The following is a 57,671-nucleotide window of genomic DNA, read 5'->3' as shown; positions in this document are numbered from 1 at the left end:
GTGGACCACCACCAAGTAATAAGCTTTTCTTTCTGGCACTTACTCATGATCCAGAGCGCTCACGCCGCTATGAACTGATCGGCAGGTTTATCGACGACCGCGACGGCCTCAATCCGAAGGTGCCGGACATCGACCAGATCGTACCGCTGCCTCCCGCGCAGCTACCGGAGTGGGATGGCACGTTCCAGTGGCAGAAGGAGCAGGACGCCGCGAACCCACCGCAGAGACCCGAGGAGAAGCTTGTTGAGCGTCTTGCGCGTGAGAAGAACCTTGACCCCGCAACAGGGCTTCCTCTAGCTCCCGCCAAAAGCGCGAAGGATGAGCGCGCGCCTTTGGGTACTGTCGCGCGTACGGGTGAAGTCTGCCCACGGGGTGGTGTGTGGTGCGGCAAGCATTGGGCTTCGGTCCGCTACGACGCGACGCAAGGCGTTGTGCCACCTGAGAGAAATCGTGAGAACCGGGGCGACAGCCCTGTTTTTCCTTTCTCCCGTACTACCGGGGGCAACGGTGTTGCTCAAGGAGGAATTGTTTGATGAGCAAGCATACCGACCAGGTGAAAGAAGTCACGCACTCTCCGTTAACTGTAGCTGGCGCAACGTGTCCGGCCGGCACCCCCGCTTGGAATGAGCAGACGGGTAGCATGTTCGACCGACATCTGTTATCCGGCCGGCACATGCGACGTCCGTCACGGGAAATCCATATCCCCCCGTCACCCCTCGCCACTTCATCTGCTAGTTAGACAACGAAACATAAGGCGAAGTCAAAGGCGTCGGCGGGAACGGTTGCAGCCCCATCTGCTTGGTAAAGCTATAACGCACGTAGACCGCCCCCAGCCATTCACGATACTGATACGCATTGCCAAGCGACGCCGTAGCACCCACCGCGAGTTGCGGTGCGAGTTGATATTCGCCCACCGCGCTAAATGAATAGGCAACGCCCGTCTTGCTCTGGGCCGGATAGATGGCCCCCGAATCCGGTGCAGTGCCTGCCGTAATCAGTGCGCTTCTCAACGCGGCGGAAGTATTGTCGCCAAGAGGGAAGTAGTCCGATGCATCCTGGCGGTAGTGCTGAACACCAATCGACCCCTTCACGTCATAAGTAAAGGGACCGTTGCGCCCAGTCCATTCCACAGGCAGATTCAAAATCACATATTGCTGCGGACTGAAGTAACCGCCCTGACCGTACGTAAAGTAGGAGAGGTTCCGGTTATAGCCCATTAGCGTTGTATTAAGGCCGATCGTGAGCGTCTGGTCCGCGTCTTTCAGCAAACGCGTGTAAACGCCCCCGCCACCTTTGATGGCGCTATTGGCCGCGACGTTGTAGCCGTCTAGAAACTGATACTCCGCGTTTGCATATAGACCGCTCGTGCCGTCGTCCCAGGCAAGCGTCGCGAGCGCTCCACTGGAAGTCACGCCCCCCCATTCCAGGTTTCCAAGCTGATCGCGTGTGCCGGCGTACGACAGCAGGCTGTCGGTGACGGCACGCCGGGCGACAGCGAGCGAATACGATACCTTGTCGGTTACGGTGCCGTTGTATTGCAGGCCACCAACGATATTGGTCTCGCGAAAGCCAAGAGGGGTTACGCCAACGTCACCGTTCAGGCTGCTGCTCTCATAGCCCACAGACAGGCCTACGCCGTTTGCAGTCTGCGAACCGTATTCGCTGGAATTGCTAGCGATACCCGAACCGAAGCGTGAGAGCGTCGTTGCCGCGTTGTCCGCCGTCCCAGCATCCAGAGTCACCGGCGTCGCGGTAACGACGATATGACCGTTGCCTGCCTGAATGCGCCCCTGGACCGGCGCTTCGATATCGGTCACGTCCGACAGACCATTTTCGCCTGCACGATTGCGGAACACAATTCCGCCGGAAACCGTACTAGTCTGCTCTCGATTGACCTGCGCCAGTTCCTCGGCAACACCAAGTGTCTGCGAATTAGCAGCATTGACCGGCGACGGCGCATAGCTGCCGCCGCTAGCCGGCGCAGCTTGCGCAGCGGGAGCCTGCGGATAATACGGCTGCGCATAACCCGCCGGCGGCTGCGGAATATACGGCTGCTGCTGCGCGTAGGCTCCCTGATTCGCATAGGGCTGCTGAGGATACGCCGGTTGCCCATGCCCCTGTTGCGGATACGGCTGCGGCGCGTACCCTTGTTGTTGCGGGTAAGGCTGCGCATATCCCTGCTGCTGCGGATACGGTTGCTGACCGTAATACGGCTGCTGCCCATAACCCTGTTGCTGGCCATACGGCGCTTGCGCATACGCCTGTCCCGCGCCGCTCGCCTTGCGCGTGGTGGCCTGATTGCGGGCCGTCTTCTGCTTCTTGCTAGACTTGCTCTGATTCGCAGGCAGCGGCGCATAGCCGCCCTGAGTCTGCTGTGCCGTTGCATTGGCCTGCGCCTCGCGTGCCGCAGGCGACATCGGCCACGGCGTCGACACGTAGGGCGCAGGCGCCCCATACGGCGTCGCCGCTTGCGCAGGATAAGGCGCGTTATACGGCAGCGGCGCCTGTTGCATCGGCGCCTGTCCCTGGCCCGGATACGGTTGCAAGGGCACGGCGCCCGGTGCGCCCGCCTGGGACGAACCGGAGTCATCGGGACCGTAGCCGCCCGCTGCATTACTCGAACTCGGCGCACTGGACGGCGCGCCATAAGGCGTCGTGTACGGGGCCACAGGCGCGACAGGCGCCGTGGGCGCCACATAGGGCGCTACGTACGGCGCGGGCTGTGAAGGCGGCGGATAGGTCGGCACGGTCTGCGTCTGATAGGAAGACTGCGAATACGGGGACGCGCTGGGCGCGGCATACGCCGGTGCCCGTGCGCCGACGTTGAAGCCAGCGCCCGCGCTGGATGTACCACTCGAGCCGGCGGCATCGGCCGGCACATCGACGGCGGTTTTTCCTTCGAACGGATTGGTGCCGGGCAGCGGCGTCGCGCCGATCCGGCGCATGGCCACTTCCCAGCCGCGCGGCACATTGCTCGCCGAGCCGGCGCGCGGCGCGGCCAAACCCACCGGGGTGTTGGCCGCGACCAGCGAGCGTTGCAGATACGTGGCCGCAAGCGTCAGCTTGCCCTCGGCGCGATACATGCGGCCAACGGCTGCCAGCACGCCGGGGTCGTCCGGCGCAGCATTCAGTGCCTGGGTGGCAAGCGCCTCTGCATAACGGAAATCCTTCGCGCCTGTAGCGGCAGGGATGGCCGCCAGCATCAGGCTCAGATCATCGGGGCGGCGCGTGAGTGCCACACGGTAACTGGCGAGCGCATTTCGGTCATCGCCTGCCGACCCATAAAGGCGTCCAAGCGCAGCCTGCAGATCCGGATTGTCAGGCATCGCCGCGAGCCACGGCGCGATCACGTCGTAAGCGCTTGCGAGGTCGCCACGCTGCCGCACGGCATCGCATTGCCGTACGACGATCGTCAGATTCAGGTTGCCGAAATCGGTGCGTTGCTGCGGCGTCAACTGCATCCCGGCGAGCTGGCGCATCACCGTGCCCAGTTCGGCATCCTGATGAGTCGCGAGCAGGATGCCGGCGTATTGCAACAGCAGATCCGTATTGCCGGGCGCGGCGCTCATGGCGCTGCGCACGAGCCACAGCGCGCGGTTCGAATCGCCTGCCTGCTGATAGGCCGACGCCACCACGCCGATCAGTTCCGGATTGCCGGCTGCCACGGGTTCCGCGGCGGCGAGTGTCGCGAAGGCCTGCTGGGTCTGGCCGTGCTTCGCCATCTGGATCGCGAGGCTCGCCTGTTGATGTACCCACAGGCGGTGCTGCAACGTCGTCATGGCGTCGGTGCGCTGGGCCGGCGGAATCCGGTCCAGTTGCGAGAGGCCGGTGGACCAGTCCTCGGTTTCCGCCGACAGCAACGCACTCGCATAGAGCGCATCGGTCATGTCGGGATGGGCCGCCAGAAGTCCGTCCATCATGCTGCGCGCGTTGCCGATCGCACCCTGGCGCACGTAAATGCGCGCGAGGTCGAGGCGCATCCACGGATCGTCAGGATTGCTGAGCAGCGCGTCTTCGAACAGGCTGCGTGCCGCGCCCAGATCGCCGCGCGCTTCAGCGGCGCGCGCCTGGGCGGCCTGCGCTTCGCCGCGCAGCCGATCGATACCGCCTGCCTTCGATTGCTGTTCGGCGTTGAGCTGATTGGCAAACTGCAGCGCTTCGTCGCCGCGTCCCTGCGCAGCAAGTGCGCCGACGAGGCCGCGAATCGCGTCAGGGTTGTCCGCCTGGCGACGCAGCGCCATCCGGTATGCCTGTTCCGCACCGGCCGGATCGCTGTTGTTCAGCAGCATTTCGCCGAGCAGCACCTGCGCGGTGACATCGGACGGGTTGATCGCAATGGCGCGCTCGAATAGCGACTTGGCCTTGGCGAATTCCCCGTTGCTGCGGGCGCCGATCGCGTCGCTGGTATAGGTCCAGTAGGTCGCGCTCAGCAACGCGTCTTTCCAGCGTGCCGGGTTGCCGCTGCGCGAGGCCCGCTCCAGGTCGTCGCGCGCCTCGGAGAAGTGTTCCTGCTTGAGTGCGGCGATACCCATGCCGCCGAGCGCGTCGCTATCGTTCGGACTACTCGCCAGCACTGAAGAGAATTTGGCGCGCGCCGTGGCAAGGTCGCTGCGGTCGAGCGCAGCGAAGCCTTCGGCGATCGTGCGGCCGCGTGCATCGACGGCAGCGTTCTGCTGGGCGCGTTCGCGCGCAGCGCTGTCCTGTTGCACCATCGAATCGAAGCGCGCCTTGACCGCGGCATCATCGGGTGTAAGTTGCAGGTAGCTCTGATAGAGCGGGGCGTCGGGGGCGCGTGCATCGAGCCATAGCAACGCTTGTCGCCAGCTCTTGCGTGCGGCTGGGCCCACCGTGTTGTCACCGGAGAGCTTTTCGAGCTGGCCGATACCTTCCCGACGCGTGACGTCGCGATACGTCAGATGCTGGGCGTATGCGAGCGCGTAGCGCGGATCGTCCGGATTCTGTTGTGCGAGCTGCTGCAGTCCGCGGCGTGCCTGGTCCCAGCCCTGCGGCGTGGCCGCGAGTGCCTGGTAGTACTCGAGCTGCAGCTCGGGCGTAGCGGGTTTGCCTTGCAGCGCGCGCTGATATTCCTGCACGGCGCTCGCCGCCTGGCCGCTTTGCTGCAGGCGCCGTGCGTCGTTGACGGTCTGGTCGCGCACGCTGCTTTCGCCAAGGCGCCGGCCGAGATCGTCGATGGTCGGATAGTTCGGCGCGACTGCCCGCAGGCGCGCCAGATATTGCTGCGCGCCGCTGCCGTCCTTGCGGTCGGCGAGCACCATGCCCATGCCGAACAGGGCGTCGGGCTGCTTGGGATCGATGCGCAGCACTTTCTGCCACGCCTGCTCGGCGAGGTCGCCGCGGTGGTGCGCTTGCCAGTACTTGCCCTGATCGATCAGCACGTTGAGCGGATCAGACGAAGCCTGGGCAAAAGCGGTGGTGGGCAGCGTCGCCGCAGCGACGCTAGCGAGGCTCAGCGCCAGCGCGAGGGCGCTCAATCGCATGCGTTTCTCCAACTCGGCACGAGGCGGCCGGCATCGTCGAAGCGATAGCGGCCGTCGATGAATCCGGTGCCGAACAAGCCCAGCACACGATCGTAATAGACTGGTTCGTGACCTGCGACGGGGTTGTCGAGCGCAGCCAGGTGGGTGCGCGCGAGTCCGAGGCCGCGCTCGTCGCCGAGCGCCTTGAAGTAAGGCGCAAGTGCGCCCCAATAGCTGAGCGGTCCTTCGCCGCTGACGCTGCCGGTGGTCGCCGCGACCTTCTCGGGCGGGAAGCCCGCCTGGGCGACCTGATTGCGCATGCCGCCGAGGGCGGCGAGCCAGGGCTTGGCGAGCGGATCGGCAGAAGCCGTCATGCCGGCCCAGAGATACACGCGGATCGCGTCGTAGCTGCCGGTGTCGCCGTTCTTCGGATCGACCACGAACTGGCCGGCGCGCCATGCAGCCCAGTCGGGCACGAAACCTTGCGGCGACGTTGTTTTGACGAGCTGGTACGCGTTGTCGGCGAGTTTGTTCCACGGGCCGCCCGGCTGCGCCTTGGCGAGCGCACGCAGTACCGGCAACGGCAGGTAGCTGGGATTCAGGCGTGTCACGCCGCCGGCCTGGAAGCCCTGCGGGCCGGGCAGTAACATGGGGCCGAGGCCGGGCAGGCTGGTTACTTCCTTGCTCACGATCTGCGCGGCGAGTGCTTCACCGAGTTTCGTATAGTCCGTGTCGCGCCACAAACGGCCCGCTTGCAGCAGATCGTAGGCGATCCACAGATCGGAGTCCGAAGCAGAATTCGGATCGAGCACGCCGAACGAGCCATCCGGCTTCCTGCCCCATTGCCATGCAGGCAGACGCAGGTTTTGCGCGTCGAACTGGTTGCCGGCGAGGTTGGTGCGAGTCCAGTCGAGCAGCCGGTCGAAGGTGGCGCGATCGTTCGCGACCAGCGCGAAGAACATGCCGTACGACTGGCCTTCGGAGGTGGTTTGCTGGGTCGGCGTCGAATAGTCGATCACGCGCCCGTCGGCCTGCACGAAGTGTTCGACGAAGGTGCGATACGCTGGCCAGTCGCACTGCGCGGAAGTCGAAGCCGGGGCCGTAGCCGCGGCGGCCGCAGCCGGGACGGCCGCTGACGTCATGGACGCAACGAGACCGAATGCAAGTGCCACGGGCGCCGTGTTGAGTTTGACCGCCATATCAATCCTTCAGGCGGCGCGCGGCGATCGAGCGCAACGCACGGTAGAACAGCGCGGCGATGATCAGCGCGGCGAGGACGCCGCCGAGCAGCAGCAGCAGCGGGTGCGACGACAGCGCCCAGCGCATGTATTCCTGCGGCGACAGATGGCCGATGTAGTAAGCCACGCCGTTCGAGGTGATCGTGACGCTGCGGCCATGGATCACGGCCATCGCGCCCTGGATCTGCGGCAACACGTCGGCGTCGAGCAGGGCCGAGCTCAGGTCCGCATCCGACTGGCCCGCGGCGCTAACAAACGCGACGGCGCTACGGTCCTTCTGCAACGGCGATTCGAAGCCGGTCAGCAGGGCCGCGCCGTTCGAGCTGACGAGCGACAGGTCCGCACGCGCCGGCGCGCGTTCCACGCCGCGTTCGCCATGCCACCAGTCTTCCAGCTTGAAGACGATGTCGGAGAGCTCGAACGTGCGCGAGTCGCCATCGCTCGAGAACGGCATCGATTTGGCCCAGCGCTGCAATAGCGGCTGACGGTCGGGAGAGCCGAAAATCAGCAGGTCCTTGTTGGCGTTCTGGTCGACCTGGTCGGCGCTCGTGACGGTCACGCCCGTAGAGGGGTAGCCGGTCGAGGCGCCCATGCGGCCCATCTCGAGCAGGTACAGGCTGTAGTCGCTCGAGTCGGCATCGTTTGGCAGGACCACGGCGGTTTCAGAGAGGTCGGCCATCCGTGTGAACGGGAAGCCGCTATTGGCGAACGCCGCCAGATCGGGCAACGCCATGTAATGCGGGAACGACGACAGGTCGATGCTCGAGTTCGGATCGATCGAGCCCACCACGTTGTCGAGCAAGCGGCCGTGACATTCGCCGGTGTTCGGAATGTCGTAGTAGAAATGCAGCCGCAACTGTGCCCGCGGCGTCAGCAGCAGCGGCGGAATATAGACAGTGCGCCGCGCGTCAGCGGTGTTATCCGGCAGGATGTTGTTGAAATAGTGGCCGAGCTCGAACACCGAGGCGGGCCGCGCCGGAATCGGCAGCGCCTGGACGAAGCCGTCGTTGATGCTGATGTTCAGCGACGAGCGGTCCGGCGTCGGCCGCACGGTATAGCGGTAGCGCAAGTCGATCGGCGCGCCCTTGGTGTGCCACATGAACAGATCGGGCGGCACGCGCAGGTTGACGCGCACGGCGTCGGCATCGTAGCCGGAGACGGTCAGATCGCGGGCATCGGCCAGTTCGCCAAAACGCACCGGCCGGTTGGTGGGCAGCCAGTTCGGCGCGTCGTACGGAGCGCGTGGGGCGAGTTCGTTCAGTTGTGTGATCGTCGCGCTTTCTCCCGAGAGCACGCTCTGGCCGACACCGAGTGCTTTCGCGGCGGTTTTCAGTTCGGCTTCGTTACGCCCGAGCACCAGCAGCAGTTTGCCGCGCGCTGGAGCTTCGCGGTCCACCACCGCAATGGTCGGTCCGGAGATCGCGGGAATCGTCACGCCGGCGGGCCGTTGGTCGGCAGTGGCGAATATCACGGCATTGCCCGACAGCGGCACTTCGTCGACCTGGGCAGGGAACAGCGCGCCGCGATAGCCAGCCAGCGCACCGAACCACGACGCCACGATACCCGCCGCTTCCAGCGTTTCGTCGCCAGGCTTGGCCGGGAACACGAACGGCAGCTCGAGGCGCCGCACATCGCGGCGATCGAAGAACGGCTGCGGCAGCGCTGCGAGATCGGGCTTGCTGGTGAGCGACGCGTAGGTCAGATCGAGCGAGCTCGCATTGCTGACGGTGGCCCACAGCGACGAGTTCGCCGGGTCCTCGCACCGTTCGGTGTAGTGGCCGATCAACTGCACGTTGAGGTGGTTGAACTCGGTGATGAAGCGCGGATCGATCGACACGTCGCGCGCCACCAGCAGGCCGGCCTGCTCGTGCGGCACCGGCAGCGTTGCCGCGACTTCGCCGTTGATCAGCACCTTCAGTTGCGAGATGCTCGGCAGCAGAGCCGGCGAGTAGCTGTAGATCAGATGCAGGATCGCGCCGGTCACCACTTCGTCGTTACGCACCGAGAAGGCGATACCGTTCTGGCCTTCGGTGCCGCGCAACTGTAGGGGATCGAGCGCGCCGAAGTCGGCAAAGGTGAGCGTCTGGCGACGTCCGCCCGATACCAGCGTGCCGGGTTCCGCGGTGGTCGGCGTCTTGATGCCGAGCGCTTTCACCGAGGACGCCGCGAGCGCCGGAGTCGGCGTTGCCAGCGCGGGCTGGGTGATCGCATTCGGATCGAGCGGTACTGCGGCGCTTGGCGCGGGCACGTTTCCCACGCCAGTGGCGTCGGGCGTGCCGGGCGGCGCGGTGGCGCCATGCGGCGCACCGGCGACGAGCTCCGCAGCCGACGCCAGCGGCACCGCGAACGCGGTCTGAAAAGCCAGCCATAAGGCAAGTCCGCGAACGAGGCGGCTAGAGCGCAAGCGCAATGCCCATCCTGTCATGCCGTGCTCGCCTTGCAAGTGTTGTTGGTCTGTCCGCGCAATCCCATGGCCCATAAGTCAGTCTTTTTTCGTTTCCAGCTTTTTGACATCGATAGGGCGGCTTCGCATCGAGCCGCGCAGATCTTCATAGAGGTGTTCGAACAGGCCGGCGATGCCGCGTACGCCGACCAGCAGGACGTGTGAGAGTCCACGCAACGGGGTGTCCGTTGGACGGCCTTCGGCCCAGCCCATCCAGGCATCGGCGCGCGCGAACGTCGACTTCACGAACTCGTATTCCTGCTCGCGCGACATGGCATCGAAGCGCAAGCCGACCCGGCCGGGTGCCGTGAAGCCGACCGTGGCCGGGAACGCGTATTCCTCATCGCCGCGGAACAGCGACACGGTGACGCGTTCGTGCATCGGCACCTGGATGCCGTTCGGCAACTCGACGCCGACGCCGCCTTCGGAGTAGTCGATAGTCTGGCAAGCCAGCGTGCGGCCGGTCGAAAACTTCAGCATCACCGGCATCTTCATGGCGACGCGGTGCACGGCGCGAATCTGCCGGCGCTCGCTTGCCGCGGCCACGCTCGCGCCGAGGATCAGCATGTTATAGCCGGTCCACCCCAGATTGAGCACGGTGGTTTTGACTTCGCTGGACACGTCCCACCGCAGGTAGATATGCACGAGTCCGACGATAAAGCCGAGCAGGTTCAGCAGCAGCAGGAACAGGTAGGGACGCGAGATCGCCCAGTCGAAATAGTTCTTTTCGATCTGGCCGCCCTTGGCCGTCACGTTGAATTTGCCGAGCTTCGGGTTGATCAGCGCGAGCAGCGTCGGCGCGGTGATGTACGAGGCCAGCACCGATTCATAGACTTCCGCCCAGAACGAATGGCGGAACAGACGCTGCATGCGCGAGTTGGTGATGCTCGCATGCATCATGTGCGGCAGCGCGTAGATCGCGATCGTGCCGGCCGCGGCTTCGATCACGTGGGCGCCGAAGAACAGGAACGACAGCGGTGCAGTCAGGAACACGAGGCGCGGCACACCGTAGAAGAAGTGCATCATCGCGTTCAGGTAGCACAGCCGCTGGCCGATTTTCAGGCCTTTGCCGGTCAACGGATTGTCGATCCGGAAGATCTGCGTCATGCCGCGCGCCCAGCGGATCCGCTGGCCGATGTGGCCCGAGAGACTTTCTGTAGCGAGCCCCGCCGCCTGGGCAATCGCCAGATACGCGGTGGTGTAGCCGAGGCGGTGCAGCTTCAACGCAGTGTGCGCATCTTCGGTAACGGTCTCGACCGCGATGCCGCCGATCTCTTCCACCATCGAGCGGCGCAGCAACGCACACGAACCGCAGAAGAAGGTCGCATTCCACAGGTCGTTGCCGTCCTGCACGAGGCCGTAGAACAGTTCGCCTTCGTTCGGCACCTTGCGGAAGGTGCCGAGGTTGCGCTCGAACGGGTCGGCCGAGAAGAAATGGTGCGGCGTCTGCAGCATCGACAGCAGCTTGTCGCGCAGGAACCAGCCGAGGCCGATCTGCAGGAACGAGCGGGTGGGGATGTGATCGCAGTCGAAGATCGCGAGGTACTCGCCGCTGGTGATCTTCAGTGCTTCGTTGATGTTGCCGGCCTTCGCGTGGCGGTTGTGCGTGCGGATCGTCCAGTGCACGCCGACTTCCTCGCAGAACGCCTTGAACTCGGGACGGCGGCCGTCGTCAAGTACGTGGATGGACAGCTTGTCGGCCGGGTAGTCGAGTGCGAGCGCTGCGTAGATGGTCGGTTTGACGACCGAGAGCGGCTCGTTGTACGTGGGGATGAACACGTCGACGGTCGGCCATGCGTTGCGGTCGGCCGGCAAGGGCATCGGCTCGCGCTTGAGCGGCCAGGCGGTCTGGAAGTAGCCGAGCATCATCACGATGGTCGAATAGACCTCGGCCGATACCAGCAGCAGACCCCAGACGGCGTCGAGCGGATGCTCCCAGTAGGTGGTGGCCGTCAGCCGCCAGAACATGTAACGGCCCGACGCGACCACCGACAGCATGATCATGACGAGCGTCGCATAGCGTCCCTGCAGGCGGCGAAACAGCAGCGCGCAGATAAAGCAGCAGGTCGCGAAGGTCAGTTGCTCGTAGAACGCCAGCGGCACGGTGAACACGAAGTACAGGATCACCAGCGCAAACAGCGTCAGGCAAACGGAGACGACCGTGCTGCCCCACAGGCGCGCGTCGACGATGCGCTCGAGCCGCGAAGGTGGCGCGGCGGTATCGATGCCCTCTGATTGCGGTGTGCTCATGCAACACTCCTCGGCGAAACAGCGATCGCGTCGATTCGCGACATCAGCCACTGGCCGCAGGAGCGAAAATCGACGGCTGCCTGGCTAAGCGGATCGTAGTGAATCAGCGTGGTGTCGCAGGCAAGCGACTCGCTGACGCCTTCGTCCTGATGGATGACTCCAGGGAAGAGCTTGTCGCCGAGCAGATGGCGCAGCACCTTGAGGACGTCTTTGGTCAACTGGCGCGACTGGTCGACCTGATTGATCACGTAGCCGACTCCGCCGAACTCCGGACGCGGCGAGGCATAGGTTTCGATCATCCGCTCCATCTGCGGAATCGCCGCGTAGGAGGCGGCGTCCGCCAGCACCACGTTCAGCGCGAAGGTCGCCGCGCACAGGGCTGTGCGCGTATACACCGACGAGCCTGGCGGTGTGTCGATGACCACGATGTCGGAGGCTTCGAGCCGTAGCGTGGCGAGCGCATGCGCGAGCCACAGCGGATCGTGATCGATGTGCGCTTCGAAGCGGCGGCGGTCGTCTTCGAGAACGGCGCCGTAGGGCAGCACCGTGACGCCATCGACGCCGTCGAACATGATGCTCTGCCACGCGTCGCCGCTCAGGGTGGCGCGCGAGAGGCCGTCGATGCTGTCGAGCGGCACACCGAAATGCAGGCGCAGCGCGTTTTGCGGGTCGAGGTCGAGCGCGATCACACGCCGGCCACTGGTGGCGAGAACGGAAGCCAGGTTGGCAGCAAGGGTGGTCTTGCCGACCCCACCCTTCGCCGATACGACCGCAATGACTTTCATGAGCGACGTGGGCCGTTGGTCAGCCACGAGTGAGGAGCAGGCGTTGCCGCGGCGGGTGCCTCACCGCGCAAACGATCGAATACTGAAGCGAGCGGTGCCGCTGTGTTTTGAGGCGCGGGTGTTGCGGTGGCTGAAGCCGGGTTTTGCGCGGCCGGCTTGAACAGCTTGCCGAGGATCGACCCAGGCTGTGCTGTGGCGACTGCCGGGGCGGGTGTGGGTGCGGGTGCCGCTACAGCTGCGCGCGGCGTCCCGGCGGTAAAGCTGGACGAGGTGGTCGGGACGCGCGAGACACCGGCTCCCGCGAACTTTGCAGAAAACAGTGGCGCGGCGGGTGGTGCGAACGCGCGCAGAGCGGGCGCAACCGACGGTTGCGGGGAGACAGCATGCACAGTAGCCGGAGCCACTACCGGCGGCACGTTGGCCATATGAGCGATAGAAGCAAAACCGGGAGCTGTCGATGCCACGACCGGCGGGATGGGCGGGACCGTCGGATTCGACGCAGCCGGTGCAATGGCCGCGGCCGCTGCCGCTGCTACCGGCGCGGCGGTCTGGCTTGCGGCGACCTGCGGATCGGCAACCTGCGGCAACGCCGAAAAGCGTTCTGCACCGCGCGGTCCGTCCGCTTTCACGACATTGGCAACCGGCGGAATGTTGCGACGATGCGGCCGCGCAAACAACGGCGCCTTGCTGCGCATCAGCGCCGGCCCGGTCAGCGGCGTGTCGGCGGAGACGGACGCCTCGGGCTTGTCGTCTGCAGCGGCCTGCGCCTGCGCCTGCGCGGCGTCGTCGGCCTGTTTCGAAGCAGCATCGCGCCGTTGCACGATCGCCGGAATCGACGGTTGCGTCAGATCCAGCGTGACGAGCAGCGGCCAGCGCGTGCGCGCCGTGCTGGCCTCGTTCTCGCGACCGATCTCCTGATAGTCGCGGGCATTCCCGCCGAAATGCCCGAAGAGGGTTTCGATATCGCTCGAAGGACTCATGTCGCCGCCATGTTGTTCATGTCTGTGTTGTCTTGCGTTGCCCGTTTCCACTGGCCGTCACAGCCAGTAGAAGTCCATCCCCTGACTGGGCTCATGCCGGCTGGCGGCCAAGCCTGAATTCGATCGTTGCGTGCTCATCGAACTCGCTCGCTTGCGCGACCGACAGACCCTCTGCACCGAGTGCACTGAGCCAGGTCTGATAGACGCCTTCGAGGAAGGCGGGCGTCCAGCCGAGCGCGGCGGAGCCGAAAGCATGCAACGGCGCGCACGAGTGAGCGATGCGCAGGTAATCCGGTTCGTCGGAAAGATCCACGTAACCCCAATCCGCTTCCTGCCAGCGCGCGTTGAATGCCTCGGCGAGATCGGCAGTCGAGCCGCAGGGCGGCAAGGGATGGGCCGCTGCAAAACGGCAACCGACGCGATACATCAACTGACGCAGTTCGCCTTGCCCGATCTGCGCTTCGAACTCTTCTGCCAATGCAGTGAGCAAGCCGCGCCATTGAGGGGAGATCTGGCGGTCGAGCAGGTAGTCGAGAATAGGGACCATGTTTTCCGAAAAGGATGACCGTCTGCTGTTTATCCGTCGTTAAAACGGGTGTCTGAAGCCGGACATCTGAAAGTGATTTTTGGTAAGGCGTGCGTGGCACGTGCCGACGGTTGTTTTTACCTGTGCTGCGTGCTGTATGTTGATCGGCGCCTCTTTATCTGCAGTCTACTTAAGAGATAAATATTTCGCTACCACCGTCCGGCGTGAAGTTATATGGCCTTACGCACACTGCGCAATAACAGAAGCAAACTTTGCGCGAATTTTTTTCCGATCCGTTACGCATGAAGGCGCACAGCGTGAGGACGAAAACGCACGACCTCGAATTGAAACGGTTTGAGCCCGTTGATCGACGCATAGGACTGTTGTGCGGTTGCATCATTGACGCACCTGCCGCGCCGCGAATAAGTGCTCTGCTAGCCGACGCTTTGCTTGCGGTAAGAGTGACCTGCGCGCCGCCCAACGGCGTGGCCGGAGCGGCGCCGCTCGCCGGCGGAAATTTGTTTTTGATGAGGGCATTAATATTTGTCAGACATATGCCGTTAACCAGCGGCAGAGTGACGGAACCAGGCTGACTTCTATCAACATGCTCCCCATCCACGCGCAACACATGACCGATGCCCATTTGCGTGACCGCTTTCATCGACGTTCGCTTGACCAGCAGCGCCCGCTTTCGACGATCACGATGGCGTCTACGGTCGTGGCTGCCCTGTTGTTCGTGCTGGCACGCAGCCTCGTAGCCGGCCCCACCATTTCCATTTCTTACCGGCTCGCCTGTGTCGCGATGCTGGCGCTGCTGGTGGCGGGCGTGCGCAAGGCGCGCACCACCGGAATCTTTGGCGCTCTCGGGGTTGGGTTTACGCTGGTGCTGGTGATCCTGATCGCGCTGAACGTCAATGGCCTGAATGAGCCGTTACTGTGGGCGCTGCCGGCCTTGCTGGTGATTCCGATCTGCGCGGCGCCGCTCTGGCTCACGCCGACGCACTTCTTTGTCGGCACAGTCGTGTTCTACGCAAGCGGTTTACCGCTACTGTTCAGGCAAGGGTATGCGCACGATGTGAACGTCGTCACGTTGCTATGGGTGGCGATTGGCGTGCCGACTGCGTCGGTGTTCCATTTCGGCTTCTACTGGTTCCGGCGCGATCACTTCCTGCTGGAGAACCGCCTTGCCGAGCTGGCTGCGACCGATCCGCTGACCGGCCTGCAAAACCGCCGCTCCTTCATGGAGCAGGCCGAGCGGCGCCTCTCGACGCTCGCTGAAGGCGTCAAGGTCTGCGCGATTTTTGTCGACATCGACTATTTCAAGTCGTTGAACGACCAGTTCGGCCACGCTGCCGGCGACCAGACACTTTATGAAGTCGCCCAGGTGCTGATGGATCAGACCATCGCGCAGGACAGCGTGAGCCGTATCGGCGGGGAGGAGTTCGCGATCTTGCGGCGCGAGGGGCTGGCGTCCGCGCTTGAACTGGCTGAACGTTTGCGCGGCGCGGTCTCCCGTATCGCTCGCCCGGATGGTTACGTGACTGCAAGCTTCGGGGTGGCCGAGCATCGCACGGGAGAGAGCATCATGGCCTTGCTCGACCGCGCCGACGAAGCGCTGTTGCGCGCCAAACAGTCCGGCAGAAATCGCGTCTGTGCCGAGCGTTCGAGTCCGTTCGATCCGCTGCAGCTACTGTTTGTCGGCGACCCGGCCGACCCGTCGGGAAGCGCACGGCCCAAATGGGAAGACTACTACCTGACGTCGCACTTTCAGCCGCTCTATAGCTTGTCGCATCAGAAGCAGGTCGGCTTCGAGGCGCTGCTGCGCGGCGAGCAGAGCGATGGTTCACTGGTGCCGCCCGCGGTGCTGTTTGCGCCCCGGCCGCTCAGCGACGAAGGCGAGCTCGATCGCGCCAGCCACGTGGTGCACCTTGGCAACGCGCAACGGCTGATACCCGACGAAGCGTGGATCTTTCTCAACATCCTGCCGGCCACTTTCGTCGCAGATGGGTACGCCGACCAGCTTGCGGCGATCGTGCGCTCGGCCGCACTCGAGCCAGAGAAGATCGTCCTCGAAATTCTCGAGTCGCATGGCGGCAGCGTCGACGAGATGTCGCGTGCCGCGGCGCGTTATCGTCAGCACGGCTTTCTGATTGCCGTGGACGACTTCGGCGCGGGTCAATCGAACCTGGACCGGCTGTTCCGCATCCGTCCGGACTTCGTCAAGCTGGACGGCGAGCTGATTCGCGCGACGATTCCGGACACCCAGCATTCGATCCTGCCCAAACTCGTTTCCTTGCTGCATCAGGCGGGCATGCTGGTGGTGGTCGAGGGTGTCGAGACGACCGAGGAACTGATTCTGGCCGTCGAGTCGAATGTCGATTTCGCGCAGGGTTATCTGCTGGGCCGGCCGGCTGCCAGAATCGCGCCGCCCGACGCGGTCAACCGGATGATCGACCGCTCGTTCGATGTGATTGCGCAGGGCCGCGCACATCTGCATGCGCTGTTCGAGAACAAGGTCGAGCCGTACCGGTTCGCTTTGCGCAGCGCCGCCGATGCGTTGCTGAGCGGCATCGCCATGGAGGATGCGTTTGCCGATCTGTCGCAGCAAGACCTCTGCATCAGCTGCTTCATCCTCGATGACCGGGGGCGTCAGATCGGACCCGAAGTGGCTGGCGTCGCGAGCACGAGCCTTGCCGGCACATTGCAGCCGGTCTCCGATCCGCGCGATGCGCGCTGGGACCATCGCCCGTATTTCCGCAACGCGGTGCTGCTGCCGGGCGTGCCGGTAGCCAGTAATCCTTACCTGTCGCTCGCGAGCGGACGGCCGTGCGTCGCGGTGACGGTGGCGATCCAGTCGCCGCAAATGCGCTCGGTGGTCGGCACGGAACTCGACTGGTCCGCGCCGCATCTGCCCTGGCCGGCCAGCGAATAGTCAGGAACCCTGAGCGGTGCGAGGCGCGCGAGTCGAGCCGCGCACGACGAGCTTTGGCTCCGACGTGACACATATCCGCGGCGCGTCGCCGTTAGCGCGCACGCCACGCGGCGATGCCTCGATCAGTTCACGCAGCAAGGACACCGCCAGTTCGGCCGCTTCGACAGTCGGCACGGCGACAGTGGTCAGCGCAGGCCGCGATTCCTGGGCGAGCCGGATGTCGGTGATGCCGACCACGGAGAGATCATGCGGCACCTGCAAGCCGAGATCGGCGGCCGCATGCAGGGCGCCGAGTGCGGGCAGGTCGTTGGTTGCGAGGATCGCGGTCAGGCGGGGATCCGCTTCGAGCAATTCGCGGGTCGCGCGATAACCGCCCTGGGTCGTGTCCGGCGCGTAGCGCACGGGCGAATCCGCGACATCGAGACCGGCAGTGCGCAGCGCGTCGAGGAATCCTTCGTAACGTGCTGCATGGATGCCGGCCACCTTGCTGCCGACGATGGCGCCGATGCGCCGATGCCCCAGTTCAAGCAGATGCTGCCCAGCGAGTTGCCCGGCGAGCCTGAAATCGACCGCCACGCAGGGCAGGCCGGGCGGCTCGTTCGGACGTTCCCACATGCACAGCACGACCGGCGCGCCGCGCGCCTCGGTCTTGTGCAGATCGGCGAAGTCGAGATTCGCGTTCATGACCAGCACGCCTTCGGAGAGCGTGCCGGCGATCTGTTCCAGATACGCGCGGCCTGCCAGCGGATCTTCGTTCGTATTGCAGATGATCAGAAAGTGGCCGCTGCTGCGCGCCGCACGCTCGACCGCCAGCGCAAACTCGGGATAGAACGGGTTGGCGATGCTCGAGACCATCAATGCAATGGTTGGCGCACGGCCCTCGGCAAGTGCTCGTGCCGCGAGATGCGGCTGATAGCCGAGCGCTTCGACGGCATCGAGCACCCGTTGCCGGGTCTGCGCGCCGACCCGGCCGCGATTGCGCAGCACGTTCGACACCGTGGCGGGGGTGCAACCGGCGCGGCGTGCGACTTCGCTCAGTGTTGGCATGGTTGTTCAGTATGTGGGACTGTTTCTCAAAATTTGCGTCCGGCATGAAGGCACGGCACCATTAATCGCACAGACAGCAAGATTTCGGAGACGCTGCAGGCCATTGATCGCACGCGGTCAATTTTTTTCGGCCGAACAGATTAAGCGCTTAATCTCCGACTTCGAGCCGATTAAATCACGGAGACGGAGCAATGGCGAGCATTTCGTTAAGAGGCGTCCAAAAATCGTACGGTGACGGTGCACCTGTCATTCGCGATGTCGATCTTGAGATCGGCGAGAACGAGTTCTGCGTGTTTCTCGGCCCGTCCGGTTGCGGCAAGTCCACCTTGTTGCGCATGATCGCCGGTCTCGAAGACGTGAGCGACGGCGATCTCTTTATCGGCGGTCAGCTCGTCAACGCCGTGCCTTCGGCCCAGCGTGGCGTAGCGATGGTGTTCCAGAGCTACGCGCTGTTCCCGCATATGACCGTGTTCGAGAACATGGCCTTCGGCCTGAAGCTCGCCAAAACGCCCAAGGACGAAATCGACCGCAAGGTGCGGGAAGCGGCGCGCGTCCTGCAACTCGAAGCGCTGCTGGACCGGCGTCCCAAGGCTCTGTCGGGTGGGCAGCGGCAGCGCGTGGCGATCGGCCGCGCCATCGTGCGCCAACCCGGCGTGTTTCTGTTCGACGAACCGCTCTCCAATCTCGATGCCACCTTGCGCGGTCAGACCCGCGTCGAAATCGCCCGGCTGCACAAGCAGTTTGCCAAGGCGAGCGTCGTCTACGTGACGCACGACCAGATCGAAGCCATGACGCTCGCCGACAAGATCGTGCTGCTGCACGCCGGCAAGGACACCGAGCGCTACGGCAGCATTGCCCAGATCGGCGCGCCGCTCGAGCTGTATCACCGTCCGAAGAGCCGCTTTGTGGCCGGCTTTATCGGTTCGCCCCGGATGAATTTTTTGCCGGGGAAGGTTGCCTCGATCGACGCCCGCGGCGTGAGCGTGAAGCTCGATGGCAGCGGCGAGACCGTGCGTGTGAGCGTCGACGGGGTAGCGCTTGGGGTCGGGCAGCCTGTGACGTTCGGCGTGCGGCCTGAGCATCTGGAAATGGTCGAAGGGGTTCAGGAAGCCCCTGCCGACACCGCTCATGAATCTTCGTTGCTGACCCGCGCGGTCTCGCTCGTCGAGCAGCTCGGTGAGCACAGCTATGTCCACCTTGAAGAAGGCGAGGGCGTCGTATTGATCGCCAAGGCGCCTGGAGACACGCGCCTGAAGCAGGGCGATCAGGCTACCTTTCGGGCGCCTGCACCGGTCTGTCATTTGTTCACCGAAGACGGCTTCGCCGTTGCTTCGCTCGAATCCGTCGAACACTACGCATAAAGGAAGGGCACTCGGATGCGCCTTGGAGTCTGTTACTACCCGGAACACTGGCCGGAGTCGATGTGGGAAGACGACGCCCGCCGCATGAAAGCGCTCGGCATCGAACAGGTTCGGATTGCTGAATTTGCCTGGAGCCGGATGGAGCCAACGCCTGGCGAATACGACTGGGCCTGGCTTGATCGCGCCGTCGACGTGCTCGGTGCGGCTGGCCTGCAAGTGGTGATGTGCACGCCGACCGCGACGCCGCCGAAATGGCTGATCGACCGTCATCCAGACATCCTGCCGGTTGGCGTCGACGGCCGTCCGCGGGCCTTCGGTTCGCGTCGTCACTACGATTTCTCGTCGCCTTCGTATTTTGCTGCTTCAGAACGTATCTGCACCGCAGTGGCCGAACGTTACGGCAAGCATCCGGCCGTTGCGTACTGGCAGACCGATAACGAGTTCGGTTGCCATCAGACGGTGGTCAGCTATTCGCGGGCGGCGGTGCTGCGGTTTCGCGAATGGCTGAAGGCGCGCTATCAGACGATCGATGCGCTGAACCGCGCGTGGGGCACGGTGTTCTGGAGCATGGAGTACCGCAGCTTCGACGAGATCGACGCGCCGGTGGCGACCGTCACCGAGGCGCATCCGTCGCACCGGCTCGACTACCGGCGCTTCGCATCGGATGAAGTCGCGCGCTACAACCGCATGCAGGTCGAGATCATCCGTGCGCACTCGCCAGGCCGGCCGGTTGCGCACAACTTCATGCAGTTGTTTACCGAATTCGATCACTACAAGGTCGCTGCCGATCTGGATGTCGCCACATGGGATAGCTATCCGCTCGGCGCACTCGAAGAGCAGTGGTTTGCGCCCGAACTCAAGGCGAAATGGCTGCGCACCGGTCATCCGGATTTCGCATCGTTCAATCACGATGTCTATCGTGGCATGTCGAAGCTGCCGTTCTGGGTGATGGAGCAGCAGCCGGGGCCGGTCAACTGGGCGCACTGGAATCCGGCGCCGCTGCCTGGCATGGTGCGTCTGTGGAGCTGGGAGGCGTTTGCGCACGGGGCGGGCTGCGTGTCGTATTTCCGCTGGCGTCAGGCGCCGTTTGCCCAGGAGCAGATGCACGCGGGTTTGAATACGCCCGATAACCTGCTGGATCTTGGCGGCAGTGAGGCAGCCCAGGTGGCCAAGGAGATTCACAAGGTGCTGGCCGCGGACGCCGACGCGAATGCGAACGTGCGCTCGAAGGTCGCGCTCGTCTACGACTACGAGGCGAAGTGGTTGTTCGAAATTCATCCGCAGGGTGCGGACTTCCACTATCCGCGCTTTGCGTTCGAGTATTACTCGACACTGCGTGGATTGGGTCTCGATGTCGACGTGGTGCCGGTCGATGCGCCGCTCGATGGCTACAGGATGATTGTCGTGCCGCCGTTGCCGGTGGTGCCCGCGGACTTCGCGCAGCGTCTGGCCCGTTCGGGCGCACAAGTCGTGCTCGGGCCGCGCACCGGCTCGAAGACAGACGATCTGCAGATTCCCGCGGGGTTGCCGCCGGGGTCGCTGGCCTCGGTATTGCCGATGCGCGTGTGGCGCGTCGAGTCGCTGCGGCCCAATGTGACTGAACCGGTCAGGCTCGCGGGTAGCCCAAGCCTCGAGGACGGGGTAGGGCGGCATTGGCGCGATCTGATCGAAACGTCGGAGTCGGCCAGCGCGGCAGCGCTCGAGATTCGCGGCCGTTTCGCCGACGGTCATCCCGCGTATGTTCGGAGCGGTTCGATTCACTACCTGGCGAGCATCTTCGACGACGTCCTGACGACGCGACTGTTTGCAGGCGTCGCGCGGGAAGCAGGACTTGATGTGACGGCGCTCGGCGACGGTTTGCGTATCAGCCGGCGCGGTGGGTTGGCGTACGTGTTGAATTACGGCGAGCAGTCTCATACGCTCGCGGATGTCGCGGACGATGCATTTGTAATCGGCTCGCGTGAAATCGGGCCGCAGGGCGTGGCAGTTTATCGGACCAGTTAGAGCTTAAAACGACGTAAAAACCAAGGAGACAGGCATGCAATTCAAACTTCGGAAGGTTCTGGTTGCCGTCGCGCTGACGGCGGCCACCGCAGCGGCATCGATGGCCGGCAGCGCGCAGGCAGGCACGCTCGCGATCAACATTGCGTTCAAGGGCGCCAGTCAACGGGCGGTCTGGCAGCAGGTGATCGATGAGTTCAAGAAGGCCCATCCGGGCACGGACGTCAACGTGTCGTTTATCGATGAGGAAGCCTACAAGGTGCAATTGCCTGGCTGGCTGTCGACGGTCTCACCCGACATCGTGAACTGGCACGACGGTGAACGGATGGCGTATTACGCACAGCGCGGCCTGTTCGAAGACCTGAGCGGAGACTGGAGCAAGAACGGCTGGAACAATACCTACGCCTCGACGAAGGAAGCCTCGTCGTATAAGGGCAAGCAGTACGCGGCACCGACCGTCTACTACTCGTGGGGCATGTTCTATCGCAAGGATCTGTTCCAGAAGGTGGGGATCGCGAGCGAGCCGAAAACGTGGGACGAGTTTCTCGACGCCTGCAAGAAGTTGAAAGCGGCCGGGATTACGCCGATCGCCGTGGGTGGCCGCGATGCCTGGACGCTGGCCGGCTGGTTCGACTATCTGGATCTGCGCCTGAATGGAAACGCATTCCATCAGAAGCTGATGGCCGGTGAAGTGCCGTACACCGATCCGCGCGTGAAGAAGGTGTACACGACGTGGAAGCAACTGATCGACGACGGCTACTTTATCGACAATTCGCTCTCCTACGATCTGGACGCGGCGCAGCCGTTCCTGTTCCAGGGCAAGGCCGCGATGATGCTGATGGGGACGTTCATCACCGGCGGTTTTCCGGCAAACGTGAAGCCGGAAATGGGCTACTTCCAGTTCCCGATCATCGATTCGAAGGTGCCGACCGCCGAGGATGGCCCGGTCGAGTCGCTGCATATTCCGTCGAAGGCGAAGAACAAGGCGGATGCGCATGCATTCCTGGCCTTCGTCGAAACGCCGGAAATCGGCGCACAGCTTGCGACGGGGCTCGGGTCGTTGTCCGCGAACAGCAAGTCGCCGGAACCGGAAGATCCGATTTCGAAAATCGGCTTCCAGATTCTCGCCAACACGAAGGGCGGCATTGCGCAGTTCTACGATCGTGACATGACCAAGGAGATGGCCGACGAGGGCATGAAGGGGATGCAGCAGTTTATCTCCGATCCTTCGAAGCTCGACGACGTGCTGGCGCAGCTTGAGCAGACGCGGCAGCGCATCTACAAGAAGTAAGAGAAGTACGAGAAGTGAGCGTGGGCGGCTTCGCGCTGCCTGCGCTTGATCGAGACCGAGCAGGAGACTCGCCGTGGTTCACTCCGTCAGCCGTCAATCCATTACCGGCAATGCCGGGCCGGGAGCTTCGGGCTCCTCTGGCAGCGCCTTGCCGCGTGCGGCGAAGCAGCAGCGCGGCCCATCGCCTACGGCGCGCCGGCAACAGCGTGCGGCGTTTGTTTTCCTCGCGCCCGCTTGCGTGATGGTGGCGATCTACGTCATCTGGCCGATTCTCTCGACGATCCGCATCAGCTTTTTCAACTGGGATGGGATGACCGATCCCAGTTTCGTCGGGATAGCGAACTATCTGGAGCTGTTCCACACGCGCGCTTTCTACACCGCGCTAAAGAACAATCTGATCTGGTTATTGATGTTTCTGCTGGCGCCGCCCATGGGGCTTGCTGTCGCGCTGTATCTGAACCAGGCTGTGGCCGGCATTCGCGTCGTCAAGTCACTGTTCTTTGCGCCATTCGTGCTTTCAGGCGTGGTGGTCGGGCTGATTTTCTCGTGGTTCTACGATCCCACCTTCGGCCTGCTCGCGCTGATACTCGGGCACGGCGTACCGGTGCTCGGCGATGCGCGTTATGCGACGCCGGGCATCATCTTCGCGGCGCTGTGGCCGCAAACCGCCTACTGCATGATTCTGTATCTGACGGGACTGACCTCGCTGAACAGCGAGCAGGTGGAGGCGGCTCGCATGGAAGGCGCTCAGGGCTGGTCGATGCTGTGGCATGTGATCCTGCCACAACTGCGGCCTACCACCTTCATGGCGATTGTGGTCACGGTGATCGGCGCGTTGCGCAGCTTCGACCTGATCTCGGTGATGACGGGCGGTGGGCCGTTCGAGAGCTCCACCGTGCTGGCGTATTACATGTACGACCAGGCAATCAAGTATTACCGGGTAGGGTATTCCGCGGCCGTCGCCGTAGTGTTGTTCGCGATCATGCTGGTCTACATCGTTTATCACCTGCGGCGGATGCTGCGCGCCGAGCAATAAGGAGCCCGATATGTATCCGATGCCGATCGACAAATGGCGGCCGACTTCACGGCGGTTATACAAGCTCTCGCTGCCGGTGGCGCTGCTGATCTGGCTGCTGCCGATGATCGCTGTACTGGTCACCTCGGTGCGCTCATCCGATGAGCTAAGCGAAGGCAACTATTGGGGCTGGCCGAAGCACTTTGCGATGTGGGACAACTATCGCGACGCGCTGACCACCTCGCCGATGCTGCATTACTTCTGGAACAGCGTGCTGATTACGGTGCCCGCGGTGGCCGGGTCTATCACGCTGGCGGCGATGGCGGGTTTTGCACTGGCTATCTACCGTTTTCGCGGCAACAGCACATTGTTCGCCACTTTCGTGGCGGGCAATTTCGTGCCGGTGCAGGTGTTGATGATTCCGGTGCGGGATCTGTCCTTGAAGCTTGGGCTGTTCAATACCGTCGGCGCGTTGATCCTGTTTCATGTGTCGTTCCAGACGGGCTTTTGTGCGCTGTTCCTGCGCAATTTCATCAAGCAGTTGCCGTTCGAGCTGGTTGAGGCGGCGCGGATTGAAGGCGCCAACGAATGGACCGTGTTCTTCAGGATCGTCCTGCCGCTGATCCGCCCAGCGCTCGCGGCGCTCGCCATTCTCGTGTTCACGTTCGTGTGGAACGACTACTTCTGGGCGCTGTGTCTGACGCAGGGCGATGAGGCGGCGCCGATCACCGTCGGCGTGGCCGCGCTGAAGGGGCAGTGGACGACGGCGTGGAACCTGGTATCGGCGGGGTCGATTCTGGCGGCGTTGCCGTCCGTGGCGATGTTCTTTGCGATGCAAAAGCATTTCGTCGCGGGGCTGACGTTTGGCGCGACGAAAGGGTGACGGCCGAGGTAATGTGATGCGCTGAGTTCGAAGCGATGTTCCGTGTTCTCCTCCGAGAGGGTTGCCCGCTGATGCGGGCTTTTTTTTGCGCGACGCAGTGGGAACCTGTCCCACGCTCGCTGTTGGCGTTAGCCATTTGGACGATATGGCTATGGATGAACGCGCTACATAGAATGGTCAGTTCTTCGAAAAAATTCAGGCAACGTTGCAACTCGAACTTCCGACCATCGATTCACCAACAGAAGTCGCCCACCGCTTTTCTGACATTGCCTATCGCGGAATCCAGTGGGACTTGAGTCATCTCGATCCGTTTGCGTTCAGGGTGGATCTCGGACTCGGTACTGACATTACGGTCCTCGTGCTCTACTCGTGCCATTGCTTCTCGCATAGCATCCAGTGGGATAAACGTCCGCGTGATGCGATACCTGCTCACGAGGTCTACTTCGATGGCAGGGAGCATCGGATTTTGAACCCGCAGCGATACGAACTCTCCCGCCGGTTCCTGCCGGACATGGTCTCCAATCTTTCTAACCGGCGGATCACGATCGCCAACGAGAAGATGCCGAACTTTGTCACTATCGAGAATGTGAATGCGGACGGAACGGCCTCGCTCTATGCCGTCTTTTTCGAGGTGAAAAAGGATAAGAGTCGCAGGTGTCGTCTTGTACTGCGCGTACAGTCAGCATATCTGCTGGACAGCGGGCTGACGAACCGCCAGGTGAAAGGTGGGAAGATTGCGTTTGAGACGCTGTTACGCTCTACCTACCTCGGCAAGAGGGCTCGCGGCTGCGGATACAAAGACAAACGGCCACCTTTCGGTGGCCGCCGCATGCGGGGTTCTCTATCTGTCTTTCGACAAAACTCCCACTCCTGGTGGGACCCGGTTGCCCGGGCGGCGCTACGTTTTTCGCACCCGCTTGTACGTAGTTTTCAGGCGTTCATGCTATCCGCGATGAGCTTTCTGGTCAAGGGAACTCAGCCTGCGGCGCAACGAGAATCGTCTGATACGGCGAGGGGGGGCTCCTCACCCCCTAAAATCTCGCTTGACAATATTTGACATGTCAGATAATATGCATTGCAACGATCACGGAGTCAGCGATGGATCACTACACGAAAGAACGGTTTCAGTCGGAGGAAAGCATCGGCTTTTTCATCAACAAGGCCCGCAACCTCCTGATCGCGGAGTTGGACAACGCGCTGAAGGACCTGGAGATCACCAGCCAGCAAATGGGTATTCTGCTGTCTATGCAGCGCGGCGTTGCGACCACGCCGTTCGAGTTGTCGAAGTTCCTCGGTATCGACACCGGCCTGATGACCCGAATGCTCGACAAGCTCGAGTCCAAAGGCCTGCTGGAGCGCTCGCGTAGCCTCGAAGACCGGCGGGTGGTCAACCTGACACTCACGAAGAAGGGGCTCGATGTCGCGAATCAGATTCCCGACATCGCACCAACGGTACTGAATCGGCGCGTCAAAAGCTTTACCAAAGAAGAGTTCAAAGAGTTCGGCCGCCTGCTCAAGAAATTCCTTGAAAGCTGAGAGGCATTTTTTTTACCCATATATCTGACAGGTCAGAGAATGAAGTCACAGTTAAATGGAAAGATCGCGGGTTTGCGGCTCGCGAAGGCCAGCGTAACCGTGATCTGCGCGGCGGTGCTGTCGGCGTGCGCCAACTATGCGGGCATCTCGAGCGACAAGCAGATGGCGCAGCCGCAGAGCTTCGCGACCCAGCAGAGCATCCCGTCGGATCAGGGCCGCTGGCCGGCAACGGATTGGGCCAACCAGTTCGGCGACGCGCAACTCAAGGCACTGCTGGCCGAAGCACTGCAGGGTAGTCCGACACTCGCGCAGGCTCGCGCCCGTATCGCCGCTGCCGCGGCATATACCGAAACGGCGAAGTCGAGCACGCTGCCCAAGGTAGGCGCGAGCTACTCGTTCACTCGCGAGCAGTACTCGGGTACCGCGTTGATCCCGCCACCTTATGCCGGCAGCTGGCAATCGGAAAACGAGGGCTTGCTGACGGCTTCGTACGACCTCGATCTGTGGGGCAAGAATCGCGAGGCGCTCAAGGCTTCGATGTCGCAACTCCAGGCAAGCGAAGCGGATGCGGAGGTCGTCAAGCTGACCTTGACCTCGGCGATCGCGCGCAACTACAACCAGCTGGCCCGGCTGTACGCATTGCACGACATCGCGCAACAGGAGGTCGAGCAGCGCGAGCAGATCGACCGCATCACGGCGGGTCGCATTGCCAACGGACTGGATACCGAAGTCGAGCGCAAAACGGCGCAGGCCAATCTCGCCACCAGTCGCGCCACGCTGGCCTCGTTCGACGGCAGCATCGTCACCACACGCTATCAACTGGCTGCTTTACTCGGCGCAGGTCCCGATCGCGGCCTGTCGATTGCGAGGCCCACGCTCGGCATTGGCGATGAGGTGCGTTTGCCCGATAACCTCCCGGCCGATCTCGTCAGCCGTCGCCCGGATCTGGTGGCGGCCCGCTGGCGCGTCGATGCGCTGACGCACGACGTCAAGGAAGCCAAGGCTGAGTTTTACCCCGACATCAACCTGAGCGCGGCTATCGGTCTGGATGCGTTCGGCTTCGGCCGTTTCCTGACCGCAGCAAGCCGCACCGCCAACGCGGGGCCGGCGGTCCATCTGCCGATTTTCGACGGCGGCGAACTGCGCGCGCAACTGAAAGGGCGCTACGCCGATTTTGACGATGCCGTCGCGGGCTACAACCAGACGCTCGTTACGGCGCTCTCGGAAGTCGCCACGCAGCTCGCGCAGATCCGTTCCACCGACACCCAGCTCGGCGACGCCGAGGCTGCCCAGGACGCCGCGCGCAGCGCTTACCAGTTGGCGCTAACCCAATACAAGGCGGGGCTGACGAATCAGCTCACGGTGCTGAATGCCGACACCAATGCACTCGCTGCCGACGAGTCGGTCGCCAATCTGAAGATGAATCGCCGCGATCAGCAGATTGCGCTCGCGCAAGCGCTCGGCGGCGGTTACACGGAGGACACCGGTGCCAGTGCAGAGGCCAACGCAGGCACTGGCGAGCGGTCCAACACAAGCAGCCAGCCGGATGCATCCGCGGCTCGACCCAACCCTGTCGTCGCCGCACGCTAAGGCGCGTTTTGCGACACCTTCATTCTTTGCCTGGAGTCATTGAAATGAGCGATACAACCACTATCGAGCGCGCGCCGGCCCAAGCCGGACAACCCGAGCAGACCGGACAGCCCGAGCAGGCTGGCCAGGGCGACACGCAGAATCCCGGCAAGCGCAAGCTTATGCTGATACTGCTGGCCGCCACTGTCGCGGTGGCCGGCGCTGCCTACGGTGGGTACTACTACACGATTGGGCGCTTCGAGCAGTCTACCGACGACGCCTATGTAAGCGGCAATCTCGTGCAGTTGACCCCGCAGGTCAGCGGTACTGTGGTTGCCGTCAACGCGGACGACACGCAGATCGTCAAGCAGGGTGATCCGGTGGTCACGCTGGACGGCGCCGACGCAAGGGTCGCACTCCTGAACGCTGAAGCGACGCTCGGCCAGACCGTGCGGCAAGTCAGCGGTCTCTATGTGAACAACGACTTCTACGCGGCAAACATCGCCCAGCGCGAGTCTGACCTGGCGCGCGCGAATGACGATCTGAAGCGTCGTGAAGCCGTGGCCGGAACGGGGGCCGTGTCGGGAGAGGATATTTCGCATGCTCAGGACTCCGTCAGGTCCGCAGAGGCGTCGCTCGAGGCAGCGCGTCAGCAAGCCGAAGCAAATCACGCGCTGACCGACCGTACCACGATTGGCCAGCATCCGGATGTCCAGGCCGCGGCGTCGAAGGTGCGCAATGCTTACCTCGACTACGCACGCAATACCTTGCCCGCGCCGGTGACCGGCTATGTCGCGCGTCGCTCGGTGCAGGTCGGCCAACGTGTTGCCCCAGGCACACCGCTGATGGCGATCGTACCGCTCGACGGGGTGTGGGTTGATGCGAACTTCAAGGAAGGGCAACTGCGGCACATGCGCATCGGTCAACCCGTCACGTTGACGGCTGATGTCTACGGATCGAATGTCCAGTATCACGGCAAGGTGGTGGGCTTTTCGGCCGGCACCGGCGCGGCTTTCGATGTATTGCCGGCGCAGAACGCCACCGGCAACTGGATCAAGGTCGTGCAGCGGCTGCCGGTGCGCGTACAACTGGACCAGCACGAACTTGATGCGCATCCGTTGCGGATCGGTCTGTCGATGCAGGTCGAAGTGAATACACATGACGAGTCCGGCACCCAGTTGGCCGCTGCAGTCAACACGACGTACCGCACGGATGTATTCGCCCAGTACGGCGCGGCAGCCGAGGCCCAGATCGAGCAGATCATCGCCCAGAACATACCGCTCAGCCAGGGCGCATCGAAGGGTACTCCGCAGAAGATCGCCGTACGTCACGCGACATCGCGGAACGCCGGTTGACCTTCAACAGCCCACGCAGACGCCAATTTTTTTGCCGTATTAGCTGACAGGTCAGATAGACGTGCACGCTCTCTGACCGTCGATCCTTCCGACGGGTGATGAAATGAATCAATCGACCAATCCCGCTGCACTCGCGCCGCTCTCCGGCGGCAAGCTCGTGCTGGCGACTCTCGCCGTGGCGCTGGCCACTTTCATGAACGTGCTGGACTCGTCGATCGCGAACGTCGCGATTCCGACCATCGCCGGTAACCTCGGCGTATCGGTGGACGAGGGCACCTGGGTGATCACGCTGTTCTCGGCCGCCAATGCGATCTCGATTCCGCTCACCGGGTGGCTGACGCAGCGGGTCGGACAGATCAAACTGTTTGTCTGGGCGATCCTGCTGTTTGTGGTGTCGTCGTGGCTGTGCGGCCTCGCGCCGAACCTGCCGGTGCTGCTTGCAGCGCGGATCGTGCAGGGCGCGGTGGCCGGTCCGCTGATCCCGCTGTCGCAAGCGATTCTGCTCGGTTCCTATCCAAAGGAAAGGAGCTCGCTTGCGTTGGCGCTGTGGGCGATGACTGCGACTGTCGGTCCGATTGCCGGCCCGGTGTTAGGAGGCTGGATCACCGACAGCTATTCATGGTCATGGATCTTCTATATCAACATTCCTGTAGGCATCTTTGCCGCGGCGGTGACGTGGGCCATCTATCGCGAGCGCGAAACGCCGACCAAACGTCTGCCCATCGACAAGGTAGGTCTGCTGTCGCTGATCGCCTGGGTGGGCTCGCTGCAGGTGATGCTCGACAAAGGCAAGGATCTCGACTGGTTCAACTCGCCGGTCATCGTCGCGCTAACGGTGTTCGCGTTGATCAGTTTCGCTTTCTTTCTGATCTGGGAGTTGACGGAGAAAAATCCGATCGTCAACCTGCGGTTGTTCGCAGGACGAAATTTTCTTGGCGGAACCGCGGCGATTTCGGTGGCGTATGCCGTGTTTTTCTCGAACCTCGTGCTGTTGCCGCAATGGATGCAAGAGTATCTGAACTACCGCGCCGTCGATGCCGGTCTCGTCATGGCGCCACTCGGCATCTTCGCCGTGCTGCTCTCGCCGGTCATCGCGAAGCTCCTGCCGCGTTCCGATGCCCGCGTGCTTGCGACCCTGGCGTTCCTCGGTTTTGCGGCCGTGTTCTTCATGCGCTCGGGTTATACGACGGGCGTCGATACTCGCACGCTCGTGCTTCCGACTTTGCTGCAGGGCTTCCCGACCGGCTTTTTCTTTGTGCCGTTGACCGCGATCATTCTCTCGGGACTACCTGCCGAGAAGATTCCCTCTGCGGCTGGTCTGTCGAATTTCGTGCGCGTGTTTGCCGGCGCCGTAGGGACTTCGCTAGCGAGCACAGGCTGGAACAATCGCCAGATCCTGCATCACGCGCGCCTCGCGGAACAATCGAGCGTCGACAATCCAACCTTTGTTTCCGGGCTCGATGCAGTGCAAACGACACTCGGCGGTGGTTCGCATCAGGCGCTCGCATTCTTCGAACGTTCGCTCGACGCGCAGGCGGCCATGCTTGGCCTCAATGACATCTTCTGGCTCTCAGCGGTGATCTTTATCGCCATCATTCCGCTGATCTGGTTGACGAAACCGGGTAAGGGCAGTGCGGATGCAGCGGCTGCCGCTGCGCACTAAGCAGTCCCGATCGTGCTGCCGCGGCGCGTGGTACTACGCGCCGCTCGCTCAATGGCTTTTTATATACCAGGTTGCATAGCTGACGACGAGCGCGACCTTGCACACGCATTCGACTAACGAGAGCGTGAACAGCTCGTGCGAGATCGTGTATTCGAACGGTAGCGTAGAGGCGACCGCGAACACGCTCGATGCGCAGAGGAAAACAAACAGGGTGCGTGCATACCGAACCCCGAAAAATGCCGCGGCACCCACTGCCAGTAGCAGGCATTTGGCGAGCATCAGCGCGAGGAAGCGCGTGAGGCCATCAGTGGGGTTCAGTTCCCAGGGTGTTTCGACGATCGACCATGCACACACCAATGCGATGCAAACCAGCATCGCGCGTCGCGCGAGCGGGGCGGCCTGTGCATGCGACGCCCGTACGTGTTGCTCGTGTGCGGCGTCGATGTGCGCGCGGCGCATGTGACCGTCCCATGTATCTTCAACGTTCATGAGTTTCTCCGTCAACGGACCGTGCTGTTTACGCAGTCTGCTTGATATAAGACGGCAACCCAAATTAAATTTTGTTAAACCCCCCAATTTTATGGAGGTTTTTTTGTTTTGGGCTTATGTCGCGGTCTCAGGTGAACGTTCTGTGTCAGCGCGGTGACACAACGAAGCACTCATTTAGTGTGACTAGTCGGCGCGCGCGTTGCTCACGTGTCGCGCGCCGCGTTGGCATTCACGGCCCTCTGCGTTCAGGCCGCGCTCGTGCCAGTGCGCTTAACTAGCCAACTTCGCCGCGATTCCGGCAACGTGTTTTCCCTGGTAGCGTGCGATTTCCAGTTCGTTCTGCGTTGGGTGGCGGCTACCGTCTGCACCTGCCATCGTTGTCGCGCCATAAGGTGTGCCGCCCGTGATCTCGTCCATTTTCACGAGTCCTGCACATGCGTACGGCACGCCCACGACCACCATGCCGTGGTGCATCAACGTGTTATGGAACGAGGTGATGGTGGTCTCCTGGCCGCCGTGCTGCGTGCCGGTCGAAGCAAACACGCTGCCCACCTTGCCGACCAGCGCTCCTTTCATCCACAGGCCGCCGGTTTGATCGAGGAACGTCCGCATCTGGCCGGCCATATTGCCGAAGCGCGTCGGCGTGCCGAAGATAATGGCGTCGAAATTCGCCAGATCGTCGGGTTTGGCTACGGGCGCCTTCTGGTCGAGCTTGACGCCGTGAGCCGCCGCCTGATCGGCCGGAATGGTTTCGGGCACGCGCATGACCGTGACCTCGGTGCCTGGCACCGAGCGGGCGCCTTCGGCCACCGCTTCCGACATGGTTTCAATGTGGCCATACATCGAGTAGTAGAGAACCAATACTTTCGCCATGATGTCTCCTGGGGTGAGCGGCCGCGCCTGACGGGAAGTGATGCGTTTGAACGGCCTGCGCATCTAACAGTAGCACCGCTTTTGCGCGCGTGGGCGTAACCTGTGTGCGCGTGGAGCGCCTGGCCGGCGTTGTCGTTGGGTAACTGATCTGCAGTGAACCCGGGTTTTGGAGTGTGCGACACTGCCTTCTGTTAGTCATCTGTAGCGGACGCTTATGCTGGATCCGTTTGCCATGAGTTATCGTTTCGCTGTGCCTGATGAGGCAGAGGTGGTGCGGGCGATCGAGTACGAAGCCGCGCAGCGTTTTGCTATGGTTGGCTTGACCGGCATTGCGGACGCCCGGCCGATGAATGCGGACTTTGTGCGCCGGAAGATCGAGGCGTCGGAAATCATCGTAGCGGTGAACGATACGGGGAACTGTGTCGCTTTTGTGATGTTCGCGCGATTGGCGACGCGTTTTTATATCGAGGAGCTCGATGTCCTGACCACATGGGCGGGGCGGCGCATCGGGGCCAGGCTGATCGACGAGGTGGCCGTGCTCGCCCGTCAAGCGGGTGTGCCGCAGCTGGTGCTATCGACGTTTCGCGATGTGCCGTGGAATGCGCCGTACTACCGGCGACTGGGTTTTAGCGTGATCGAAAGCGAGCGCCTTGATGCGAAATTGCGGGCAATCCGCGCCGCGCACGTAGCGCGCGGGCTTGACGAAACAAAACGGGTTTTTATGTACCGCGATGTGACTGCGGCGGACGCAACCGGGTAACACATTCCGGTTGCGTCCGCCGCACGTTCAGGCGTGACTTGCGCTCATTGCAACGCGCGATGCAGTGCCTGTTGCAGCACGTGTTCCTGCGCTTACTCCACCGTTTCCAGCGCCGGATAATCCGTGTAACCCTCTTCGCCTTCGGCGTAGAACGTCGCCGGATTCGGCTGGTTCAGCGGCGCATTCAGTTCGAAGCGGCGCGGCAGATCCGGATTGGCGATGAACAGTTGACCCCACGCCACGGCATCCGCTTCGCCTGCGTCGAGTACCTGTTGTGCGGACTCCTTGGTGAATCTTTCGTTGGCAATGTACGGGCCGCCGAACGCCGCCTTCAGTTGCGGGCCGAGGCGGTTCTCGCCGAGCGCTTCACGTGCGGCGATAAACGCGATCTTGCGCTTGCCGAGTTCACGCGCGACATAGCCGAACGTCGCTGCGGCGTTCGAGTCGCCCATCGTGTGTGCGTCGCCGCGCGGCGCGAGGTGCATGCCGACGCGATTCGCGCCCCAGACTTCGATACACGCATCCACCACTTCGAGCATCAGGCGAGCGCGATTTTCGATCGGGCCACCGTATGCGTCGGTGCGCTGATTCGTGCTGTCCTGCAGGAACTGGTCGAGCAGATAGCCGTTCGCGCCATGCACCTGAACGCCGTCGAAACCAGCGGCCTTGGCATTTTCAGCACCCTTGCGGTACGCCTCGACGATGGCGGGAATCTCGGCCAGATCGAGCGCGCGCGGCGTCACAAACGGACGCTGCGGACGCACGTGGCTCACATGGCCTTGTGGCGCGATGGCGCTCGGCGCAACAGGCAGGTCGCCGTTCAGGAAGATCGGGTCCGACACGCGGCCGACGTGCCACAACTGCAGGAAGATCTTGCCGCCTGCCGCGTGAACCGCGCTGGTGACAAGCTTCCAGCCTTCAACCTGTTCCTGCGACCAGATACCCGGCGTTGCTGCGTAACCCACGCCCTGTGGCGTGACCGAGGTGGCCTCGCTGATGATCAGGCCGGCCGAGGCGCGCTCGGCGTAGTACTTCGCCATCAGTGCGTTCGGCACGCGGACGTCGCCCGCGCGTTGACGCGTCAGCGGCGCCATGATGATGCGGTTTTGCAGCGTGAGATCGCCAATTTGCAGCGGGTCAAAAAGCGTCGGCATAAGTATTCACCTTTCCTGGCGGGCAGCGGCCCGGGACAATAAGAACAGCGTGATGAAAGAAGCGCGGCGAGGCAGACGCACGTGTCAGAGATCCGTGTTCATGTGCTCGAGAAACGCCTGGATGACGGGCTCGTTGCGTTTGAAAAACACCCACTGGCCGACCCGCTTCGACGTGACGAGCCCGGCGCGCTGCAATGCGGCCAGGTGCGCCGACACGGTGGACTGCGACAGTCCACAACTCGCGTCGATCTTGCCGGCGCACACGCCGTGATCGAGCGGCAACTCCTGATCGGCGAAGTGCGCTTGCGGGTCCCGCAGCCGCGCCAGAATCTCGCGGCGGATGGGATTGGCTAGCGCCTTGTGGATCGCGTCGATGTCGATGGTCATCAGTGAGGTTTCAGTCATGAACAGCGGTACAGGGGCCGAAGCGGCCCGGCATCTGCATCGCAACGGGGCGAATTATATATCGGATATTTGCGATATACGTCAAACCACTACTGTTGATGAGGTTGATTGACGCCCGCAGATCAGGGGCGCGATGCCACGTATTCGGATACATTGACGGTTCCCATGCTGAGGTTTGATTGGGAATCGTATGAAGCATCGACGAGAGATGTCTTTTAGATCCTGCATTCGACTGGAGATAATCAATGAGCTTTTCACCTTCGAAGAAAATGGCTGTCCTCCTCGCATCGGCCGCACTCATGATTGGATCGGCTGCACCTGTATTCGCCCAAAGCAGCGGGGGTGCTTCAGGCGGCGACGCAGCCGCTGCGCCGGCGACCCCGGCATCGGCAACCACCAAGGCTCAGCGAAAGGCGGCGCGCAAGCAGGCGCGGGCGAAGAAAAACGCCGAATTGAAGAAACTGGAGGCGAACGGCTATAACCCATCGCGCAATGATCCGAACTATCCGACAGACCTGCAGAACGCAGAGAAGAAGGCGGGGGCCGGTCAGGCTGCGAGTCAGTAAAAGCGGGTAAGGGCGGGCGCGTTGTGCTTCACTTGTGCTTCACAACGACGCCTGTTTTAGCACGTTCATCAATCGCCCTTTTTCTTGCGGGCGCTCGGCATGACGCGCACGGAGGGCGAGCGCGCAAGTAGGTGATGGCCGGGTCGTCAAGCACGGATTAGAGGGAGCAGGGCAGGCGCATGAACGCAACTAACGGTCAAGCCCGCCGGCGCCACCCGAATTCGCGGCGGGCGGGGACGCGATCCAAAGCCTCCTCCACCGCGCGAATCTCAGCGGCTACGCAAGATTGCGACAGCTAAGCCACTCACCGGTTGCCGTCAAGCAGATCTCCGAGCAATTCGTCGAACGCTGCTTGCGCATCTTCCAGTTCCTGCAGTGCCGCGTCGAAGGTCTGCAGCGCAAATTGCGAGGGGCGCCCTTCGCCGGTGGGCGGAAATTGCGACTGCAGGGAAGTGAAAGCCGACTGCACGCGTTGTGTGGCAGTCAGTACGCGCTCCATCGCGCGCGATTCTTCGGCTCGCGCCTGTTCGTGATTCATCGAGAAAACTCCGTGGTTCATCCGGCGAGAACGTCATGCCGTGCCGTACCGGCGACTATGCCACGACTGTTGGGCGGCGCGCACCATGCCACGGATCAGGCGAATGGCAGGCCGCCATTGGACTTGATTTCGCGTAGCGACAGCGAAGATTCCACAGATGTCACACCCGGCAGGCTGCGCAGTTCGTCACGCATGAACGCGCCGTAGTCGTCGAGATCGCGCGCCACCACCTGCAGCACGTAATCTGCGCTGCCCGACACGTTATGACACGTGAGGATGCGGGGAATCGCCTGCACTTCGTGCTCGAAGCGGGTCGCCACCGCGCGATCGTGCACCGCGAAGCGAACATAAACGAACGCGACTACGCCGAAGCCGAGCGCCGAACGCGACAGCATGGCCCGGTACCGCTCGATATAGCCGGCGCTCTCGAGACGCTTTAGCCGACGAGCGCAAGGGGTCTCGCTGAGGCCGACAACCTCGGCCAGCCGGGCGTTGGATATGCGGCCGTCATTTTGCAGCGCGGCCAGGATCGCGCGGTCGGTTTTATCGAGGTCGTCCATGGAGAGGGGAAAGATCTACTGGATTCCACTATGTTAGCGTATTCCCCCAGCGTACTGAGATTTGTCTATGTAAATCGCCAGAAAAACCTCGTACTTCGACAGCAAGATAGAGCCTTGATAAACGTGAGGCTCCTATGATTTCCGCGCACCTTCTGATCGTCTTCGTCGCTGCATTGCTTATCGTCTACGCGGTGCCAGGGCCGGACATGGCGCTCTTGCTACAGACAAGCATCGGACGCGGCGCACGCACCGGATTTGCTACCGCGGGCGGCCTCGGTCTCGCACGGGCGACCCATGTGACCCTGTCGGCGTGCGGGGTCGCGGCGCTGCTGCGTAGCGCGCCATGGCTCTATGAGGTGGTGAGGTACGGCGGTGCCGTCTATCTCGCATGGATCGCCGTACAGATTTTCCGCTCGCCGGTATTCGCGTTGCCCGAGGGCGGAATCGCGGCGGGTGGGCCGCGGCCGCTGCGGACCGCCTTCGTCAAAGGCCTGCTCACCAATCTGCTGAATCCTAAAGCGCTGCTGTTCTGCTCGGTGCTGCTGCCGCAGTTCGTGCGGCCGGAAGCAGGGCCGGTCGCGTTGCAGATGATCGAACTTGGCGTGATCCTGGTCGCTATCGGCGCATGTTTCGACATAGCCTGTGCGATTGGTGCTGCGCGTATTGCAGGCTGGATGCGCTCGCATCCTCTCGCGCAAACACTGCAGCGCTGGACGTTCTCCGCTGCCTTGATCGGTTTCGCGTTGCGTCTGTCGCTTGACTAGCCGCGCGTACGCCATTGATTGCACATGGCCGGGGTGCCGTGAGTGAGGTGATTATGTTAATAAAGGCGATAGACTCGAGCGCGCCTCGCGCGCCGTGGTCTGTCCATAACCAATCACCATCAAAACCTCGCCGTTGAATGAAGACCTTTCTGCTGTACGTCCTGACCGCCGTCGCCGAGATTCTCGGCTGCTATCTGCCGTGGCGCTGGCTGAAAGAGGGCGGCTCCGCATGGCTGCTCATACCCGGCGCGCTCAGTCTTGCCGTGTTTGCGTGGCTGTTGACGTTGCATGGCGCGGCCGCCGGTCGTGTGTATGCCGCTTACGGCGGTGTGTACGTCGCAGTGGCGATCTTGTGGCTGTGGTGCGTCGAGCAGGTGCGGCCAACACTCTGGGATCTGGCCGGTGTCGCGTTCACGCTGGCTGGGATGGGGATCATCGCATTCCAGCCGCGTGTTTGAGTTCGCGGCCGGCACGACTTTCTATGCCGTGTGAGTAGCTGCCTGACGCTCCAGGCGCTCCGCCCAGGCAGCCCCTTCACCGGCTGACTCTAACAACGGGCGTTACCGAGCGCCGAGATAGTCGAGTTTGCCGAGTTCGACGCCGTTGTGACGCAGGATGTCATACGTCGTCGTGACGTGAAAATAGAAATTCGGTAACACGAACTGCAGCAGATAGTTGAGGCCTGTGAACTCGACCGGCCCATTGCGCATTTTCAGCGTGACGGTGCGTTCTTCCGAGCCGTCGATCTGCGCCGCATTGAATTCCTTCAGGTAATCAATCGTTTTCTGGATACGAGCCTGCAACTCTTCGAACGTCACCTCGACGTCGTCGTACTTCGGCGGCTCCACGCCGGCGAGACGTGCGGCGCAGCCCTTGGCTGTGTCGGTCGCGATATAGACCTGACGCACGAGCGGCAGCATGTCCGGGAAGAGCCGGGCGCTGACAAAAATTGACGGGTCGATCTGCTTTTCTGCCGCGTGCGCCTCGGCCTTGCCGAGAATGCTTTGCAGGCAGGTCAGACCGCGCACCAGCACGGGCACGGAGGCTTGATACATCGAAATTGACATGGAACTTTCCCCTGATTCGCTCAGATTCTCTGACGCACGTGCGGGATTGCCGCACGAGACAACGTAACGACTGGTTCGCCGCTGCAGCATCATAGCGCGGCCCGCGTGACGCATCCAGGACATAGCCATCCGGACAACTGTTGCGCGCGCTGGAACTGTGTTCGAATGGATCTGTCGGACGGCTTGATGATGTCCATGCAACCAGAACCCTGCGCGGGTTGCGCTGCAACCTGAATGTGTCACGAGGCGCATGCCCGCCGGGACCAACGCGCAGCCGCACGGCGGCGCACCGAGGAGTATCGAAACTATGGCCAAGCATCCCCTGCAAGGAAGTGAGCGCACGGTAGCGGAAGGTTCAAAACTCATCGGGCAATGCGATCCGGCTGAACGGATCGAAGTCCACGTCGTCCTGCGCCGTCACGCGCAGGAGCAATTCGACGCGTTGATCGCCAGGATCGAAGCGGGCGATTCCAGTGTCAAGCCTTTGTCACGCGAGGCCTTCGCCAAAGAGTTCGGTGCCGCGGCGGAAGATATCGAGAAGGTCAAGGCCTTCGCAGCACAATCGGGCCTGACCGTGGAGCGTGAGAATCCCGCTGCCCGCACTATTGTGCTTTCCGGCACCATTGCGCAGTTTCAGGCCGCCTTCGACGTCGAGTTGCATCATTACGAGCATCAATCAATCGGCCAGTATCGCGGCCGAACCGGCGTCATCAGCGTGCCCGGCAACCTTGCGAACGTCGTGACAGCCGTGCTCGGGCTCGATAACCGGCCGCAGGCGCGTCCGCATTTCCGCATCCGGCCGCCGATCCGTTCCGCCAATGCACAAGCCTCGGGCGCGTTCACACCGCTGCAGGTCGCGGCGCTGTATCAATACCCGCAAGGCGACGGTAGCGGCCAGTGCGTCGGCATCATCGAGCTTGGCGGCGGCTATGAGACGTCCGATCTGAGCACCTATTTTTCGAATCTCGGCGTGACTGCGCCTACCGTGGTCGCGGTGAGTGTCGACAAAGGCAAGAACAAGCCCACCGGCGACGCGAGCGGTCCGGACGGCGAGGTGTCGCTCGATATCGAGGTGGTCGGTGCAATCGCGCCAGGCGCGAAAATCGCGGTCTATTTCACGCCCAATACCGACACCGGTTTTATCGACGCCGTGAGCAACGCGGTTCACGACACGACCAACAAACCGTCGGTCATCTCGATCAGTTGGGGCGGTCCGGAGTCGTCATGGACAGCGCAGTCGCAGCAGGCGTTCAACAGCGTGCTGCAAGCCGCTGCAACCATGGGTGTGACGGTTTGCGTGGCCTCCGGCGATAGCGGCTCGAGCGACGGCACGAGCGGCAATGTGGTCGATTTTCCCGCTTCGAGTCCGTACGTGCTGGCATGCGGTGGGACCAAGCTCACCGCTTCGGGAACAAAGATCTCCCAGGAGGTGGTGTGGAACGACGGTAGCCAGGGCGGCGCGAGCGGCGGCGGCGTGAGCGCTGCATTCCCCGTCCCGACGTGGCAGGAGGGTTTGTCTTCCACAAACGCATCCGGTGCGAAGACGGCATTGACAGGGCGTGGCGTGCCCGACGTAGCGGGAGACGCGTCGCCGGAGACCGGCTATGACGTGCTGATCGATGGGTCCCAAACGGTAGTTGGTGGCACGAGCGCGGTGGCGCCGCTGTGGGCCGCGCTGATTGCCCGCATCAACGCGGCTAACGGTTCGCCAGTCGGCTTCGTCAATCCGAAGCTGTATGCCGCGACGAGCGCGTTTAACGACATCACGCAAGGCAACAACGGCTCGTACGCTGCTTCGGCGGGTTGGGATGCGTGTACCGGACTTGGCAGCCCCAATGGTCAGAAGATCGCTGCGGCACTATAGTCTGTAGTCTCGCAAGCACGCGCCCGATGAACGTGGCGTGTGCTTGCGATGTTGTCGTTGCGAAGGTTATTTCAAAGAAGATGGTGCGTGGTTCGAGACAGCGTCCGTATGACGCCTAGATGACGAAAATGACGTAAAACGAGATGGAGCGATCATGACCAACACCGAGTCAGCTTCCGGCAGTCCGCAGTCGTCCCACAATTCTCATGCTGCTCCCGCCAAGGCGGCCGCGACCGCGGCGCAGAAGTCAGGAGATCAACCGTTTTTCGATCCTGTTGCCTATGGCAACGGACCCAACGATTCCGTCACCGATACCACCGAGAATGCTGCGATCACGAAGCATTCGATTGTGATCGGCGGTCGCAAGATTGCCTACACCGCGACGGCAGGTCACCTGGTGACAGTGGATCCGAGCAGCTCGGTACCCAACGCCAAGATGTTCTACGTGGCTTTCACGGAGGACAACCAGAAGGAAGAAACGCGCCCGGTTACCTTTTTCTACAATGGCGGCCCGGGGTCGTCATCGGTATTCGTGCTGCTCGGCTCGTTTGCGCCGCGCCGTATCAAGACGGCAATGCCGAGTTTCACGCCGCCCGCACCCTATACGCTGGAAGACAATCCCGATAGCCTGCTCGACAAAAGCGATCTGGTTTTTATCAATCCCATCGGCACGGGGTATTCGGCGGCAATCGCGCCCAGCACGAACCGCAATTTCTGGGGCGTCGATCAGGATGCCACCTCGATCAAGCAGTTCATCAAGCGCTTTCTGACGAAGAACAACCGCTGGAATTCGCCGAAGTATCTGTACGGCGAATCGTACGGCACGGCTCGCAGCTGCGTGCTGGCCTATATGCTGCACGAAGATGGCGTCGATCTGAACGGCATTACGCTGCAGTCGTCGATACTCGACTACACGCAGTCCGGCAATCCGGTCGGCGCCTTGCCGACGGCCGCCGCGGATGCGTGGTATCACAAGAAGCTCGGCGTTGCGCCCACTTCGACCGATCTCGGCGCGTTCGCCGAGGAGGTCGCCCAGTTCTCGCGCACGGACTATCTCGCCGCCTTGCGCAAGGTGCCCGCCACGGATGCGGCGACAGTCGAGAAGCTGAGCGAATACACCGGCATCGACAAGGCGACGCTGCTCGCATGGAGCCTCGACATTGCGGCTTATGACAGCCGTGGCAACTCGCTGTTTCTGACCACGCTGCTGAAATCGAAGGGGCTTGCGCTCGGGGAATATGACGGCCGGGTGACCGCGATCGAAACCGGCATCGCGGGGAAAATCGACCCGAACTCGGGCGGCAACGACCCGACCATGACGGCAGTGACAGGCGTCTACACAAGCATGTGGAACGTCTATCTCAACGAGCAGTTGCTCTATACGTCGAATTCGGCGTTCACGGATCTGAACGACCAGGCGTTCCAGTACTGGGACTTCAGCCATATCGATCCGACCGGCGCGCAAAAGGGCGTGGACGCGAAGGGCAACGTGATTCTGTACACCGCGGGCGATCTTGCTGCGGTCATGGCGCTCAATGTGGACCTGAAGGTGTTGTCGGCGAACGGCTTCTTCGATTTCGTCACGCCGTTTTACCAGACCGTGATCGATCTGCAGAAGATGCCGCTCGTCAGCCCGCAGGTGCGTCAGAACCTGTCCGCGCGTTTCTATCCCTCTGGGCATATGGTCTATCTCGACGGCGCTTCGCGTACGGCGCTGAAAGCGGATCTGGCCAGGATGTATGAGGCAACGGTGTCGAACACAGCCGCGGTGGCTAGGATTCGCGACTTGCAGGCTCGCAGGCCGAGCTAGGCGGTTTCGGCGCTGACCAGGTGCTTGCCGGTCAGCGCCGATTTTCCACCGCGATACCGAGTGTGCTTTAATTGCCCTGCGAATTTAACCATTCCGCGCCAAGGCCTGGCGCGCCACCGAATGAATCAAGGAAAGGCAGGCAGACGTGGCGGATCGCTGCGCAGTAGACAATTTCATATTTTGCGCGCGCTGAAAGGCGCCTATGACAGTCGTGCCGCCTGGGTATTGCGTCTGGGCGCGGTGGTGGTGTTCGGTGCGCTTGCGGGACTGCGCACGGGCGAGGCGGCCGCGCAGGACGCCACCATGCTGGATGAGCGCGTCACCCAGCAATCGATTGCCGATACGATCTGCCGCCCGGACTATGCGGACGCCGTGTCGCCTCCGTTCGATGTGATGATGCAGCACAAGGCCCATCTGCTCGCCGAGCGCGGTATCGATACGGACGCCGGGGCCGACTATGCGATCGACCGGCGTGTGCCGGTCCTGCTTGGCGGTTCGCCCGATGCGCCCGCCAATCTCGATCTGCTGCCGTGGGCCGGGACGAGTGGCGAGCGTCGCAAGGCACGTTTCGTCGTGCATCTCAAACGGTGCGTGTGCGAAGGCAAGATGAGCCTGAGCGTCGCGCAGGCTGCCATTGTCGGCAACTGGTCTGCCGCGTATGCGGGATTCGGCCGGGACTCGTGCGACGTGACCGGTCTCAACGTCGCGACCGGCACCCGCGATAGCGAGCCCTGACGCACCGCTCGCACGATGCGTCAGGCCGGCTACTTCTCCCTCCCGCTTACCCCCGTTCTTCTGTGCGCTTGGCCCAAAAACGTTGCGGTTGGGCCAAACAGCGCGTGTATAGGTATTTTTGTTTGCGTTTATTCAGGTACAGTGCATTGGTGGCTTTTGACAACGTCCGTAATGACCGATACCCGTCAACAGTTTATTTCGCTTTCCAGCGTGATCCGGTCAGCATGACTGCTGGCGCGATAGCGGGAATCGAACTTGCTCATAGCAACGTGTGGTATTGGATTTGCGAGCGCTTCTGTCTATCCTGGTAACAGGACGAAACTCGAAGGGGAGATTTCAAATGATTGCCTTTTATCTGTCATTGGCTGTACTTGGGACAGCCCTCATCATGAGTGCTGCCGCGCAAACCAGGAAACGCGCGAGCCTTCAGCCGGTACGCATACGTCGCACGGAGCGCCGCGGGCGCTGAGGTAACGCCGCCATGAACCTGTTCGTCCGGAATATCGCCGAATCATGCTCCGAGCAGCAAGTTCGCGAGTTTCTCGAGCATGAACTAGGGCACTACGCGAAAAGCGTAACGGTTCATGAGATCGGGACGCCTGAAGCGAACGCGACCGTCGAGTTGGAGACGGATGGACCGTACGTCGGCGAGGTCATCGCTCGGGAACTGCACGGCAAGCATCTGGCGGGGGTGCCGCTGGAAGTGAGCAGCGAGTTGTTCCGGGAAGAGGAACCGCCCGCAGGCTGAGCGGTTCGATCCTTGAACCCGTTGCGGCCTTCGCCAGCGCCTGGGGTGTCGGGAACGTCTGCGGCTTCGCTTGTGTGCGGCGGATAGTCCAGAGGTCCGCAACCGTCACCCGGTTGCGGCGCGCCGCATCGCACGCGCACCCCGTCCGTTCACGCCTGGCCAGGCCAGTCGAACGGCGTATAAGGCAACGCGCGTTTGTGACGCGTGTTTTCATAGAAGCGCAGCACCGTCTCGCGAGCCGCAGCGCTGACCGGCTTGCCTTCCAGAAAATCATCAATGTCGTTGTACGGAATGCCATAGGCATCTTCGTCAGGACGTTGCGGACGCAACATTTCCAGATCGGCCGTCGGCACCTTGTGCGCGAGCGAATCAGGGGCGCCTAACGCGCGGGCCACTGCGCGCACCCGGCGTTTGTTGAGGCCGGCGAGAGGCAGGATATCCGCGCCGCCATCACCGAACTTGGTGAAGAAGCCCATCACCGACTCAGCCGCATGGTCAGTGCCGATCACGACGCCTCCACGTGCCCCCGCCACTGCATACTGCGCAATCATGCGTTGCCGCGCCTTGATGTTGCCATGCACGAAATCCTTGTGGGCATCGTCCGTGAACGGGATGCCAGCTGTGCCCAGCGACGCGAGCATGGCGTCGGCCGCCGGCTTGACATCGATCGTCAGTGTTTCGTCGGCGCGAATGAAGGCGAGTGCCTGCTGCGCATCCGCTTCGTCTTGCTGCACACCATAAGGCAGCCGGATCGCAACGAAATGTGCGGCGTACTGCTCTGTGCGCAGGCGCTCGACGGCAAGCTGCGCGAGACGCCCGGCCGTCGTCGAATCGACGCCGCCGCTAATGCCGAGCACATACGTCTTCAGACCGCTTGTTCGCAGGTAGCGCACGAGAAAGGCGATACGCCGCTCGATTTCCTCTTCGGCCACGAAACTGTCCGTGACATGCATCTCCCTGGCGATAAGCCGTTGCCGTTCGACCGGATCGTGTTGCGTCATGTTTCTTCCTCTGCAAATGGATTGCTCGAAGTATGCGGGCGCGCGCACTTCCCGTTACCAGTTTAACGGCGGATTTTCCGTTTAAACTCACTTCGACCGTGGATTTAAATACGCTCACGCGTCGCTGCGCCAATGTCGCCTATTCAATGGATCACCTGTTGAAATTGGGTAGCGCTGTTATCGACAGTAACGGATGTGCTGAGTAGTATCCTGTTAATCTGTACGCTGCATGAGCCGCTTGGCGGGTAATGATAAGCAGGTTTGCTCAAACACGCGATGAACGAAAAAAAACGGCTCGACCAGCCCGCGGAAAGTGACACGATCCATTGGGTAGAAATTAATCGAAACGCCGCTGAGAGGGCGTTACATGTCAGGGATACATGCCGTGCAGCGGTTACCAAATCAGGTGGCAAACTGGTTGTCGCGACAAATGCCATATTGCGGGCTGCCGCATTAGTCAGCGCATTATTTGTTTTAACTTACAGTTTCTCTTTCGGGGCCGGCGAGCAAAAGAGCGAGCCTGCTGCGCCGGCGGATATCACAGCCTCCGCAGTCGCGGCACCGGACGCGGCAGGCGTGGTGGATCCCCATCGGGCGCTGCTGCTGCGTGCAATGTTCGCGCGCGATGTCACGCGTCGTTTGAACGTGCCCGCAGCAGCGCAACAGGAATACGGCCAACGTCTTCAGGCCGCGCTCGAACAGAATCAGCTTGGCAATCTGTCGGGCGAGTATGTCGTGCTGGTCGATCGGAACGCCAACGTTCAGGCGCTCTTCATCTATTTCCGTGCGACGCCATCCGACAAATGGCTGATGATCGGTGCGTCACCGGTCGCGACCGGCCGGCCGGGCGAGTTCGATCACTTCATTACGCCGCTGGGCGTGTTCGAGCACACCCCCGACAATATGGATTTTCGCGCTGAAGGCACGATGAACGAGAACGGCATTCGCGGCTACGGCAAACGCGACATGCGGATCTTCGATCTCGGCTGGGCGCAGGGCGAACGCGGCTGGGGCAAGGGCGGCATGTCGCAGATGCGATTCCAGATGCATGCGACCGATCCAGACAGGCTTGAACCGTTGCTGGGTGTCCGTCATTCGAAAGGTTGTGTGCGGATTCCCGCGTCGCTCAATGTGTTTCTCGACCACTACGGTATTCTCGATGCGGAATACGAGGCGCTGGTCGAGTCGGGCAAGCCGCTCTGGGTGCTGCATTCAGACCGTCAGGTGACGCCGTGGGCGGGCCGTTACATTGTCGTCGTCGATTCGGAGCGCAAAGCGCGCCCTGCATGGTCGCCGGCGCCGGGCAGTAAAGCCCGTGCGAAAGTGCCGGCCGCGGGGGACACCGCTGACTGAGGTATGTGGCCAGAAGACGGGCCACACTCCGCTCCGCAAACTGCTCTACGAACGGGCCAGCAACACCCCCAGCAGCGCGACCACGAACCCGGCGATCTGCACCGTCAGCAGTGTTTCGCCGAAGCCGATATATCCTTCGATCGCCGCAAGAGGCGGCGCCAGAAACATCAGTGCGGTGGCCCGCGCGGCGTCGCCGCGCCGGACCATCCACACGAGTAGCGTCACGCTGATGCCGGAAAGCATCACGATGCCCCAGGCAAGCGACCCCCAGAGAGTGGGCGAGGCGACCCAGCGATGCTCGCCCAGCGCCAGCGCGAGGACTGCCGCCACGGCGGCGGCGCCGAAGTTCTGTACGGCGCTGGCGCTGCGAATGTCGGCCCGCGCGAGCGAAGTCTTCTGAAACAGCGTACCTGCCGTGATTGCCCCAATCGCCAGAATCGACACGGCGACCACCAGCCAGCTCGGTGCGTTGCCGTGCGCTACGTGAGAGGCATGCGGCGCAGCCGCGCCGAGTTTGGGCTGCAGCACGAGCACGACGCCGGCGAGTCCAAGCCCCATGCCGGCCCAGCCGCGCCGCGACAGACGCTCACCGAAAAGCGGGACCGCCACGGCCGCAGTCAGTAGCGGCTGCAGTGCGCCGAGCAAGGCCATCACGCCGGCGCTCAGACCTTGCGCGACGGCCCAGTATCCGGCGCCGAGATAGACTCCCTGCAGCAATGCGCCGGCCAACAGATGTTTGCCGAGGTCGCGTCCCGTCGGCCAGGCGGCGCGCGCGAGAACCGCGGCCAGCGCGAACAGCAGGGCAGTGCCGCCAAAGCGGGCGAGCAGGAACAGGTTGGGATCGGCGAACGGCGTGATTGCGCGGGCGACCACGAAGCCGGTCGACCAGAGCACGACAAAGACAGCAGCGATGAGGGTAGCGAGCATGGACGGCGTGAGCAGCGGCGTAAAAGGCTCGCAGTATTGCGCGGTGCGTCAGGCGTGTCTTGTTCGAGGCTGCACTCCGGCCGCAACGAGGGTTTCACCCGCGCTTTGCCGCCTCACCGTCGCATGGCTCTACCGCGTCAGCAATACCGCTCCCGCTCCCAGCAGGCCTCCGCACACGGCGCATGCCCACAGCAAAAACCTCGTACGCCGGTACTCGATGCCGATCTCGCGCAGCAATTGCGTATGCTGCCGGGAGCCCGCCGCATCGTGCTGACGTTGCAGATAGCGCACCGCGAGCTGTGGCAGGCGCGGCAGCATGTGAGCGAGATGCGGCACTTCCTGCGCGATGCGCTTGATCCAGCCGCGATGGTCGATGTCGCGCTGCGCGATGCCGGCCAGCACCGTGCGCGCGACATTCCACGTATCGACGCCGGGATGCAGCGCGCGTGCCAGCGCTTCGGCCTGTTGGAACGAGCGCTGGGCGGTGGCCAGCCGGGGTGAGACGGTGCCGCCTTCGAAGGGCAGCACCGCATGCAGCAGATGATGAAACAGCGCCCCTGCCGTGCGGTCTTCGGGTTCCGCGGCGAAATGCGCCTCGCTGCGCCGCCGCAGCTCGGCTTCCAGCACTTCCGTGCGCGTCGTCGACTCGACGTGGCCGGCCTCGCGATGCAGGTCGGCAAGGCGGCCGTAGTCCTGCTCGAACATGGCGGTGGCGCCATGCACGAAAAATTCCCGTTCGTGCGAGGACAGGCTCGACATCACCGCAAACTGCGCCAGCACGATCCGCCCGAGCGTCTCGGGTTCGACGCTGACGCGCACATGCTCGGCATCGAAAGTCGCATGAAAGAAGCCGTGCTCGAATGCCTGCTCGGTGACGACTTCGACGATGTGGGTGGCAAGCGGCGCGAGCTTGATGCGATGCTGGAGCAACCCTGGCAGATTGGTCGCGCTCACCGTGTCGAGATGCTGCACCGACAGGGTCTGCGCGGTGCACAGGTCCCAGATCACGTCCGGCACCACCAGCCGCTTGTCACCGTCGAAATGATGACCGGTCTGGCTCAGATTGGCGGCCTCGGCACGCAGGTCGAAGCGCCGCAGCACATCTTCGGTGAACGACTGGGCGAGCGCGCGGACCTGCAGGCGACGCGCGTCGCGGGAAAACTTTTCCAGCCAGCGCGCCACCCAGCGCAGCAGCGCCAACTCGTCGCCGATCTGTTCGACCTGCGCTGCGCGCACGAACTTGATCGCGATATCGCGGTGGCCGTTCACCGGTTCGGCGAGGCGGGCGAGGTGGGTCTGTTCGGCGAAGCCGCTGCGTGCCGGCAGCAGATCGACGCGTGTGAAGAGCCCGGTGAGCGGTCGTCCGAGCGCGCCGGCCAGCGCCGGCTCGACCTCATGCGGCGGCAGCGGAGCTTCCATGCGGCCGATCGCGTCGAAGGCATCGTGCAGGGTGCCGGTGGCGAGTTCCGGGCGTTCGGCCAGTGACTGCATGAACGTGCTGGCGAGCGGCCCGAGCGTGGGCAGCAAACTGTGCAGGCTATCGCGGCCCCCCTCGGTTGCATGCACACGCTTCACGAGCGTGATCATCCAGTGAAGCTTGTGCTCACGCGGCGCTGCGAGCCAGAACAGGCGTGCGCCGAAGCGCAGCGCATGGAAAAGCAGCAGTGACCGGCGAAGCAATGGCGGCATGAGTAGATCGTAAGACACGGCGCGCATCGGGCGACGCGCTACCTGGACCGTCAGGTTAGCAGGGAAGCGCGGGAATAGGGGAGCGCCCAGGGCGATCGCGTACTACAATACCGCGGCCTCCTGAACCTATATGTGCCGCTCGCCGGCCGTCTATCGATGCTCGCAGAACAACGTCATCAGTACATCCTCGCGCAAGTGACCAAGAACGGCGCGCTGTCGGTGGCTGAGCTGGTACGCGAACTGAATGTGTCGCGCGAAACGATCCGCCGCGATCTGAATACGCTGGCCGCCCGCGGCCTGGTGGTGACCACCCACGGCGGCGCGCTGTCGGGCGACCGGCGCGAACCCGATCTCGATGTACGCGAAGCGGCCAACGCCGGCGCGAAGCGGGCGATCGGCGAGCGCGCGGCCGATCTGGTGCCGGACGGTGCATCGCTCATCATCGATTCGGGCAGTACCACCCAGGCCGTCGCGCGGGCGCTGACGGGGCGTCACCGTCTCACCGTCTATACGAACGACTGGCGTATCGCGCTGCTACTTGGCCGTCGCAACGAGAACCGGGTCACCCTGCTGGGCGGCGAGCTCTCGGAGAACGAGGACGCCACTTTCGGCCTCGACACGGTTTATCAGCTGACGCAGTATCACGCGGACTTCGCCTTTGTCGGAGCAGGCGGCATCTCCGCAGATGCCTGGCTGACCGACTACACGCGCATGGCCGCCGAAGTGCGCAGCCGGATGATCGCTGCCGCCAACCTGGCGGTGGTGGTGGCGGACAATTCGAAGTTCGGGCGTGTCACGCCGGTGCGGATCAACGGGTTCGAAAGCACCCGTTATCTGGTGACCGAACTCGCACCGGACCGCACGCTTGCCAAGGCTATCGCCACGCGCGGGCCGGAACTGCTGATTGCGTGACGTCGTTTGTCTGATCGCGACGCACGGTATCAGCGTGCCACTTACTCGGGCGCTGCGCTTTCGTCTGACGTTCAAACTCAAAAACGCGCGCCTGGGCGCCTCACTGGAGCCCCGTGCGCCCGCCGGTTTGCGGCAATGCGAGGGGCGAATGCGTCGCGTCGGCAATCAGGTGCTTGCCGTGCCGCTGACATACTGCGGCGATATCGTCGAATGGATCGGGCAGGGCTTCCCGACGCACTGCATTGAATAATCTCCGTTTGCATATTATTGGCGAATTGTGTCGTTTGTTGGAAATTGCCAGAATGGTCACGGCGCTGTCACGCAAACCTGCAATCCTTGCCGTGCCCGTTCAGGCAAGGCAGGCAGCGCCAAAGTGTCAGGTTGGCTGTAAGTCTGGCTGGAAAGAAGCAGCAAGGTTGTCAGCAATCTGCAATCGCACGAACCTGACAGCCGCTGCGGGCGAATTCAATCGGCGCGGCGCTACCGCCGTCAAATCACAACAGGTATCGGGTTATCCCGACCGTCTGGTTTTTTGCCTTTCGGAGAGAGCGACATGAAAAAGACGAATCACCTTCGCGCGACGGCCAGCATTGTCCGCAAAGCCCTGCCGGCACTGGTTGCGGCTGCTGCATTCGGCGGCGCTGCGCTGCCGGCCCATGCCGCCGACGCAGTCGTGCTGTACACGGCCGATGGCCTCGAGAACCTCTATAAGGACGTGCTGCCGGGCTTTGAAAAGCAGGAAGGCGTCAAGGTCAATATCGTCACGGCGGGTAGCGGTGAAGTGGTGAATCGCGCGACCATCGAAAAGGATGCGCCGAAGGCCGACGTGCTCGTCACGTTGCCGCCGTTCATCCAGCAGGCGGATCAGGCTGGTCTGCTGCAGGCATACCAGAGCGCCAACTACAAGAACGTGCCGGCCATCGCCAAGGCGCCGAATGGTACGTGGGCGACCTTTGTGAACAACTACTTCTCGTTCGCGATCAATCCGGATGTCGTGAAGACCGAACCGAAGACGTTCGCCGATCTGCTGCACCCGGATTACACGGGCAAGATCGCTTACTCGAACCCGGCGACCGCCGGCGACGGCATGGCCGTGATCATCCTCACGACTTCGCTGATGGGTGAAGACAAGGCGTTCGACTATCTGAAGAAGCTCGAGGCGAGCGCCAAGTTCCACACCAAGGGCACCGGCTACCTCGACGTGCTGCTCTCGCGCAACGAAATCTCGCTCGCCAACGGCGACTTGCAGATGGATCTGGACGACCAGGCCAATGGCGGTCTGTCGCTCAAGCCGATCTTCCTGGCAGCAGCGCCTGGCGGCAAGCCGACGACGTTCCAGTTGCCGTACGCGATCGGTCTGATCAAGAACGGCCCGAACCAGGCTGAGGGCAAGAAGCTGATCGACTACCTGATGTCGAAGGACGTGCAGGCCAAGGTGCCGGATATCTTCGGTATCCCGGGCCGCACTGACGTGCCGCTGGCCGGCAAGAACGGCGAAGCGGTGAAGCAGGCGATTGCCGGCGTGAAGCTGATTCCGGTGGACTGGACCCAGGTCATGGCGAAGAAGGCTGACTGGACCGCACGTTGGAAGAACGACGTGATCGGCGATTCCGGCAAGCAGGTTGAAGTCGTCAAGCCGGCGCAGTAAATCGCTTGTAGTACGCCTCGCAGGACGCGTGACGGCCGGCCCATGCTGTTGAGCTGACCCGCCGCGCGCGCCGCGAGGCCTTCACCCGCAAGACCCTAGTTGGAGGATGAATCCGGTGAATACCGCAACTCTTGCCCCTGGCGCGCTCGGCGCCTCACCGGAGGCGCTCGCTGCGGCGCAACCGGGCACGCCGGGCGGCGTGCAGATCGAGCATCTGACCGTGCGTTTCGGTACCCGCACGGTGCTCGATGACCTGTCGTTGAACATCGAGCGCGGCGAATTGCTGACTGTGCTCGGCCGTAGCGGGTGCGGCAAGACGACGTTGTTGCGTTTCATCGCCGGATTCATCGAAGCGGATGGTCTCGCCGGCACCTTGACGGTGGCCGGTCACGATCTCACGCATGTACCGCCGCACAAGCGCAATCTCGGCCTGTTGTTCCAGAGCTATGCGCTGTTTCCTCATCTGTCGGTGTTCGAGAATGTGGCGTTCGGTTTGCGCGCGCGGCGTGAATCGTCCAAGGAGATCGCCCGCCGTGTGGCGGATGCGTTGAAGCTCGTGCAGCTTGGCGATTCGGGCCATGTGATGCCGGCGCAATTGTCGGGCGGTATGCAGCAGCGCGTGGCGCTCGCGCGTGCGCTCGTGATCGAGCCGGATGTGCTGTTGCTCGACGAACCGCTGTCCGCACTCGACGCCAATCTGCGCGCCTCGGTGCGTTCCGAACTGAAGGCGCTGCATGAGCGTCTGCCGAATCTCACCATTGTTTGCGTGACGCACGATCAGGACGACGCGCTGGTGTTATCCGACCGTACGCTGCTGATGCGCGAAGGTCACATTGCGCAGCTCGGCACACCGCAGCAACTTTATGATCAACCGAACGACGGCTTTGTGGCGCGTTATCTCGGCGCAGCCAATCTGCTGCCGCCGCACGTCGCGTTTCCGCTCGGCGATTCGCGCTACAACGAACGTGAGCGGGTGGCCTGCCTGCGTCCCGAAGCGCTGCGGATCGTGCCGCTCGGCGAAGGGCACCTGCACGGCATGATCAGCTCGGTCGAGTGGTATGGCGCGGTGCTGTCGGTGTCCGTCGTGCTCGACGCGATGCCCAGCGAGCCCGTGCTCGTCACGATGCAACGCGGCCACGGCATGCTGCCCGAGAAGGGCGCGCGTATCTCCTTGCGCTATGAGGCAGACGATGTCGTCCTTATCAACCCCTGATAGTCCCGACGCGCTCGGCGACGCGCGGCGCGCGGCCACCTTCGCTTCGCACGCGGCTGCGGTACGTCGTCGAGAACGTGCGGCGCAGTGGCAACTGGTGTTCCTCACCGTGGTGGTGCTCGGACCGCTGGTGATCTATCCGCTGGTGCGACTGCTTTTATTGAGTCTGACCGGGCCGCATGGCGGCTTCGGTTTTCAGGCGTACGCGGCGTTTTTCAGCAATCCTGATACGCGCGGCGTGGTCGGCACGACGCTGTGGATCCTGTTCGCAAGCGCGGGTCTGGCGTCGCTGCTCGGTGTAGCGCTCGCGTCGATGCTGTTCTTCAAGCCGTTTCCCGGCGCGCGGCTCGTCACGCGTTTCCTTGAACTGTTCGTTGCCTTTCCGTCGTTCCTCGTCGCCTTCACGTTGATCTTTTTGTACGGCTCGCAAGGCTCGGTCAGCATCGGCTTGCAGCGGCTCTTTCATCTGCAGGCGCCGCCGCTCGATTTCCTGTTCGGCGTGGGCGGCGTGATTCTCGCGGAAGTGGTGTTCTACGCGCCATTCGTGGTGCGCCCGACGCTCGCCTCGTTCGCGACCCTCGACATGCGCCTGATCGAAGCCGCCCGCAGTCTCGGCGCGAATGGCTTGATGGTGGCGTTCAGGGTGATCCTGCCACTCGCATGGCCGGGCATTGCAGCCGGCACGATCCTGTGCTTTCTGCTGACGCTCAACGAGTTCGGCATTTTGCTGGTGCTCGGCAGCGCGCATCTGATCACGCTGCCGGTTGCCATCTACAGTTCCGCGACCGTCGACCTGGATCTGCCGACCGCCGCGGCCGGCGCTGTGGTGATGCTGATGATGTCTCTGTCGCTGTATGCGTTGTACCGCCAGGTCAACCGCCGCAAGGTTAGAGGAGCACGGTAATGGCCGTCGAACTGGATCCCACTGTCTTGCCGGTCATGCACAAGCGTGCGCGTCCGGTGCAGCGTAGCCTTGCCACGCGGGTCGCTGGCGGTGCCTTCATGGCGTTCGCCGCGTTGCTGTGCTTCTGGCTGTTCGTATTGCCGGTGGTGGTGGTGGCGCTATCGAGCGTGGCCGCTCACTGGTCCGGCACGATCTTGCCCGACGGTTTCAGCATGCGCTGGTTCGAGCGCCTCGGTTCGAGCGATTTCGATGCGCTCAGTACGAGTCTCGAGATCGGCTTCGGCGTGGCGGTGCTTGGCACCATCCTCGGGCTCTGGCTGGCGCTGGCGCTCGAAGGGCGCGATCGGCGCGGACTCGGTGCGTTCGTCGATACGATCGCGATGATGCCCAACGGGGTGCCGAGCGTGGTGCTCGGGCTGGCGGTGCTGATTGCATATCACAAACGTCCGCTCGATCTGTCGAGCTCGGCCGCGATTGTGGTGCTGGTGCAGCTCGCGCTAGTCCTGCCGTTCTGCTACCGGTGTGCCGCCGCGGCGTTGCGCCCGGAACTGACCATCCTGCGCGAGGCGGCTGCCAGCCTCGGCGCGCCGCCGTCGATGGTGCTGCGCCGGGTCGTCCTGCCGCAACTGGTGCCGGCCATCCGCGCGAGTCTCGCGCTCGGTTTCGCGCTTTCGCTCGGCGAACTGGGCGCCACGCTGACCGTGTATCCGCCGGGATTTGCGACGGTGCCGATCGTCGTGGTCGGTCAGGTCGAGCGCGGCTATTACCTGCCGGCCTCGGCCCTCTCGCTGATTCTGCTGCTTGTCTCGCTCGCGGCGCTGCTGTTGATCGCCGCACGGGTTCCGCGCCGCCGGGCCGACTGACCCGCGGATTGCCCTGACTTCCGGTGTTGAACGTCAAGTCGGCGGTCAACACACGTTGATGTGGCAAAAAATGTCGAAATGACCGAAAATATGGAAACAGCAGCCGCCGATCCGATTGACGTCGTACGCCGGCATTCGCTCACCGCGTTGGTGCGCGACGAGATCGAGCGCAACATCGTTGAAGGCGTGTTGGCGCCCGGCGCGAAGCTCAACGAGGCCGACTGGGCCGCGCGGCTACAGGTTTCGCGAGGGCCGGTGCGCGAAGCGTTTCGCGCGCTCGAGCAGGCCGGACTCGTCACGACCGAAAAAAATCGTGGCGTGTTCGTGCGAGTGGTGTCGCTCGCGGAAGCTGACGAGATTTATGCCGTGCGGGCCGTGCTTGAAGAGGCGGCGTGCCGGATGCTGGCGTCGAGCATCGACGCGGCGCAACTGGCGGGTTTGCGCACGCAGATCGACGCCATGCGCAGCGCGCTCGACGCGCAGGATCACGACGCCTACGCACGGGCCAATGTGGCGTTTCACGACGGCATCGTGGCGGCGGCGGGTAATGGCAAGCTGTATGAGACGTACCGGCGTCTCGTGGGTGAGTTGAGTCTGTTCCGGCGCGCCGCGCTGGTGGTGCATGCCGACGCGATGGAGCGCTCGCTGGCCGAGCACCGCGCCATCCTGAAGGCGCTGGCATCGCGCGATGCCGATCGCGCTGCTGCGCTGATGCATGCGCATGTCAACGGTGGGTTGCAGCGCGCGCACGAAGCCTGTGAGTCGGCTGGACAACGCAGTGTGCTGGTGCCGTCGTCAGTTCCAATCGACGCAGAACGCGCGTAATCGACGCGCAAGGAAGGAAACGATGTCTATTCAGTCCGAGCAGAGCGAGCGCAGCATCGAGGTGAATGGCCGTGCTTACCGGCTGTCGTCGTCGCAACCGGTGGTCGTGGTGTGCGTCGACGGTTGCGAGTACGACTACCTCGAGGCGGCGGTTGCCGCGGGCGTCGCTCCCTTTATTGGCAAGATGATGAAAGAGGGCACCGCGCTCAAGGGCGATTGCGTGATTCCTTCGTTCACCAACCCGAATAACCTGTCGATCGTTTGCGGCGTGCCGCCTTCGGTGCACGGCATATGCGGCAACTACTTCTGGGACCCGCAGGCCAACGGCGGCGAGGGCGCGGAGGTGATGATGAACGATCCCGCTTACCTACGCGCCGGAACGCTGCTGGCAGAGGCGGCGCAAGCGGTTGCTGCGGTTGCTGTAGTGACGGCTAAGGACAAGTTGCGTCGTCTGCTTGGCTGGCAACTGAAGGGCATCTGTTTCTCGGCAGAGAAGGCGGATACGGTGACGCTGGCAGACAACGGCATCGCGGATGTGCTCGATCTGGTCGGTTTGCCAGTGCCCGATGTGTACAGCGCGGGGTTGTCCGAGTTCGTCTTCGCCGCGGGCGTGCGTCTTGCGGAAACGCGCAAGCTCGATCTGATGTATCTGTCCACCACCGACTACATTCAGCACAAGTGGGCGCCGGGTACCCAGGGCGCGAACGATTTCTACGCGATGATGGATCGCTATCTTGCACAGCTTGATGCGCTTGGCTGGGTGATCGGTTTGACGGCCGATCACGGCATGAACGCGAAGCACAATCCGCAGACTGGCGAGCCGAATGTGATCTATCTGCAGGACGTGATGGACGAATGGCTCGGCGCACGCAAGGCTCGGGTGATTCTGCCCATCACGGATCCCTATGTGGTCCACCACGGCGCGCTGGGCTCGTTCGCAACCATCTATCTGCCGCATGATGTGAACGTGAGGCAGGTGATCGAACGGATTGGCGGTCTGGATGGCGTGGAGGTCGTGCTGGACAACCGCGCGGCGTGTGAGCGCTTCGAGTTGCCGAATGACCGCGTCGGCGACATTGTCGTGGTCAGCAAGCGCGATGTGGTGCTCGGCACGAGGCGCGACGAGCATGATCTTTCGGGCCTCACCGTGCCGCTTCGTTCACACGGTGGCATCTCCGAGCAGGAAGTGCCGTTGATTTTTAACCGGCATCTTCAGGGTCTTACGGATGGCAAGCGCTTGCGAAACTTCGACGTGTTCGACCTAGCGTTGAACCACGTGGCGGCATCATGAACGCGGTGCTGACGGACCATCCCGCGTTTCGCGTCGAAGCGCTGCGCCTTGAAGGCGAGCGTTGTTTGCGCGAACGCACGCTCGACGTGTTCGATCCGTACACCGGATTGCGCGTCGGCACGGTGCCGTTGGCAAGTGTCGATGATGTGCGCGCGGCGTTTCAGTACGCCGGCGCATATCAGTCGAAGCTCACGCGCTACGAGCGCTCACAGATTCTCGAGCGTGCGGCGGCTTTGCTGCGTGAGCGCGCCGAGGCGGCTTCGGATCTGATCTCGCTCGAATCGGGCCTGTCGAAGCAGGACACGCGGTACGAGATCGGACGTGTGGCCGATGTGTTCAAGTTCGCGGCGATCGAAGCGTTGCGTGACGATGCCCAGAGTTTTTCATGCGATCTGACGCCGCACGGTAAAAAGCGTCGGGTGTTCGCGCAGCGTGAACCGCTGGCGGGCGTGATCGTCGCGATTACGCCATTCAATCACCCGATGAACCAGGTGGCGCACAAGATTGCACCGGCCATTGCGACCAATAACCGTGTTTTGTTGAAGCCTTCGGAAAAGGTGCCGCTATCGGCTTTCTACCTGGCCGATATTCTTTATGAAGCGGGTTTGCCAGAGCCTATGCTGCAGGTGTTGACCGGTGACCCGCACGAAATCGCCGATGAACTGATTACGCATCCGCTTGCGGAACTGGTGACGTTTACGGGCGGCGTGGCGATTGGCAAATATATTGCTGCGAAAGCAGCATATCGGCGCGTTGTGCTAGAGCTGGGTGGCAACGATCCGTTGATCGTGCTGGAAGACGCTGACCTCGACCGCGCGGCTACGCTGGCTGTTCAGGGATCCTACAAAAATTCGGGTCAACGCTGCACGGCTGTCAAGCGCATGCTCGTGCAAAAGAGCGTGGCCGCGGAATTTACCGAACGCGTGGTGGAAATGACGCGTGCATGGTCCTACGGTGACCCGTTCGATCTTGCGAATCAGATGGGTACCGTTATCGATGAGGCCGCAGCGCAGCTTTTCGAAGCGCGCGTCAACGCGGCGGTGGCCCAAGGCGCGCGTTTGCTAACGGGCAACCAACGCTCGGGTGCGCTTTATGCGCCGACTGTTATCGACCGGGTGGACCCGGCTATGTCTCTGGTTCGCGAAGAGACCTTCGGGCCGGTGTCGCCAATCATTACCTTTGACACGCTCGACGACGCGATCCGGATCAGCAATGACACGGTGTTCGGTCTGTCGTCGGGCGTGTGTACGAACCGTCAGGATGCGATCACACGATTCATCAACGAATTGCGGGTCGGTACGGTGAATGTGTGGGAAGTACCGGGATACCGGATCGAGTTGACGCCGTTCGGCGGCATCAAGGATTCGGGCCTGGGTTACAAGGAAGGGGTACAGGAAGCCATGAAGAGCTTTACCAACCTCAAGACGTTTTCATTACCTTGGGAGTGATGTTGTGGCTTTGAGTCTTCATGATATTCGTACATTGTTTGAGCAGTACGGCAACGTCGCCTATAGCGGCGAACCGGTGACGCAGCTGGAGCACGCGCTGCAGAGTGGGGCGCTGGCTGAAAAGGAGGGCGCAAGCGATGAACTGGTCGCTGCTGCTTTCCTGCATGATCTTGGGCATTTGCTGAACCGCTTCGGCGAGACGCCTACCGCACGCGGTATCGACGATCTGCATCAGTATTTTGCGTTGCCGTTTCTGCGTCCTGTATTGCCGGATGCGGTGTTGGAGCCGATTCGTCTGCACGTCGACGCGAAGCGTTGCCTGTGCGCAATCGACGATACGTACTTTGGACGCCTCTCGGCTGATTCTGTGCGCAGTCTTGAATTGCAGGGCGGCATCTTCAGCAGGCAGGAAGCGGATGAATTCCTCAACAAACCCTTTGCGGAAGACGCGCTACGCGTGCGCCGCTGGGACGATCTCGCCAAAGAGGCGAACCGCGCGACCCCTGATGTGGATCATTACCTGGATGTCGTGGAACGGGTGATGGAGACGCACGCTACGGCGTGATCGGGGTACTTCATTTCTGTGGTTATGGTGGCCCTGTGATGTAAGCGTCGCTTACGTTCGCGGCTGCGTTTTCACGTCCCTTTCCTAGTGTGCAAATAGCGCTTGCAAGCCATGTGCTGTGTCGCTAGAATCTCGTTCTTTCGCGCTTCGGACAGCGGAGCGCGGGGAGCGGGAGAGCCAGCAGTGGCAAGGCTTTCGGCGAGTCGGGCAGGTCAGGCTGGTGCAAAAAACCTGTTGACGACGTAGCGGAAGTTCTTCATAATCTCGTTTCTCTGCTGCTGATGCAGCGACGCAGAACGAAGCGGTACCGAAGGGTTGTGAAGGTGATGCAACGCGGTGCCGGTTTG

At 62.6% G+C, this 57,671-nt stretch carries 49 protein-coding genes (1 of these 49 running past the window's edge); 31 read left to right on the top strand and 18 right to left on the bottom strand.

What is annotated here, in order from left to right:
* Positions 1 to 533, top strand: partial view of an SEL1-like repeat protein gene (locus tag P3T24_RS23540; protein WP_429438322.1) — the end only. The gene continues 721 nt to the left of window position 1, outside the view; 533 of the gene's 1,254 nt are visible here — the last part of the coding sequence; its start codon lies off the left edge, out of view; it ends in the stop codon at positions 531 to 533.
* Positions 534 to 731: 198 nt separating this feature from the next.
* Here the strand turns inward: P3T24_RS23540 and P3T24_RS23535 are convergent, their stop codons facing one another.
* From P3T24_RS23535 to bcsD, 7 genes are all read right to left on the bottom strand, one after another.
* Positions 732 to 5,498, bottom strand: coding sequence for a cellulose synthase subunit BcsC-related outer membrane protein (locus P3T24_RS23535; RefSeq protein ID WP_429438319.1), 4,767 nt, complete (start codon positions 5,496 to 5,498; stop codon positions 732 to 734).
* The gene (gene bcsZ, locus P3T24_RS23530) at positions 5,489 to 6,676 is read right to left on the bottom strand and encodes a cellulose synthase complex periplasmic endoglucanase BcsZ (RefSeq protein ID WP_429438316.1); all 1,188 of its coding nucleotides are present in this window, start codon (positions 6,674 to 6,676) and stop codon (positions 5,489 to 5,491) included. Before bcsZ ends, P3T24_RS23535 begins: the two co-directional genes overlap by 10 nt.
* 1 nt (position 6,677) lies before the next feature.
* A complete protein-coding gene (gene bcsB, locus P3T24_RS23525; RefSeq protein ID WP_429438313.1) occupies positions 6,678 to 9,140 on the bottom strand; it encodes a cellulose biosynthesis cyclic di-GMP-binding regulatory protein BcsB in 2,463 nt (820 codons plus the stop codon).
* A 57-nt stretch (positions 9,141 to 9,197) separates the two neighbouring features.
* Complete coding sequence (gene bcsA, locus P3T24_RS23520; protein ID WP_074268170.1) at positions 9,198 to 11,408, bottom strand: UDP-forming cellulose synthase catalytic subunit; 2,211 nt, start codon at positions 11,406 to 11,408, stop codon at positions 9,198 to 9,200.
* The gene (gene bcsQ, locus P3T24_RS23515) at positions 11,405 to 12,193 is read right to left on the bottom strand and encodes a cellulose biosynthesis protein BcsQ (protein WP_429438310.1); all 789 of its coding nucleotides are present in this window, start codon (positions 12,191 to 12,193) and stop codon (positions 11,405 to 11,407) included. The genes bcsA and bcsQ overlap by 4 nt, the downstream gene beginning before the upstream one ends.
* Positions 12,190 to 13,173, bottom strand: coding sequence for a cellulose biosynthesis protein BcsP (gene bcsP, locus P3T24_RS23510; protein WP_429438307.1), 984 nt, complete (start codon positions 13,171 to 13,173; stop codon positions 12,190 to 12,192). The genes bcsQ and bcsP overlap by 4 nt, the downstream gene beginning before the upstream one ends.
* Positions 13,174 to 13,264: 91 nt before the next feature.
* On the bottom strand, positions 13,265 to 13,720 hold the full coding sequence (bcsD, locus tag P3T24_RS23505) for a cellulose biosynthesis protein BcsD (RefSeq protein ID WP_429438304.1): 456 nt from the start codon (positions 13,718 to 13,720) through the stop codon (positions 13,265 to 13,267).
* 583 nt (positions 13,721 to 14,303) lie between these two features.
* Between bcsD and P3T24_RS23500 the strand changes: the two genes are divergently transcribed.
* Entirely contained in the window at positions 14,304 to 16,631 is a 2,328-nt protein-coding gene (locus P3T24_RS23500) for an EAL domain-containing protein (protein WP_429438302.1), read from the top strand.
* Here P3T24_RS23500 and P3T24_RS23495 read toward each other — a convergent pair whose 3' ends face one another.
* On the bottom strand, positions 16,632 to 17,678 hold the full coding sequence (locus P3T24_RS23495) for a LacI family DNA-binding transcriptional regulator (RefSeq protein ID WP_429438300.1): 1,047 nt from the start codon (positions 17,676 to 17,678) through the stop codon (positions 16,632 to 16,634).
* Between the two features lie 191 nt (positions 17,679 to 17,869).
* On the opposite strand from P3T24_RS23495, the gene P3T24_RS23490 reads away from it, so the two are divergent.
* The 10 genes from P3T24_RS23490 (at position 17,870) to P3T24_RS23445 (ending at position 30,352) form a co-directional block, all read left to right on the top strand.
* Positions 17,870 to 19,039 (top strand): ABC transporter ATP-binding protein, encoded by a 1,170-nt coding sequence (locus P3T24_RS23490; protein WP_429438296.1) that lies wholly within the window; start codon positions 17,870 to 17,872, stop codon positions 19,037 to 19,039.
* Between the two features lie 15 nt (positions 19,040 to 19,054).
* A complete protein-coding gene (locus P3T24_RS23485; protein ID WP_429438293.1) occupies positions 19,055 to 21,043 on the top strand; it encodes a beta-galactosidase in 1,989 nt (662 codons plus the stop codon).
* A 34-nt stretch (positions 21,044 to 21,077) separates the two neighbouring features.
* Entirely contained in the window at positions 21,078 to 22,331 is a 1,254-nt protein-coding gene (locus P3T24_RS23480) for an ABC transporter substrate-binding protein (protein ID WP_429288648.1), read from the top strand.
* A gap of 73 nt (positions 22,332 to 22,404) precedes the next feature.
* A complete protein-coding gene (locus tag P3T24_RS23475; protein ID WP_429438291.1) occupies positions 22,405 to 23,367 on the top strand; it encodes a carbohydrate ABC transporter permease in 963 nt (320 codons plus the stop codon).
* A 10-nt stretch (positions 23,368 to 23,377) separates the two neighbouring features.
* On the top strand, positions 23,378 to 24,229 hold the full coding sequence (locus tag P3T24_RS23470; RefSeq protein ID WP_074268180.1) for a carbohydrate ABC transporter permease: 852 nt from the start codon (positions 23,378 to 23,380) through the stop codon (positions 24,227 to 24,229).
* A gap of 205 nt (positions 24,230 to 24,434) precedes the next feature.
* Positions 24,435 to 25,286: a hypothetical protein gene (locus P3T24_RS23465; RefSeq protein ID WP_429438288.1), complete on the top strand. Its 852-nt coding sequence runs from the start codon at positions 24,435 to 24,437 to the stop codon at positions 25,284 to 25,286.
* Positions 25,287 to 25,327: 41 nt separating this feature from the next.
* Positions 25,328 to 25,765, top strand: coding sequence for a MarR family winged helix-turn-helix transcriptional regulator (locus tag P3T24_RS23460; protein WP_429288651.1), 438 nt, complete (start codon positions 25,328 to 25,330; stop codon positions 25,763 to 25,765).
* 39 nt (positions 25,766 to 25,804) lie between these two features.
* Positions 25,805 to 27,355: an efflux transporter outer membrane subunit gene (locus P3T24_RS23455; RefSeq protein WP_429438285.1), complete on the top strand. Its 1,551-nt coding sequence runs from the start codon at positions 25,805 to 25,807 to the stop codon at positions 27,353 to 27,355.
* A 44-nt stretch (positions 27,356 to 27,399) separates the two neighbouring features.
* The gene (locus P3T24_RS23450) at positions 27,400 to 28,689 is read left to right on the top strand and encodes an HlyD family efflux transporter periplasmic adaptor subunit (protein WP_429438282.1); all 1,290 of its coding nucleotides are present in this window, start codon (positions 27,400 to 27,402) and stop codon (positions 28,687 to 28,689) included.
* Positions 28,690 to 28,792: 103 nt separating this feature from the next.
* Complete coding sequence (locus tag P3T24_RS23445) at positions 28,793 to 30,352, top strand: DHA2 family efflux MFS transporter permease subunit (protein ID WP_074268184.1); 1,560 nt, start codon at positions 28,793 to 28,795, stop codon at positions 30,350 to 30,352.
* A 48-nt stretch (positions 30,353 to 30,400) separates the two neighbouring features.
* On the opposite strand, the gene P3T24_RS23440 is transcribed toward P3T24_RS23445, so the two are convergent.
* Together P3T24_RS23440 and wrbA are read right to left on the bottom strand one after the other, a co-directional pair.
* Entirely contained in the window at positions 30,401 to 30,841 is a 441-nt protein-coding gene (locus P3T24_RS23440) for a hypothetical protein (RefSeq protein WP_429438279.1), read from the bottom strand.
* Positions 30,842 to 31,111: 270 nt separating this feature from the next.
* The gene (gene wrbA, locus P3T24_RS23435) at positions 31,112 to 31,714 is read right to left on the bottom strand and encodes an NAD(P)H:quinone oxidoreductase (protein ID WP_429411832.1); all 603 of its coding nucleotides are present in this window, start codon (positions 31,712 to 31,714) and stop codon (positions 31,112 to 31,114) included.
* Between the two features lie 232 nt (positions 31,715 to 31,946).
* On the opposite strand from wrbA, the gene P3T24_RS23430 reads away from it, so the two are divergent.
* On the top strand, positions 31,947 to 32,474 hold the full coding sequence (locus P3T24_RS23430; protein ID WP_429438276.1) for a GNAT family N-acetyltransferase: 528 nt from the start codon (positions 31,947 to 31,949) through the stop codon (positions 32,472 to 32,474).
* A gap of 92 nt (positions 32,475 to 32,566) precedes the next feature.
* Here P3T24_RS23430 and P3T24_RS23425 read toward each other — a convergent pair whose 3' ends face one another.
* The gene (locus P3T24_RS23425) at positions 32,567 to 33,628 is read right to left on the bottom strand and encodes an alkene reductase (protein WP_429288658.1); all 1,062 of its coding nucleotides are present in this window, start codon (positions 33,626 to 33,628) and stop codon (positions 32,567 to 32,569) included.
* Between the two features lie 84 nt (positions 33,629 to 33,712).
* Entirely contained in the window at positions 33,713 to 34,015 is a 303-nt protein-coding gene (locus P3T24_RS23420; RefSeq protein ID WP_074268189.1) for an ArsR/SmtB family transcription factor, read from the bottom strand.
* Between the two features lie 263 nt (positions 34,016 to 34,278).
* Here P3T24_RS23420 and P3T24_RS23415 point away from each other — a divergent pair, with 263 nt between their 5' ends.
* Entirely contained in the window at positions 34,279 to 34,599 is a 321-nt protein-coding gene (locus tag P3T24_RS23415; RefSeq protein ID WP_429411838.1) for a DUF4148 domain-containing protein, read from the top strand.
* 304 nt (positions 34,600 to 34,903) lie between these two features.
* Here P3T24_RS23415 and P3T24_RS23410 read toward each other — a convergent pair whose 3' ends face one another.
* Both P3T24_RS23410 and P3T24_RS23405 read right to left on the bottom strand, forming a co-directional pair.
* Entirely contained in the window at positions 34,904 to 35,137 is a 234-nt protein-coding gene (locus tag P3T24_RS23410; RefSeq protein ID WP_074268191.1) for a hypothetical protein, read from the bottom strand.
* A gap of 95 nt (positions 35,138 to 35,232) precedes the next feature.
* Complete coding sequence (locus P3T24_RS23405; protein ID WP_429438273.1) at positions 35,233 to 35,697, bottom strand: Lrp/AsnC family transcriptional regulator; 465 nt, start codon at positions 35,695 to 35,697, stop codon at positions 35,233 to 35,235.
* Positions 35,698 to 35,831: 134 nt separating this feature from the next.
* On the opposite strand from P3T24_RS23405, the gene P3T24_RS23400 reads away from it, so the two are divergent.
* Positions 35,832 to 36,461, top strand: coding sequence for a LysE family translocator (locus tag P3T24_RS23400; RefSeq protein ID WP_429438271.1), 630 nt, complete (start codon positions 35,832 to 35,834; stop codon positions 36,459 to 36,461).
* Positions 36,462 to 36,598: 137 nt separating this feature from the next.
* Positions 36,599 to 36,919 (top strand): YnfA family protein, encoded by a 321-nt coding sequence (locus P3T24_RS23395; protein WP_429438268.1) that lies wholly within the window; start codon positions 36,599 to 36,601, stop codon positions 36,917 to 36,919.
* Between the two features lie 102 nt (positions 36,920 to 37,021).
* Here P3T24_RS23395 and P3T24_RS23390 read toward each other — a convergent pair whose 3' ends face one another.
* Complete coding sequence (locus P3T24_RS23390) at positions 37,022 to 37,528, bottom strand: DUF1993 domain-containing protein (RefSeq protein WP_429438265.1); 507 nt, start codon at positions 37,526 to 37,528, stop codon at positions 37,022 to 37,024.
* A 307-nt stretch (positions 37,529 to 37,835) separates the two neighbouring features.
* Here P3T24_RS23390 and P3T24_RS23385 point away from each other — a divergent pair, with 307 nt between their 5' ends.
* The 4 genes from P3T24_RS23385 (at position 37,836) to P3T24_RS23370 (ending at position 42,685) form a co-directional block, all read left to right on the top strand.
* The gene (locus tag P3T24_RS23385) at positions 37,836 to 39,392 is read left to right on the top strand and encodes a S53 family peptidase (protein WP_429438262.1); all 1,557 of its coding nucleotides are present in this window, start codon (positions 37,836 to 37,838) and stop codon (positions 39,390 to 39,392) included.
* Between the two features lie 154 nt (positions 39,393 to 39,546).
* Complete coding sequence (locus tag P3T24_RS23380; RefSeq protein ID WP_429438259.1) at positions 39,547 to 41,202, top strand: S10 family peptidase; 1,656 nt, start codon at positions 39,547 to 39,549, stop codon at positions 41,200 to 41,202.
* Between the two features lie 120 nt (positions 41,203 to 41,322).
* On the top strand, positions 41,323 to 41,937 hold the full coding sequence (locus tag P3T24_RS23375; protein ID WP_429438256.1) for a hypothetical protein: 615 nt from the start codon (positions 41,323 to 41,325) through the stop codon (positions 41,935 to 41,937).
* Between the two features lie 481 nt (positions 41,938 to 42,418).
* On the top strand, positions 42,419 to 42,685 hold the full coding sequence (locus tag P3T24_RS23370) for an RNA recognition motif domain-containing protein (protein WP_429411850.1): 267 nt from the start codon (positions 42,419 to 42,421) through the stop codon (positions 42,683 to 42,685).
* Positions 42,686 to 42,834: 149 nt separating this feature from the next.
* Here the strand turns inward: P3T24_RS23370 and nadE are convergent, their stop codons facing one another.
* Entirely contained in the window at positions 42,835 to 43,686 is an 852-nt protein-coding gene (nadE, locus tag P3T24_RS23365) for an ammonia-dependent NAD(+) synthetase (RefSeq protein WP_429438253.1), read from the bottom strand.
* 435 nt (positions 43,687 to 44,121) lie between these two features.
* Between nadE and P3T24_RS23360 the strand changes: the two genes are divergently transcribed.
* Positions 44,122 to 45,039, top strand: a complete 918-nt coding sequence (locus P3T24_RS23360) for a L,D-transpeptidase (RefSeq protein ID WP_429438821.1) — start codon at positions 44,122 to 44,124, stop codon at positions 45,037 to 45,039.
* A gap of 45 nt (positions 45,040 to 45,084) precedes the next feature.
* Here P3T24_RS23360 and P3T24_RS23355 read toward each other — a convergent pair whose 3' ends face one another.
* Positions 45,085 to 45,966 carry a DMT family transporter gene (locus P3T24_RS23355; protein ID WP_429438251.1) on the bottom strand — a complete coding sequence of 294 codons (882 nt, stop codon included), beginning with the start codon at positions 45,964 to 45,966 and terminating at the stop codon, positions 45,085 to 45,087.
* A 129-nt stretch (positions 45,967 to 46,095) separates the two neighbouring features.
* Positions 46,096 to 47,655 carry an ABC1 kinase family protein gene (locus P3T24_RS23350; RefSeq protein WP_429438248.1) on the bottom strand — a complete coding sequence of 520 codons (1,560 nt, stop codon included), beginning with the start codon at positions 47,653 to 47,655 and terminating at the stop codon, positions 46,096 to 46,098.
* Positions 47,656 to 47,811: 156 nt separating this feature from the next.
* On the opposite strand from P3T24_RS23350, the gene P3T24_RS23345 reads away from it, so the two are divergent.
* From P3T24_RS23345 to P3T24_RS23300, 10 genes are all read left to right on the top strand, one after another.
* Positions 47,812 to 48,567 carry a DeoR/GlpR family DNA-binding transcription regulator gene (locus P3T24_RS23345; protein ID WP_074269403.1) on the top strand — a complete coding sequence of 252 codons (756 nt, stop codon included), beginning with the start codon at positions 47,812 to 47,814 and terminating at the stop codon, positions 48,565 to 48,567.
* Positions 48,560 to 48,817, top strand: coding sequence for a hypothetical protein (locus P3T24_RS23340; protein WP_429438246.1), 258 nt, complete (start codon positions 48,560 to 48,562; stop codon positions 48,815 to 48,817). The genes P3T24_RS23345 and P3T24_RS23340 overlap by 8 nt, the downstream gene beginning before the upstream one ends.
* A gap of 303 nt (positions 48,818 to 49,120) precedes the next feature.
* Positions 49,121 to 50,215, top strand: coding sequence for a 2-aminoethylphosphonate ABC transporter substrate-binding protein (gene phnS / locus P3T24_RS23335; RefSeq protein WP_429438243.1), 1,095 nt, complete (start codon positions 49,121 to 49,123; stop codon positions 50,213 to 50,215).
* A gap of 115 nt (positions 50,216 to 50,330) precedes the next feature.
* Entirely contained in the window at positions 50,331 to 51,428 is a 1,098-nt protein-coding gene (gene phnT, locus P3T24_RS23330; RefSeq protein ID WP_074269404.1) for a 2-aminoethylphosphonate ABC transport system ATP-binding subunit PhnT, read from the top strand.
* Positions 51,406 to 52,332 (top strand): 2-aminoethylphosphonate ABC transporter permease subunit, encoded by a 927-nt coding sequence (locus P3T24_RS23325; protein WP_429288670.1) that lies wholly within the window; start codon positions 51,406 to 51,408, stop codon positions 52,330 to 52,332. The genes phnT and P3T24_RS23325 overlap by 23 nt, the downstream gene beginning before the upstream one ends.
* Complete coding sequence (gene phnV / locus P3T24_RS23320; protein WP_429288671.1) at positions 52,332 to 53,195, top strand: 2-aminoethylphosphonate ABC transport system, membrane component PhnV; 864 nt, start codon at positions 52,332 to 52,334, stop codon at positions 53,193 to 53,195. The genes P3T24_RS23325 and phnV overlap by 1 nt, the downstream gene beginning before the upstream one ends.
* Before the next feature lie 78 nt (positions 53,196 to 53,273).
* Positions 53,274 to 54,020, top strand: coding sequence for a phosphonate utilization associated transcriptional regulator (locus tag P3T24_RS23315; protein WP_429438240.1), 747 nt, complete (start codon positions 53,274 to 53,276; stop codon positions 54,018 to 54,020).
* 22 nt (positions 54,021 to 54,042) lie between these two features.
* The gene (gene phnA, locus P3T24_RS23310; protein WP_429288673.1) at positions 54,043 to 55,311 is read left to right on the top strand and encodes a phosphonoacetate hydrolase; all 1,269 of its coding nucleotides are present in this window, start codon (positions 54,043 to 54,045) and stop codon (positions 55,309 to 55,311) included.
* A complete protein-coding gene (phnY, locus tag P3T24_RS23305; RefSeq protein WP_429438238.1) occupies positions 55,308 to 56,759 on the top strand; it encodes a phosphonoacetaldehyde dehydrogenase in 1,452 nt (483 codons plus the stop codon). The genes phnA and phnY overlap by 4 nt, the downstream gene beginning before the upstream one ends.
* A gap of 4 nt (positions 56,760 to 56,763) precedes the next feature.
* Positions 56,764 to 57,324 (top strand): phosphonate degradation HD-domain oxygenase, encoded by a 561-nt coding sequence (locus P3T24_RS23300; protein WP_074268207.1) that lies wholly within the window; start codon positions 56,764 to 56,766, stop codon positions 57,322 to 57,324.
* Positions 57,325 to 57,671 lie beyond the last annotated feature (347 nt).

It is taken from the genome of Paraburkholderia sp. GAS33 (assembly GCF_050436645.1).
Classification (GTDB): Bacteria; Pseudomonadota; Gammaproteobacteria; order Burkholderiales; family Burkholderiaceae; genus Paraburkholderia; species Paraburkholderia phenazinium_B.
Note: the sequence above shows the minus strand (reverse complement) of the source record. Positions and strands in the feature narration are given on the sequence as shown.

Bases quoted from the DNA above. Each gene is read 5' to 3' on its own strand.
- phnV (WP_429288671.1), top strand. From the start codon at position 52,332: ATGGCCGTCGAACTGGATCCCACTGTCTTGCCGGTCATGCACAAGCGT.
- P3T24_RS23485 (WP_429438293.1), top strand. From the start codon at position 19,055: ATGCGCCTTGGAGTCTGTTACTACCCGGAACACTGGCCGGAGTCGATG.
- P3T24_RS23460 (WP_429288651.1), top strand. From the start codon at position 25,328: ATGGATCACTACACGAAAGAACGGTTTCAGTCGGAGGAAAGCATCGGC.
- P3T24_RS23430 (WP_429438276.1), top strand. From the start codon at position 31,947: ATGAGTTATCGTTTCGCTGTGCCTGATGAGGCAGAGGTGGTGCGGGCG.
- P3T24_RS23480 (WP_429288648.1), top strand. From the start codon at position 21,078: ATGCAATTCAAACTTCGGAAGGTTCTGGTTGCCGTCGCGCTGACGGCG.
- P3T24_RS23405 (WP_429438273.1), bottom strand. From the start codon at position 35,697: ATGGACGACCTCGATAAAACCGACCGCGCGATCCTGGCCGCGCTGCAA.
- phnA (WP_429288673.1), top strand. From the start codon at position 54,043: ATGTCTATTCAGTCCGAGCAGAGCGAGCGCAGCATCGAGGTGAATGGC.
- P3T24_RS23315 (WP_429438240.1), top strand. From the start codon at position 53,274: ATGACCGAAAATATGGAAACAGCAGCCGCCGATCCGATTGACGTCGTA.
- bcsP (WP_429438307.1), bottom strand. From the start codon at position 13,173: ATGAGTCCTTCGAGCGATATCGAAACCCTCTTCGGGCATTTCGGCGGG.
- P3T24_RS23415 (WP_429411838.1), top strand. From the start codon at position 34,279: ATGAGCTTTTCACCTTCGAAGAAAATGGCTGTCCTCCTCGCATCGGCC.
- P3T24_RS23440 (WP_429438279.1), bottom strand. From the start codon at position 30,841: ATGAACGTTGAAGATACATGGGACGGTCACATGCGCCGCGCGCACATC.
- P3T24_RS23425 (WP_429288658.1), bottom strand. From the start codon at position 33,628: ATGCCGACGCTTTTTGACCCGCTGCAAATTGGCGATCTCACGCTGCAA.
- bcsB (WP_429438313.1), bottom strand. From the start codon at position 9,140: ATGACAGGATGGGCATTGCGCTTGCGCTCTAGCCGCCTCGTTCGCGGA.
- P3T24_RS23450 (WP_429438282.1), top strand. From the start codon at position 27,400: ATGAGCGATACAACCACTATCGAGCGCGCGCCGGCCCAAGCCGGACAA.
- phnS (WP_429438243.1), top strand. From the start codon at position 49,121: ATGAAAAAGACGAATCACCTTCGCGCGACGGCCAGCATTGTCCGCAAA.
- wrbA (WP_429411832.1), bottom strand. From the start codon at position 31,714: ATGGCGAAAGTATTGGTTCTCTACTACTCGATGTATGGCCACATTGAA.
- P3T24_RS23345 (WP_074269403.1), top strand. From the start codon at position 47,812: ATGCTCGCAGAACAACGTCATCAGTACATCCTCGCGCAAGTGACCAAG.
- P3T24_RS23375 (WP_429438256.1), top strand. From the start codon at position 41,323: ATGAATCAAGGAAAGGCAGGCAGACGTGGCGGATCGCTGCGCAGTAGA.
- phnY (WP_429438238.1), top strand. From the start codon at position 55,308: ATGAACGCGGTGCTGACGGACCATCCCGCGTTTCGCGTCGAAGCGCTG.
- P3T24_RS23490 (WP_429438296.1), top strand. From the start codon at position 17,870: ATGGCGAGCATTTCGTTAAGAGGCGTCCAAAAATCGTACGGTGACGGT.
- P3T24_RS23410 (WP_074268191.1), bottom strand. From the start codon at position 35,137: ATGAATCACGAACAGGCGCGAGCCGAAGAATCGCGCGCGATGGAGCGC.
- P3T24_RS23385 (WP_429438262.1), top strand. From the start codon at position 37,836: ATGGCCAAGCATCCCCTGCAAGGAAGTGAGCGCACGGTAGCGGAAGGT.
- P3T24_RS23500 (WP_429438302.1), top strand. From the start codon at position 14,304: ATGCTCCCCATCCACGCGCAACACATGACCGATGCCCATTTGCGTGAC.
- nadE (WP_429438253.1), bottom strand. From the start codon at position 43,686: ATGACGCAACACGATCCGGTCGAACGGCAACGGCTTATCGCCAGGGAG.
- bcsZ (WP_429438316.1), bottom strand. From the start codon at position 6,676: ATGGCGGTCAAACTCAACACGGCGCCCGTGGCACTTGCATTCGGTCTC.
- P3T24_RS23350 (WP_429438248.1), bottom strand. From the start codon at position 47,655: ATGCCGCCATTGCTTCGCCGGTCACTGCTGCTTTTCCATGCGCTGCGC.
- bcsD (WP_429438304.1), bottom strand. From the start codon at position 13,720: ATGGTCCCTATTCTCGACTACCTGCTCGACCGCCAGATCTCCCCTCAA.
- P3T24_RS23355 (WP_429438251.1), bottom strand. From the start codon at position 45,966: ATGCTCGCTACCCTCATCGCTGCTGTCTTTGTCGTGCTCTGGTCGACC.
- P3T24_RS23455 (WP_429438285.1), top strand. From the start codon at position 25,805: ATGAAGTCACAGTTAAATGGAAAGATCGCGGGTTTGCGGCTCGCGAAG.
- P3T24_RS23325 (WP_429288670.1), top strand. From the start codon at position 51,406: ATGTCGTCCTTATCAACCCCTGATAGTCCCGACGCGCTCGGCGACGCG.
- bcsQ (WP_429438310.1), bottom strand. From the start codon at position 12,193: ATGAAAGTCATTGCGGTCGTATCGGCGAAGGGTGGGGTCGGCAAGACC.
- P3T24_RS23420 (WP_074268189.1), bottom strand. From the start codon at position 34,015: ATGACCATCGACATCGACGCGATCCACAAGGCGCTAGCCAATCCCATC.
- P3T24_RS23380 (WP_429438259.1), top strand. From the start codon at position 39,547: ATGACCAACACCGAGTCAGCTTCCGGCAGTCCGCAGTCGTCCCACAAT.
- bcsA (WP_074268170.1), bottom strand. From the start codon at position 11,408: ATGAGCACACCGCAATCAGAGGGCATCGATACCGCCGCGCCACCTTCG.
- P3T24_RS23400 (WP_429438271.1), top strand. From the start codon at position 35,832: ATGATTTCCGCGCACCTTCTGATCGTCTTCGTCGCTGCATTGCTTATC.
- P3T24_RS23470 (WP_074268180.1), top strand. From the start codon at position 23,378: ATGTATCCGATGCCGATCGACAAATGGCGGCCGACTTCACGGCGGTTA.
- P3T24_RS23535 (WP_429438319.1), bottom strand. From the start codon at position 5,498: ATGCGATTGAGCGCCCTCGCGCTGGCGCTGAGCCTCGCTAGCGTCGCT.
- P3T24_RS23495 (WP_429438300.1), bottom strand. From the start codon at position 17,678: ATGCCAACACTGAGCGAAGTCGCACGCCGCGCCGGTTGCACCCCCGCC.
- P3T24_RS23445 (WP_074268184.1), top strand. From the start codon at position 28,793: ATGAATCAATCGACCAATCCCGCTGCACTCGCGCCGCTCTCCGGCGGC.
- P3T24_RS23370 (WP_429411850.1), top strand. From the start codon at position 42,419: ATGAACCTGTTCGTCCGGAATATCGCCGAATCATGCTCCGAGCAGCAA.
- P3T24_RS23395 (WP_429438268.1), top strand. From the start codon at position 36,599: ATGAAGACCTTTCTGCTGTACGTCCTGACCGCCGTCGCCGAGATTCTC.
- P3T24_RS23390 (WP_429438265.1), bottom strand. From the start codon at position 37,528: ATGTCAATTTCGATGTATCAAGCCTCCGTGCCCGTGCTGGTGCGCGGT.